This window comes from Mesorhizobium sp. M0664 (assembly GCF_040320565.1).
In the GTDB taxonomy this organism is placed as follows: domain Bacteria; phylum Pseudomonadota; class Alphaproteobacteria; order Rhizobiales; family Rhizobiaceae; genus Mesorhizobium.
This window is the reverse complement of sequence record NZ_JAMYPW010000054.1, coordinates 1-41403: the sequence shown is the minus strand read 5'-3', so window position 1 is coordinate 41403 and position 41403 is coordinate 1. Positions and strand designations below refer to the sequence as shown.

Annotated in this window: 48 protein-coding genes; 28 read left to right on the top strand and 20 right to left on the bottom strand. The window is 61.9% G+C overall.

Annotated features, from left to right (window positions below; translation table 11 throughout):
- Positions 1–512 precede the first annotated feature (512 nt).
- Together NKI39_RS29945 and NKI39_RS29940 are read left to right on the top strand one after the other, a co-directional pair.
- Entirely contained in the window at positions 513–1241 is a 729-nt protein-coding gene (locus tag NKI39_RS29945; protein WP_352766841.1) for a glycosyltransferase family 2 protein, read from the top strand.
- Positions 1234–1566 carry a lipid-A-disaccharide synthase N-terminal domain-containing protein gene (locus NKI39_RS29940; RefSeq protein WP_023674681.1) on the top strand — a complete coding sequence of 111 codons (333 nt, stop codon included), beginning with the start codon at positions 1234–1236 and terminating at the stop codon, positions 1564–1566. The genes NKI39_RS29945 and NKI39_RS29940 overlap by 8 nt, the downstream gene beginning before the upstream one ends.
- Before the next feature lie 42 nt (positions 1567–1608).
- Here NKI39_RS29940 and NKI39_RS29935 read toward each other — a convergent pair whose 3' ends face one another.
- Together NKI39_RS29935 and NKI39_RS29930 are read right to left on the bottom strand one after the other, a co-directional pair.
- Positions 1609–2259: an FMN-binding negative transcriptional regulator gene (locus tag NKI39_RS29935; RefSeq protein ID WP_352836343.1), complete on the bottom strand. Its 651-nt coding sequence runs from the start codon at positions 2257–2259 to the stop codon at positions 1609–1611.
- 6 nt (positions 2260–2265) lie between these two features.
- On the bottom strand, positions 2266–2940 hold the full coding sequence (locus tag NKI39_RS29930; protein ID WP_023674683.1) for an alpha/beta hydrolase: 675 nt from the start codon (positions 2938–2940) through the stop codon (positions 2266–2268).
- 255 nt (positions 2941–3195) lie between these two features.
- On the opposite strand from NKI39_RS29930, the gene NKI39_RS29925 reads away from it, so the two are divergent.
- From NKI39_RS29925 to sufA, 8 genes are all read left to right on the top strand, one after another.
- Complete coding sequence (locus NKI39_RS29925) at positions 3196–4374, top strand: cysteine desulfurase family protein (RefSeq protein WP_352836340.1); 1179 nt, start codon at positions 3196–3198, stop codon at positions 4372–4374.
- A 188-nt stretch (positions 4375–4562) separates the two neighbouring features.
- Positions 4563–6080 carry a Fe-S cluster assembly protein SufB gene (sufB, locus tag NKI39_RS29920; RefSeq protein WP_023674685.1) on the top strand — a complete coding sequence of 506 codons (1518 nt, stop codon included), beginning with the start codon at positions 4563–4565 and terminating at the stop codon, positions 6078–6080.
- 19 nt (positions 6081–6099) lie between these two features.
- Positions 6100–6366 carry a hypothetical protein gene (locus NKI39_RS29915; protein ID WP_352836337.1) on the top strand — a complete coding sequence of 89 codons (267 nt, stop codon included), beginning with the start codon at positions 6100–6102 and terminating at the stop codon, positions 6364–6366.
- Complete coding sequence (gene sufC, locus NKI39_RS29910) at positions 6366–7121, top strand: Fe-S cluster assembly ATPase SufC (protein WP_023674687.1); 756 nt, start codon at positions 6366–6368, stop codon at positions 7119–7121. Before NKI39_RS29915 ends, sufC begins: the two co-directional genes overlap by 1 nt.
- A gap of 43 nt (positions 7122–7164) precedes the next feature.
- Positions 7165–8433: a Fe-S cluster assembly protein SufD gene (gene sufD / locus NKI39_RS29905; RefSeq protein ID WP_352836334.1), complete on the top strand. Its 1269-nt coding sequence runs from the start codon at positions 7165–7167 to the stop codon at positions 8431–8433.
- 179 nt (positions 8434–8612) lie between these two features.
- On the top strand, positions 8613–9854 hold the full coding sequence (locus tag NKI39_RS29900; protein ID WP_352836331.1) for a cysteine desulfurase: 1242 nt from the start codon (positions 8613–8615) through the stop codon (positions 9852–9854).
- A 5-nt stretch (positions 9855–9859) separates the two neighbouring features.
- Complete coding sequence (locus NKI39_RS29895; protein WP_352474719.1) at positions 9860–10252, top strand: SUF system Fe-S cluster assembly protein; 393 nt, start codon at positions 9860–9862, stop codon at positions 10250–10252.
- A gap of 111 nt (positions 10253–10363) precedes the next feature.
- On the top strand, positions 10364–10744 hold the full coding sequence (sufA, locus tag NKI39_RS29890; protein WP_006206001.1) for a Fe-S cluster assembly scaffold SufA: 381 nt from the start codon (positions 10364–10366) through the stop codon (positions 10742–10744).
- Between the two features lie 143 nt (positions 10745–10887).
- Here sufA and NKI39_RS29885 read toward each other — a convergent pair whose 3' ends face one another.
- Positions 10888–11385, bottom strand: coding sequence for a GFA family protein (locus NKI39_RS29885; protein WP_352541446.1), 498 nt, complete (start codon positions 11383–11385; stop codon positions 10888–10890).
- A gap of 90 nt (positions 11386–11475) precedes the next feature.
- Here NKI39_RS29885 and NKI39_RS29880 point away from each other — a divergent pair, with 90 nt between their 5' ends.
- Positions 11476–11799: a TfoX/Sxy family protein gene (locus tag NKI39_RS29880; protein WP_352541445.1), complete on the top strand. Its 324-nt coding sequence runs from the start codon at positions 11476–11478 to the stop codon at positions 11797–11799.
- A 34-nt stretch (positions 11800–11833) separates the two neighbouring features.
- On the opposite strand, the gene NKI39_RS29875 is transcribed toward NKI39_RS29880, so the two are convergent.
- Positions 11834–12757, bottom strand: coding sequence for a PfkB family carbohydrate kinase (locus tag NKI39_RS29875; protein ID WP_352836327.1), 924 nt, complete (start codon positions 12755–12757; stop codon positions 11834–11836).
- 277 nt (positions 12758–13034) lie between these two features.
- On the opposite strand from NKI39_RS29875, the gene recA reads away from it, so the two are divergent.
- From recA to NKI39_RS29860, 3 genes are all read left to right on the top strand, one after another.
- Entirely contained in the window at positions 13035–14132 is a 1098-nt protein-coding gene (gene recA, locus NKI39_RS29870; protein ID WP_023674696.1) for a recombinase RecA, read from the top strand.
- A 259-nt stretch (positions 14133–14391) separates the two neighbouring features.
- Positions 14392–17058: an alanine--tRNA ligase gene (gene alaS, locus NKI39_RS29865; RefSeq protein ID WP_352836346.1), complete on the top strand. Its 2667-nt coding sequence runs from the start codon at positions 14392–14394 to the stop codon at positions 17056–17058.
- Between the two features lie 64 nt (positions 17059–17122).
- Positions 17123–17917 (top strand): PhzF family phenazine biosynthesis protein, encoded by a 795-nt coding sequence (locus NKI39_RS29860; RefSeq protein ID WP_352836325.1) that lies wholly within the window; start codon positions 17123–17125, stop codon positions 17915–17917.
- Positions 17918–18051: 134 nt separating this feature from the next.
- Here NKI39_RS29860 and NKI39_RS29855 read toward each other — a convergent pair whose 3' ends face one another.
- From NKI39_RS29855 to NKI39_RS29845, 3 genes are read right to left on the bottom strand one after another with little or no spacing between them, the layout of a single operon-like run.
- Positions 18052–18633 (bottom strand): demethoxyubiquinone hydroxylase family protein, encoded by a 582-nt coding sequence (locus NKI39_RS29855; protein WP_352819650.1) that lies wholly within the window; start codon positions 18631–18633, stop codon positions 18052–18054.
- A 15-nt stretch (positions 18634–18648) separates the two neighbouring features.
- Entirely contained in the window at positions 18649–19269 is a 621-nt protein-coding gene (locus NKI39_RS29850) for a glutathione S-transferase family protein (RefSeq protein WP_352614106.1), read from the bottom strand.
- Positions 19270–19280: 11 nt separating this feature from the next.
- Positions 19281–20492, bottom strand: a complete 1212-nt coding sequence (locus NKI39_RS29845; protein ID WP_352449387.1) for an NADP-dependent isocitrate dehydrogenase — start codon at positions 20490–20492, stop codon at positions 19281–19283.
- 206 nt (positions 20493–20698) lie between these two features.
- On the opposite strand from NKI39_RS29845, the gene NKI39_RS29840 reads away from it, so the two are divergent.
- The 5 genes from NKI39_RS29840 (at position 20699) to NKI39_RS29820 (ending at position 24402) form a co-directional block, all read left to right on the top strand.
- Positions 20699–21565, top strand: coding sequence for an RNA methyltransferase (locus NKI39_RS29840; protein WP_352766825.1), 867 nt, complete (start codon positions 20699–20701; stop codon positions 21563–21565).
- Positions 21566–21681: 116 nt separating this feature from the next.
- Complete coding sequence (locus tag NKI39_RS29835) at positions 21682–22434, top strand: hypothetical protein (RefSeq protein ID WP_352745694.1); 753 nt, start codon at positions 21682–21684, stop codon at positions 22432–22434.
- A 106-nt stretch (positions 22435–22540) separates the two neighbouring features.
- Positions 22541–23185 (top strand): DUF805 domain-containing protein, encoded by a 645-nt coding sequence (locus tag NKI39_RS29830; RefSeq protein ID WP_352836321.1) that lies wholly within the window; start codon positions 22541–22543, stop codon positions 23183–23185.
- A 139-nt stretch (positions 23186–23324) separates the two neighbouring features.
- Positions 23325–24137 carry a glutamate racemase gene (gene murI / locus NKI39_RS29825; protein WP_352745689.1) on the top strand — a complete coding sequence of 271 codons (813 nt, stop codon included), beginning with the start codon at positions 23325–23327 and terminating at the stop codon, positions 24135–24137.
- A 76-nt stretch (positions 24138–24213) separates the two neighbouring features.
- Positions 24214–24402 carry a DUF3008 family protein gene (locus NKI39_RS29820; protein WP_023674705.1) on the top strand — a complete coding sequence of 63 codons (189 nt, stop codon included), beginning with the start codon at positions 24214–24216 and terminating at the stop codon, positions 24400–24402.
- Positions 24403–24492: 90 nt separating this feature from the next.
- On the opposite strand, the gene NKI39_RS29815 is transcribed toward NKI39_RS29820, so the two are convergent.
- On the bottom strand, positions 24493–24705 hold the full coding sequence (locus tag NKI39_RS29815; protein WP_023674706.1) for a hypothetical protein: 213 nt from the start codon (positions 24703–24705) through the stop codon (positions 24493–24495).
- Between the two features lie 380 nt (positions 24706–25085).
- Between NKI39_RS29815 and rpsD the strand changes: the two genes are divergently transcribed.
- The 4 genes from rpsD (at position 25086) to NKI39_RS29795 (ending at position 28019) form a co-directional block, all read left to right on the top strand.
- Positions 25086–25703 (top strand): 30S ribosomal protein S4, encoded by a 618-nt coding sequence (gene rpsD, locus NKI39_RS29810; RefSeq protein WP_023717376.1) that lies wholly within the window; start codon positions 25086–25088, stop codon positions 25701–25703.
- Between the two features lie 154 nt (positions 25704–25857).
- Positions 25858–26745 (top strand): tRNA 2-thiocytidine(32) synthetase TtcA, encoded by an 888-nt coding sequence (ttcA, locus tag NKI39_RS29805; RefSeq protein WP_352819658.1) that lies wholly within the window; start codon positions 25858–25860, stop codon positions 26743–26745.
- A complete protein-coding gene (locus tag NKI39_RS29800) occupies positions 26735–27562 on the top strand; it encodes an inositol monophosphatase family protein (protein ID WP_352772761.1) in 828 nt (275 codons plus the stop codon). The genes ttcA and NKI39_RS29800 overlap by 11 nt, the downstream gene beginning before the upstream one ends.
- 49 nt (positions 27563–27611) lie before the next feature.
- Complete coding sequence (locus tag NKI39_RS29795) at positions 27612–28019, top strand: UCP034077 family protein (protein ID WP_352501584.1); 408 nt, start codon at positions 27612–27614, stop codon at positions 28017–28019.
- Positions 28020–28037: 18 nt separating this feature from the next.
- On the opposite strand, the gene NKI39_RS29790 is transcribed toward NKI39_RS29795, so the two are convergent.
- Positions 28038–29237, bottom strand: a complete 1200-nt coding sequence (locus NKI39_RS29790) for a multidrug effflux MFS transporter (protein ID WP_502893744.1) — start codon at positions 29235–29237, stop codon at positions 28038–28040.
- Between the two features lie 207 nt (positions 29238–29444).
- Positions 29445–29780 (bottom strand): Grx4 family monothiol glutaredoxin, encoded by a 336-nt coding sequence (grxD, locus tag NKI39_RS29785; protein WP_023674712.1) that lies wholly within the window; start codon positions 29778–29780, stop codon positions 29445–29447.
- 163 nt (positions 29781–29943) lie between these two features.
- Here grxD and NKI39_RS29780 point away from each other — a divergent pair, with 163 nt between their 5' ends.
- The gene (locus tag NKI39_RS29780; RefSeq protein WP_352684188.1) at positions 29944–30750 is read left to right on the top strand and encodes a phosphodiester glycosidase family protein; all 807 of its coding nucleotides are present in this window, start codon (positions 29944–29946) and stop codon (positions 30748–30750) included.
- A 12-nt stretch (positions 30751–30762) separates the two neighbouring features.
- Here NKI39_RS29780 and NKI39_RS29775 read toward each other — a convergent pair whose 3' ends face one another.
- The 3 genes from NKI39_RS29775 to NKI39_RS29765 all read right to left on the bottom strand — a co-directional run bounded on the left by NKI39_RS29775 (position 30763) and on the right by NKI39_RS29765 (position 34880).
- Positions 30763–30996 carry a BolA/IbaG family iron-sulfur metabolism protein gene (locus tag NKI39_RS29775; RefSeq protein WP_023674714.1) on the bottom strand — a complete coding sequence of 78 codons (234 nt, stop codon included), beginning with the start codon at positions 30994–30996 and terminating at the stop codon, positions 30763–30765.
- An 85-nt stretch (positions 30997–31081) separates the two neighbouring features.
- Positions 31082–33319 carry a phosphoribosylformylglycinamidine synthase subunit PurL gene (gene purL, locus NKI39_RS29770; RefSeq protein WP_352836318.1) on the bottom strand — a complete coding sequence of 746 codons (2238 nt, stop codon included), beginning with the start codon at positions 33317–33319 and terminating at the stop codon, positions 31082–31084.
- Between the two features lie 148 nt (positions 33320–33467).
- On the bottom strand, positions 33468–34880 hold the full coding sequence (locus tag NKI39_RS29765; RefSeq protein ID WP_352836315.1) for an aminotransferase-like domain-containing protein: 1413 nt from the start codon (positions 34878–34880) through the stop codon (positions 33468–33470).
- Between the two features lie 93 nt (positions 34881–34973).
- Here NKI39_RS29765 and NKI39_RS29760 point away from each other — a divergent pair, with 93 nt between their 5' ends.
- Positions 34974–35219, top strand: coding sequence for a DUF1127 domain-containing protein (locus NKI39_RS29760; protein ID WP_352449398.1), 246 nt, complete (start codon positions 34974–34976; stop codon positions 35217–35219).
- Between the two features lie 26 nt (positions 35220–35245).
- On the opposite strand, the gene NKI39_RS29755 is transcribed toward NKI39_RS29760, so the two are convergent.
- The 4 genes from NKI39_RS29755 to purQ are packed head-to-tail and all read right to left on the bottom strand — an operon-like array spanning position 35246 to position 37670.
- Positions 35246–35887, bottom strand: coding sequence for a Pr6Pr family membrane protein (locus NKI39_RS29755; RefSeq protein ID WP_352836312.1), 642 nt, complete (start codon positions 35885–35887; stop codon positions 35246–35248).
- Positions 35888–35891: 4 nt separating this feature from the next.
- Entirely contained in the window at positions 35892–36302 is a 411-nt protein-coding gene (locus NKI39_RS29750) for a hypothetical protein (RefSeq protein ID WP_352836309.1), read from the bottom strand.
- 2 nt (positions 36303–36304) lie between these two features.
- The gene (locus NKI39_RS29745) at positions 36305–36970 is read right to left on the bottom strand and encodes a glutathione S-transferase family protein (protein ID WP_352836307.1); all 666 of its coding nucleotides are present in this window, start codon (positions 36968–36970) and stop codon (positions 36305–36307) included.
- Positions 36971–37001: 31 nt separating this feature from the next.
- A complete protein-coding gene (purQ, locus tag NKI39_RS29740; RefSeq protein WP_352836305.1) occupies positions 37002–37670 on the bottom strand; it encodes a phosphoribosylformylglycinamidine synthase subunit PurQ in 669 nt (222 codons plus the stop codon).
- 119 nt (positions 37671–37789) lie between these two features.
- Between purQ and NKI39_RS29735 the strand changes: the two genes are divergently transcribed.
- Positions 37790–38536, top strand: coding sequence for a hypothetical protein (locus tag NKI39_RS29735; RefSeq protein ID WP_352766805.1), 747 nt, complete (start codon positions 37790–37792; stop codon positions 38534–38536).
- On the opposite strand, the gene NKI39_RS29730 is transcribed toward NKI39_RS29735, so the two are convergent.
- The 3 genes from NKI39_RS29730 to purC are packed head-to-tail and all read right to left on the bottom strand — an operon-like array spanning position 38522 to position 39836.
- Positions 38522–38740 carry a hypothetical protein gene (locus NKI39_RS29730; RefSeq protein ID WP_352766803.1) on the bottom strand — a complete coding sequence of 73 codons (219 nt, stop codon included), beginning with the start codon at positions 38738–38740 and terminating at the stop codon, positions 38522–38524. The two genes, NKI39_RS29735 and NKI39_RS29730, sit on opposite strands and share 15 nt — an antisense overlap.
- Positions 38741–38758: 18 nt before the next feature.
- Positions 38759–39001, bottom strand: a complete 243-nt coding sequence (gene purS / locus NKI39_RS29725) for a phosphoribosylformylglycinamidine synthase subunit PurS (RefSeq protein ID WP_352766801.1) — start codon at positions 38999–39001, stop codon at positions 38759–38761.
- A 40-nt stretch (positions 39002–39041) separates the two neighbouring features.
- The gene (gene purC / locus NKI39_RS29720) at positions 39042–39836 is read right to left on the bottom strand and encodes a phosphoribosylaminoimidazolesuccinocarboxamide synthase (RefSeq protein WP_023674725.1); all 795 of its coding nucleotides are present in this window, start codon (positions 39834–39836) and stop codon (positions 39042–39044) included.
- Between the two features lie 270 nt (positions 39837–40106).
- Here purC and NKI39_RS29715 point away from each other — a divergent pair, with 270 nt between their 5' ends.
- The gene (locus NKI39_RS29715; protein ID WP_254817651.1) at positions 40107–40427 is read left to right on the top strand and encodes a DUF1476 domain-containing protein; all 321 of its coding nucleotides are present in this window, start codon (positions 40107–40109) and stop codon (positions 40425–40427) included.
- Between the two features lie 120 nt (positions 40428–40547).
- Entirely contained in the window at positions 40548–41321 is a 774-nt protein-coding gene (locus tag NKI39_RS29710) for an HpcH/HpaI aldolase family protein (RefSeq protein ID WP_352474655.1), read from the top strand.
- Positions 41322–41403 lie beyond the last annotated feature (82 nt).

The window sequence follows — 41403 nt, the reverse complement described above, 5'->3', positions numbered from 1 at the left end:
CAACCTTGCGACCAACCGCACGCAGTGCATGCTGGCGGCATGCGCCTACAATCTGCGGACTATGATCGGTGTCCTGTATCCACCCCAAGAGAGACGGGCGTGAGGGAGGAGTGCGTCCAAAATCGAGCCGATCGGGCCAATGATGCCGGTCGATGCCGCGCCAGGGCGACAGGGCGAGGCCTTAGACGCCTTCAAAAGACGCCCAGTAGGCCAATCAGGTTAAGCACACCCTTCATGCAAAGCCCTCCTTGTGGGAGAAGGTGGATTGGCGCGCAGCGCCAAGACGGTTGAGGGGTGTTGGACGGAGTGCCGTCGTTGCCAAGCTGGAACACCCCTCATCCGACCGCGCTTCGCGCGGCCACCTTCTCCCACAAGGGGAGAAGGGAGAACCCCAAGCGTGCGGCCTGCTTGCGTCATTGTTTCGGCTGGCGTAATGAGGCGCCGCGCCAGCGGGGCTCTTCCACTGGACCGCGCGGCATCGATCGAATGCCATATCCTGTGACAGAGTCGAGATGCCGGAGATATCCATCGTCATTCCTTGCCGGAACGAGGCGGCGAACCTGCCGCTTCTGCTCGACGAGATCGGCACTGCCATGGCCGGGCGGGACTTCGAGGTCATTGTCGTCGACGACGGCTCGACAGACGATACACCTTCGGTGCTTGCCGCAGAGGCAGCGCTTCGCCGGTTTCCGCTGCGCCATCTCAGGCATGAAAAATCCGCCGGCCAGTCGCTCTCGGTGCGCTCAGGCGCCTGGGCGGCGCGCGGCGATATCGTCGCCACCATCGACGGCGACGGCCAGAACGACCCCTGTTATATCCCAGTGTTGATCGACGCGCTGCGGCAGGCTGGTCCCGAAGTCGGGGCCGCGCAGGGACAGCGTCTGAAGCGCCGCGACAGCAAGATCAAGCAACTGGCGTCGCGTTTCGCCAACGGGCTGAGAAAAGCCATCCTGCACGACGAGACGCGGGATACCGGCTGCGGCCTCAAGGCGATCTACACCGACATTTTGCGGAAATTGCCGTTCTTCGACGGCACCCACCGCTTTGTTCCGGCGCTGGTCATCCAGGAGGGCTACCGCGTCGTCCATTGCGATGTCGTCGACCGCTCCCGCCGTCACGGCAAATCGAATTACGGCATCTTCGATCGCGGCCTGCAGGGCGTGCTCGATCTTGCCGGCGTCTGGTGGCTGCGCCGCAGGCGCCGCAGAATGCCCAAAGTAGAGGAAATCAGGCATGGGTAACGTGCTTCAGGAATTGGCGACCTGGCTTCACGATGTTTTCGTCAAGCAATTCGATGCCTGGGTTCTGCTCGGCTTCGTCGCCCAGTTCTTCTTCACCATGCGCTTTCTGGTGCAGTGGGTGGCTTCGGAAAAGGCCAAGCGCAGCGTCGTGCCGATCGCCTTCTGGTTCTTTTCGCTGTTCGGCGGCGGCCTGCTGCTGATCTACGCCATCCAGCGTCAGGATCCGGTGTTCATCGCCGGCCAGGCCATGGGCCTGTTGATCTACATCCGCAATCTCTGGCTGATCGCCAACGAGCGCAAGGCGGCGATGACCAAGGTCGATTGAGCCCGCCACCGCGGCCTGAACCGGTCGAGCAAGCAATCCGGATTACTTGCCGTCCAGCCCGCCGTAAGACCTTACCAGCCGGACCATGTCGGCCGAATCGGCAGTCTCGCTCTCGAGCCCCTCGGCGACACCGACGCGGTCGGCGGCCGGGCGGTTCTGGCTGACTTTCCATTTGCCGCTGATTTCGGTGATTTCGATCTCCAGGCCGACGATGCCTTTGATCTGCGACTGGATGAAGGGTGCCGGCGCGTCGGTCACCGCCCACGGCGCCGAGCGGCTGCCCTCCTGCGACATCGTCAGATCGGAAATCTGCTCGGCCAGCCAATCCTGGTCTTCGATCACCGTGACGCTGCCGCGCACCTGGACGATGGCGTAGTTCCAGGTCGGTACCACCTTGCCGGTTTCACGCTTGGTCTCGTACCAGGACGGCGTCACATAGGCATCGGCGCCCTGGAAGACGACCAGTACCGGCGCCAGGGGATTGTCGGCCAAAAGCCGCCATTGCGGATTGGCTTTGGCCAAATGGGCGCGCAGCCTGCCGTTCGGTGGCACATCCGCGTCTAGAAGAAAGGGAATCGCGTTGGCGACCGGCCCCTCGACGCCGTTCGACACCAGCAGGCCAAGCGGATGCGCCCGGATCAGCCCGTGCAGGACGTCCGGCCGTGTTTCCTGGAAGTGAGGCGGTTGGTACATCGCCGATTATCTCAGCCGCTTCGGCCGTGGGTCGGACAGTTCCCCAGCCAGCCGGCGATCTAGATAGTCCGCGCATTCCTCGATCAGAAGCTCCGCATGGTTGGCAAAGAAATGGTTGGCGCCGGGCAGGGTCTTCTGGGTGATGGTAATGCCCTTTTGCGTGTGCAGCTTGTCGACCAGGCCCTGCACGTCCTTGGGCGGCGCGACCTTGTCGGCGTCGCCGTGGATGATCAGGCCGGACGACGGGCATGGCGCCAGGAACGAGAAATCATAGGTATTGGGCTGCGGCGCGACCGAGATGAAGCCCTCGATCTCCGGCCGGCGCATCAGAAGCTGCATGCCGATCCACGAGCCGAACGAATAGCCGGCAACCCAGCAGCTCTTGGAATCCGGATGCAGCGACTGCACCCAGTCGAGCGCCGCGGCGGCGTCGGACAATTCGCCGGTGCCGTGGTCGAACTCGCCCTGGCTGCGGCCGATGCCGCGGAAATTGAAGCGCAGCGTGGTGAAATTGCGCTTCTGGAACATGTAGAAGAGGTCGTAGACGATCTTGTTGTTCATCGTCCCGCCGAACTGGGGGTGCGGGTGCAGGACGATGGCAATCGGCGCGCTCTTTTCCTTCGAGGGCTGATAACGACCCTCCAGGCGGCCGGCCGGACCGGTGAAAATGACCTCAGGCATGAAATACTCCACTTGGCATAAATTGCGCGGCGCCCGGAACAACTCTTCCTCTGGCCCCAGTCTTCCCTAGGCCTTGACGCAGGGCGAGCGTCTTTCTAGAAGCTAGTTTAGAATTGTTCAAAACTGGGCGGCCAAAAATTGTGGCTCGGCCACCCGCGCCGCAAGCCGCGTAAATAGGACGTCTTGCCTTGCAATTTCAAGGAAATAACGCGCTATCTTCGCGGAACGGCTTTTGAAGGGACCAGTTGGACAGAAATGGCCGGAGCACGCGCCTACCTCGACTACAACGCCAGCGCGCCGCTGCTTGCCTCGGCGCGCGCGGCGGTGGTGGCTGCGCTCGACGTTGCCGCCAACCCGTCCTCGGTTCATGCCGAGGGCCGCGCTGCACGGCGGCTGATCGAGGACGCCAGGCGCGACGTGGCGCGACTGGTCAACGCCAGGGCCGAGCATGTCGTATTCAACTCCGGCGCGACGGAAGCGGCCTCGACGCTGCTGACGCCGGACTGGCAAATGGGGCGCGGCGCTGTCCGTATGAGCCGGCTCTATGTGTCTGAGGCCGATCATCCTTGCCTGCTGCACGGCGGGCGTTTCCCCACGGGGCAGGTAATGCGGATCGGCGTCGACGCCGACGGCGTCGTCAGGCTCGACGTTTTGGCCGAGGCTCTCGCCCAGCATGACAAGGCCGAAGGCTTGCCGCTGGTGGCGATACACGCCGCCAACAACGAGACCGGCGTGATCCAGCCGGTTGGCCGCATTGCCGAAATCGTCAAGGCGGCGGGTGGCATCCTGGTGGTCGATGCCGTGCAGGCGGCCGGCCGCATTCCGCTCGATATGTCAGCGGGTTACGCAGACTATCTGATTCTCTCGTCGCACAAGATCGGCGGCTCAAAGGGCGTCGGCGCCATTGTCGCGGCGTCGGACCTGATGATGCCAAAGCCGCTGGTCAGCGGCGGTGGCCAGGAAAAAGGCCATCGCGGCGGCACCGAAAACCTGGCGGCGATTGCCGGGTTTGGCGCGGCGGCGCGAGAGGCGTCTGCCGGCTTGCAAACGATCGAAACGGTGCGGCAGCGTCGCGACGAAATCGAGGCGATCGTGAAAACGCTTGTTTCGGACGCCGAAATCTTCGGGACCGGCGCGCCAAGGCTTGCCAATACGACATTCTTCGCTATTGCCGGCATCAAGGCCGAGACGGCGCAGATTGCCTTCGACCTGGCCGGTGTGGCGCTGTCGGCCGGATCGGCCTGTTCGTCGGGCAAAGTCGGGCCGAGTCACGTGCTGAAAGCCATGGGTTACGGTGACGGCCTCGGCGCGTTGCGCGTGTCCATCGGCCACGCGACCAGCGCTGAAGACATTGAGCTGTTTCGTTCGGCGCTGGCGACGATCGTCGCGCGCCAAGCCGGTAAGGAAAAGGCAAACAGCGAAAAGGCCGCCTGAGCGCGGCAACGGAACGTTTGGGCCTTGCGGCCTGGTAGAGCCGTGCGTTCGAATTTGGCCGGGTGAATTTCCGGCATGAACGCACTATATGAAACGTACGCCGCCTCGGGTGCCTGATGGGTGCTCGTTTGCGGTGCCATAGTTTGAAAACTGCCGGGCCTTGACCCCGGCGTGGATGGAGAACGCTGATGCCTGCTGTGCAGGAGACGATCGATCGAGTTCGAAAGATCGATGTCGACCAGTATAAATACGGATTCCAGACCGAAATCGCGATGGACAAGGCCCCCAAGGGCCTGAGCGAAGACATTATCCGCTTCATTTCGGCGAAGAAGGACGAGCCGTCCTGGATGCTGGAATGGCGCCTGGAAGCCTATCGCCGCTGGCTGACGCTGGACGAGCCGAAATGGGCGCGCGTCCACTATCCCAAAATCGATTTCCAGGACCTCCATTATTACGCCGCGCCCAAGAGCACGCCGGGGCCGACTTCGCTCAGCGAGGTCGATCCCGAACTGCTGAAGGTCTATGAGAAGCTCGGCATTCCGCTCAGGGAACAGGAAATCCTCGCCGGCGTGCAGAAGACCGATGCGTCGGAGCTCGAGGAAGCCAGCGACAACGTCTACAAGTCGGGCCGCGTCGCCGTCGATGCGGTGTTCGATTCCGTCTCTGTCGTCACCACTTTCAAGAAGGAACTGGCGCAGGCCGGCGTCATCTTCTGCTCGATCTCGGAAGCCATCCGCGAGCATCCGGAACTGGTGAAGAAATATCTCGGTTCTGTCGTGCCGACCTCCGACAATTTCTACGCAACGCTGAATTCGGCCGTGTTCACCGACGGTTCGTTCGTCTTCGTGCCCAAGGGCGTGCGCTGCCCGATGGAATTGTCGACCTATTTCCGCATGAACGAGAAGAATACCGGCCAGTTTGAGCGCACGCTGATCATCGCCGAGGAGGGGGCTTACGTCTCCTATCTCGAAGGCTGCACGGCGCCGCAGCGCGACGAGAACCAGCTTCACGCCGCGGTGGTCGAACTGATCGCGCTCGACGATGCCGAGATCAAATATTCGACGGTGCAGAACTGGTATCCCGGCGACGCCGAAGGCAAGGGCGGCATCTATAATTTCGTCACCAAGCGCGGCGACTGCCGCGGCCATCGCTCGAAGATTTCGTGGACACAGGTCGAGACCGGTTCGGCCATCACCTGGAAATATCCGAGCTGCATCCTGCGCGGCGACGATTCCAGCGGCGAGTTCTATTCGATCGCCGTCTCCAACGGCTATCAGCAGGTCGACAGCGGCACCAAGATGATCCATTTGGGCAAGAACACGTCGAGCCGCATCATCTCCAAGGGCATCGCCGCCGGCTTCTCGCAGAACACCTATCGCGGCCAGGTCTCGGCCCACCGCAAGGCGACCAACGCCCGCAACTTCACCAATTGCGACTCCCTGCTGATCGGCGACCAGTGCGGCGCGCATACCGTCCCCTACATGGAAGCCAAGAACTCGACGGCGCAGTTCGAGCATGAGGCTACAACCTCGAAAATTTCCGAGGACCAGAAGTTCTACGTCATGCAGCGCGGCATCCCGGAGGAAGAGGCGATTGCGCTGATCGTCAACGGCTTCGTCAAGGACGTCATCCAGCAACTGCCGATGGAATTCGCGGTCGAAGCGCAGAAGCTGATCGGGATTAGTCTTGAGGGGAGTGTTGGGTGAGTTAACTGGAACGGCGATCATGGATTTGTTCAAGCGGATAGAAGGCTTGATATTTGCCGTTCTGATGCTCTTGCTGACATTGGCTGTTGGTGGTGCTGTGATGGTGTTGATAGGCGCAGTGTTTGGCTTGAGTTCGACAAAAACTATTGGTGGTTCGATTGCAGGCTTAAGCGCGGCTGGGTTTTTTGGCTGGATGTTGGTCACCAGCAAGTTTGTACGCCCTTTTCGAGCTTTTAGAAAAGTTCCGTCGCAGGCCGGGCACCGCGAACAAGAAAGTGGAAAATAATGCTTGAAATCAGAAACCTCCATGCCCGTATCGTCGATGACGGCACCGAGATCATCCGCGGCCTGAACCTGACGGTCAGGGCTGGCGAGGTTGCCGCCATCATGGGGCCGAACGGCTCGGGAAAATCGACGCTGTCCTATATCCTCGCCGGGCGCGAGGATTATGAGGTCACCGAGGGCGATATCCTCTACAACGGCCAGTCGATCCTCGAAATGGATCCGGCCGAGCGCGCTACCGCCGGCATCTTTCTCGCCTTCCAGTATCCGATGGAGATACCGGGCGTGGCGACGATGGAATTTTTGAAGGTTGCGATGAACGAGCAGCGCAAGGCGCGTGGCCAGGAGCCGCTGAAAATCCCGGAATTCCTCAAGCGCGTGAAGGAAGCGGCCGCCTCGCTCAACATGGACATGGCGATGCTGAAGCGGCCGCTCAATGTCGGCTTCTCCGGCGGCGAGAAGAAGCGTGCCGAGATCCTGCAGATGAAGCTGCTCGAGCCGAAGCTGTGTGTCCTCGACGAGACCGATTCCGGACTCGATATCGATGCGCTGAAGATCGTCGCGGACGGCGTCAACACGCTGCGCTCGCCGGATAGGGCCATTGTCGTCATAACCCACTACCAGCGCCTGCTCCAATACATCGTCCCGGATACGGTGCACGTGCTCTACAGGGGCCAGGTGATCAAGTCGGGCGACAAGTCGCTGGCGCTCGACCTCGAGGCCAATGGCTATGCCGGCGTGATCGGGCAAGCCGCGTGAGATGCAAGCGGGCCCGGAAGGCAAGCCAAACAAGGCGATACTGATGAATATGCACACGACACCCCAGCGGACATTAGCCGAAACGGCGCTGATCGACGCCTTTGGCGAGCGGCTGTCGCTGCTGCCCGGCGACGGCGCGGTGATGCTAAAGCGCGACGACGCCATCGAGGCGATCAAGAGCGGCCTGCCGACGCGGCGCATCGAATCCTGGCACTATACGGACCTGCGCCGGCTGCTGACCTCGGTGCCGGACTTCGATCCGGCAGCGGTCGCGAAAGCCATTGCGCCGATCGTCGAAGGCTCCAGCGTTTTACCGGTGCTGAACGGCGTTTCGAGCGCGAAATGGGCTGTTGTCGAGGGCGTCACGGTGCAGCGCCTGTCGGAGAAGCTGACCGACGGCAGCATCGCTCCGGGGTTAGATTCCTATGGCGCCGACGATGCCATCGGCGCGCTCAACACTGCCTTTGTCGCCGACGGCTATTTCGTCGACATCGCCGACGGTGCCCAACTGGAAAAGCCGATCGAATTGCAGAATTTGCAGGCCGGTGGACAGACGCATGTACGCCTGGCCGTCCGTGTCGGCGCCGGCGCCAAGGCTGTCGTCGTCGAGCGCCAGGCAGGCGAGGGGGCGGCGCTGGTCAGTTCGGTCAGCCAGCTTGTGCTTGGCGAGGGCGCCGAAGTGACATGGCTCATCGTGCAGGAGCATCCGGATACGGCGACGCATCTCGCCCAGTTCAAGGCGCATCTCGGCAAGAATTCGAAACTGACGCTGTTCGTCATGAATGCCGGCGGCAAGCTTGTCCGCCAGGAGGTCGTTGTGAAGACGACCGGCGAGGGCGCCGAATTCACCTTGCGCGGCATCAATCTGCTCGCCGGCGACACCCATACCGACGTCACCATGGTGCTCGACCACGCCGTACCGCACACAGCCTCGACCGAAGTCATCCGCAACGTGGTGACCGGCAAGGCGCGCGGCGTCTTCCAGGGCCGCATCAACGTCCACCAATATGCGCAGAAGACCAACGCCAAGATGGCCTGCAACACGCTGCTTCTGTCGGACGACGGCGAGTTCTCGACCAAGCCGGAGCTCGAAATCTTCGCCGACGACGTCGTCTGCGGCCATGGCGCGACCGTCACCGAGATCGACCACAGCCATCTGTTCTACCTGATGGCGCGCGGCATCGACGAGAAGACCGCGCGCGGCCTGCTGGTCAAGGCCTTCGTCGCCGAGGTGATCGAGGAACTGGACGACGAGGCCATCGTCGAGGCGCTGGAAGCACGGCTCGACGATTGGTTTTTGACGCACGGGTAGAGGTGACCGAGGGGTTGGTGCCAACACCCCTCATCCGTCGCCTTCGGCGCCACCTTCTCCCACAAGGGGAGAAGGAGAGGCGCTCTTCCTTCTCCCCTTGTGGGAGAAGGTGGCCGAGCGAAGCTCGGTCGGATGAGGGGTGCTGGACGGAATGAGGCGGTGCCTCGAGAGAGCTTGTAATGGACCAGAAAGTCGAAAACATCCCCTACGACGTCGAGGCGATCCGCCGCGACTTCCCGATCCTGTCGCGGCAAGTCTACGGCAAACCGCTGGTCTATCTCGACAATGGCGCCTCGGCGCAGAAACCGCAGGCGGTGCTCGACGCCATCCAGCACGCCTATTCCCAGGAATATGCCAACGTCCATCGCGGCCTGCATTTCCTGTCGAATGCCGCGACCGACGCCTATGAGAACGCGCGCAAGATAGTGCAGAGATTTCTGAATGCGCCGAGCACCGACAATATCGTCTTCACCTCCAACACCACGGCGGCGATCAACACGGTTGCTTATGGTTTCGGCATGCCGAACATCGGCGAGGGCGACGAGATCGTGCTGTCGATCATGGAGCACCATTCCAACATCGTGCCGTGGCATTTCATCCGCGAGCGGCAGGGCGCCAAGCTGGTCTGGGTGCCGGTCGACGATCTCGGCGCCTTTCACATCGAGGAGTTCGAGAAGCGGCTGACCAACCGCACCAGGCTGGTTGCCATCACCCATATGTCGAACGCGCTGGGCACGGTGACGCCGATCAAGGAGATTGTGCGCATCGCGCATGCCCGCGGCATTCCGGTGCTGGTCGACGGCAGCCAGAGCGCCGTGCATATGCCGATCGACGTGCAGGATCTCGACTGCGATTTCTTCGTCTTCACCGGCCACAAGGTCTATGGCCCGTCGGGCATCGGCGTGCTCTACGGCAAGAAGGATATTCTGGAGCGCATGCGCCCGTTCATGGGCGGCGGCGAGATGATCGAGGAGGTGACGCAAGACATCGTCACCTACAACGACCCGCCGCACCGTTTCGAGGCCGGCACGCCGCCGATCGTGCAGGCAATCGGGCTTGGTGCCGCGCTCGAATACATGGAAAAGATCGGCCGCGAGCGCATCGCCGCGCACGAGGCCGATCTGAAGGACTATGCGCATCAGCGGTTGCGCGCCATCAACTCGCTGCGCATCTTCGGCGATGCGCCCGGCAAGGGCGCCATCATCTCGTTCGAGCTGCAGGGCATCCACGCCCATGACGTGTCGATGGTCATCGACCGGCAGGGAGTGGCGGTCCGCGCCGGCACGCATTGCGCCCAGCCGCTGTTGAAACGCTTCGGCGTAACATCCACATGCAGGGCGTCGTTCGGCATGTATAATACCAGGGCCGAAGTCGATGCTTTGGCCGATGCGCTGGAAAAAGCGCGAAAATTCTTCGGGTGACGATCATGGATGATGCCAGCCACACCGCCGAGACCAATTCGGAAGCGACGACCAATGCGGCGGTTTCCGGATCGACAATCCCCGCCGACGAATTGGCGCGGCTGACCGACGACATCGTCTCGGCGCTGAAGACGGTCTACGACCCGGAAATCCCGGCCGACATCTACGAGCTCGGCCTGGTCTACAAGATCGACATCGAGGACGACCGCTCGGTCAAGATCGACATGACGCTGACCGCGCCCGGCTGCCCGGTGGCCGGCGAAATGCCGGGTTGGGTCGAAAATGCCGTCGGCGCCGTCGAAGGCGTTTCCGGCGTCGAGGTCAACATGACCTTCGATCCCCCCTGGTCGCCCGACCGCATGTCGGAAGAGGCACAGGTGGCGGTGGGCTGGTATTAGCATCCGACCAGACAGAGGCTGGCGCACTTGCGCCGGGTACAAAACTTCACCATTTTAGGTGAGGAATCATTCGGCAGGCCTTGAACCTGCAAAGAATGGAGAAGGAAAGACATGGGACGCTTCGCCGTCATCACGATGACCGAAAAGGCTGCCGACCGGGTGCGCGAGATCGTCGCGACCCGTGAGAATGCGCATGGCATTCGCCTTGGCATCAAGAAGGGCGGCTGCGCCGGCATGGAATATACGGTCGATCTGGTGACCGAGCCGAACACCAAGGACGACCATATCGAGCGCGATGGCGCCCATGTCTATGTCGCGCCGGAGGCGGCACTTTTCCTGTTCGGCACCGAGATGGATTTCGAGCAGACGACACTGCGAACCGGCTTCACCTTCCGCAATCCGAACCAGAGCTCGGCCTGCGGCTGCGGCGAATCGGTCGAATTGAAGCCGGCTGATCTGAAGGCACTGGCCGAGGCGCGCGCTTCGGCCTGAGGTTTTCGTTCTCCCCGTCACTATACGGGGAGAAGGTGGCCCGAAGGGCCGGATGAGGGGCCGAGCCGGCGTTCGCAATGTTTGCGCCGCCCCACATCTGCCTGCCGGCATCTTCTCCCCGTATAGCGACGGGGAGAAGAACGCTAATCCACCCACATCCCCGTTCGCTTGTGCCAGTCTGCGATCGACTCCTCCGGGTAGACATCGAACACCTTGTCGCCCTTGCCGATATCCGGCTCGACCCAGTTCGCCTTGTATTTCAGCATCAGATGCACCTTCTCCGGCGGCTTTGGCAGGTCGGTGTCGATCGCCGAGGCAAACGGATGCACCAGCTCCGGCCAGGTCGGATCGTAGAGCCAGAGTGCCGTCCCGCATTTCGTGCAGAAGTTCCGCTCGCCGGTCGAGATCTCGCGTTGCGGGTGCTCGTCGTCCTCGATCTCGGCGCGGTAGACGCCGAGATGGCGCTTGCCCTGGATTTTCAGCGTCTGGTAATCGGCGCCGAGATTGATGGCAAAACCGCCGCCGCCCTGCTGCTTGCGGCAGATCGAGCAGTAGCACAGCATGAACGGCACCGGCGTGTGGCTTTCCACCTCGAAACGCACGGCATTGCACCGGCAGGACCCTTTGAGCAGAAGCGGCATGAGAAACTCCGACGAAAGTGATTTGCACTTTGTCAGGATGGCGCCGGTTGCGGCGATGACAAGGGGAAATCCGGGTGACATGATCGCCGCATGGACAACGAGCGCATAGAAGAGCTTTTCGAAGGCCTCGGCCCGGTCAGCATCCGCAAGCTGTTCGGCGGCAAGGGCATCTATTTCGACGGCGTCATCGTCGCCATCGTCATCGGTGGCGAATTGATGCTGAAGGCCGACGCCGAAAGCGCCCCGGATTTCGAAGCGGCCGGCTGCCGGCAATGGACCTATACCGGCTCGCGCCACGGCAAGCTCGTGTCGATGCCCTATTGGAGCGTTCCCGACAGCGCGTTCGACGATCCCGACGAGATGGCGATCTGGTCGCGCCGCGCCTACGAGGCAGCACGGCGCGCCGGCAAATAGGCTGCGTCATGCTTCGGCAATTCCGGGCCGCACTTCATGCCAGGTCCCGCGCCTCGGGCACGAGCGCCAGCGCCTCGGCAAAGCCAGCGCTGGTGAAGGCGGCACTCTCGACGACGAGCATAGCTGCGGCAATGCCTTCGCGCAGTGCCGCGCGCAGCGTCAGGCCGCGCAGCAGGGCAGCGATCGTGGCGCCTGCCAATGCGTCGCCGGCGCCGGCAGCATCGGTCCGCTTTTGCAGCGGCGGTGGCGAGATCGAGAACGCGCCCAATTCGTCGAAACCGAGCACTGGTTCGTCGCCGGCGGTGATCACGCCGCTTTTCAGCCCGGCGCGTCTCAGGCCGTCGACGATGCCTTGATCGATTTGGACGCCGGCGAGCACGCCGGCCTCGCGCCGGTTCATGAAGGCCATCGCCAGACGGTCGAGCACCGGCGTCAGCCGCGCCGCTTTGTTGGGCGAGACCGCAAGCGCAAACACCGGCTTGCCGGCGGCGAGTGCCGCCAGCCGCTCCAGCGCGGTCGACGGCAGGTTGGCGTCGCACAGCACCGCGTCGGCCGAACCGATCGCTTCCCGCACCTTGGCACGGCGGATCTGCTTGGGAAGCGCCAGTTCGTAGAGCACCATGTCGGCAAGGCCGGCGATCAGCCCGCCGTCGCTGTCGATCAGCATCGTATGGCTTGGCGTCGCGCGGTCGAGGAACACCGCCGACAGGTCGGCAATGCCGGCCTCGGTGACGGCGCGTAAAACCGTGTCGCCAAGGGCATCGCCGCCGCGCACCGAAAGCAGCGAGGCCGAGACGCCGCGGCGCACGGCACAGCGCAAGGCGTTGAAGACGGCGCCGCCGACATGCTCGCGCATCGTGCCCGGATTAGACGCTGCTGGCACGAAGGCGCCGGCAACCCGGCCGCGCCGCTCGATATAGGCGCCGCCCACGGCCAGGATCGTTGAGGATTTGATCATGCCGTCAAAATGCCCTTTAGCTGTTGCCCGGGGGAGACTAGGTCGCCGGGCGGAACCCCGCAATCGCGGGTCCGATTCGGTTGGTGACGGCAACGGCGCCGTATGCGAGGCGAGACACATCGGAAGCAATAATTGCGAAACAAAAATAGAACAAATAGCGATATACGTTATTTTTCAAACCCTTGGTGCTCATTGACAAATGAGAACAAATGAGGTACATTCTTTTAAGGATTGCGGGATTGTCCGGCCTCCATTGACGACCACGGGGTGATGTATCATGGCTCAGAATTCTTTGCGGCTTGTAGAGGACAAAGCGGTGGACAAATCAAAGGCTCTGGATGCGGCGCTGTCGCAAATCGAGCGTGCCTTCGGCAAGGGCTCGATCATGCGGCTCGGCGCGAACGAGCAGGTCGTCGAGATCGAAACGGTGCCGACCGGCTCGCTTGGGCTGGACATCGCGCTTGGCGTCGGCGGCCTGCCACGCGGCCGCATCGTCGAGATCTACGGGCCGGAAAGCTCGGGCAAGACGACGCTGGCGCTGCACACGGTGGCCGAAGCCCAGAAGAAGGGCGGCATCTGCGCCTTCGTCGATGCCGAGCACGCGCTCGACCCGGTCTATGCCCGCAAGCTCGGCGTCGATCTCGAAAACCTGCTGATCTCGCAGCCCGATACCGGCGAGCAGGCGCTGGAGATCTGCGACACGCTGGTGCGCTCCGGCGCCATCGACGTGCTGGTGGTCGATTCGGTGGCGGCGCTGACGCCGCGAGCGGAAATCGAAGGCGAGATGGGCGATTCGCTGCCCGGCCTGCAGGCCCGCCTGATGAGCCAGGCACTGCGCAAGCTGACCGCCTCGATCTCGCGCTCCAACACCATGGTCATCTTCATCAACCAGATCCGCATGAAGATCGGCGTCATGTTCGGTTCGCCCGAGACGACGACCGGCGGCAATGCGTTGAAATTCTATGCCTCGGTCCGCCTCGACATCCGCCGCATCGGCTCGGTCAAGGATCGCGACGAGGTCGTCGGCAACCAGACCCGCGTCAAGGTCGTCAAGAACAAGCTGGCGCCGCCCTTCAAGGTGGTCGAGTTCGACATCATGTATGGCGAGGGCGTCTCCAAGACCGGCGAGCTGGTCGATCTCGGCGTCAAGGCGGGCGTGGTCGAAAAGTCGGGCGCCTGGTTCTCCTACAATTCGCAGCGTCTTGGCCAGGGCCGCGAAAACGCAAAACTGTTCCTGCGCGACAATCCCGACACGGCGCGCGAGATCGAGCTGGCGCTACGGCAGAATGCCGGGCTGATCGCTGAGAAATTCCTTGAGAACGGCGGCTCCGAAAGCAGCGACGACGGTTTCGAGGACGACGCTGGGGTGATGTAGGGCAAGCGACGCCTCGCTGAGCCTCAGCCAGGTTTCGATTTGATGTTTTGATTGTGAGTTTGCGTAATCGATGCGTTTCGAACCGCCGGCCCAGGGCCGGCGGTTCGCGTTTGACGGCGAGGCAGACGCATTTCAAGGCGCTGGTGAAAGCCGGGATTTGAGCCCATTTGGTGTTTCTGGACAGGCTGCGGTGCGACCGCTAAAAGGCCATGTCTATTTTCCGCCGGCAGCCGGCGGTTCTCTCGAAAAGGCAGTATTCATGAGTGGCGTCAACGAGATCCGGTCGGCATTTCTCGACTATTTTCGCAAGGAAGGTCACGAGGTCGTCGCGTCAAGCCCGCTGGTGCCGCGCAACGACCCGACGCTGATGTTCACCAATGCCGGCATGGTGCAGTTCAAGAACGTTTTCACCGGTCTGGAGAAGCGGCCGTATTCGCGCGCCACGACCGCCCAGAAGAGTGTTCGCGCCGGCGGCAAGCACAACGACCTCGACAATGTCGGCTACACTGCGCGCCACCTGACCTTCTTCGAGATGCTCGGCAATTTCTCCTTCGGCGACTATTTCAAGGAGCGGGCCATAGAGCTTGCCTGGAACCTGATCACCAGGGAGTTCGGGCTGAAGAAGGACAAGCTGCTGGTCACCGTCTACCACACCGACGACGAGGCGGCTTCGTACTGGAAGAAGATCGCCGGCCTTTCGGACGATCGCATCATCCGCATCGCGACTTCGGACAATTTCTGGGCGATGGGTGACACCGGGCCTTGCGGGCCGTGTTCGGAGATATTCATCGACCGTGGCGAGCATATCTGGGGCGGCCCTCCCGGCAGCCCCGAGGAGGATGGCGACCGTTTCCTCGAATTCTGGAACCTGGTGTTCATGCAGTATGAACAGGTGACGAAGGACGAGCGCGTCGACCTGCCGCGTCCGTCGATCGACACAGGCATGGGTCTCGAGCGCATGGCATCTATCCTGCAAGGGGTTGAAAGCGTCTTCGAAACCGACCTGTTCCGCCACCTGATCGACGCTGCGTCTTCGGCGCTTGGCAAAGGTCCGGATGCGGGCACCGCCGCATCGTTCCGCGTCATCGCCGACCATTTGCGTTCGTCCTGCTTCCTGGTCGCCGACGGCGTGCTGCCGTCCAACGAAGGCCGCGGCTACGTGCTTCGTCGCATCATGCGCCGCGCCATGCGCCACGCGCAGTTGCTCGGCGCCCACGATCCGCTGATGTGGCGCCTGGTGCCGGCGCTGGTCCGCGAGATGGGCCAAGCCTACCCGGAACTGGTGCGCGGCGAACAGATGATCACCGAAACGCTGAAGCTTGAGGAAACTCGTTTCCGCAAGACGCTGGTGCGCGGCTTGGGCTTGCTTTCCGAGGCGACGGAAACGCTGGCCTCCGGCAACATGCTGGATGGCGAGACAGCGTTCAAGCTCTACGACACCTATGGCTTTCCGCTCGATCTGACGCAGGATGCGCTGCGCCAGCGCAACATCTCGGTCAACCTTGCCGGCTTCACCGAGGCGATGGAGCGGCAGAAGGCGGAGGCGCGCAAAAGCTGGGCTGGTTCCGGTGAGGCCGCAACCGAGACGATATGGTTCGCGGTGCGTGAGGAGACCGGCGCCACCGAATTCCTGGGTTATGAGACCGAGCAGGCCGAAGGCCTCGTCCAGGCGCTGGTCAGGGACGGCAAAACCGTCGACAGCGCCGGCAAGGGTGACGCCGTTGCCGTGGTTGTCAACCAGACGCCGTTCTATGGCGAGTCCGGTGGCCAGATGGGCGACACCGGCGTCATTTCGGGCGACGGGTTCTCGATCGAAATATCCGATACCCAGAAGAAGGCCGATGGGCTTTTCGTCCATCTCGGCAAGGTGGCTACCGGCACGGTCAAGACGGGCGCGACCGTCGAGCTGAAGGTGGACCACGCGCGGCGCACCAGGCTGCGCGCGAACCATTCCGCCACGCATCTGATCCATGAGGCGCTGCGCGAGGTGCTGGGTACCCATGTGGCGCAGAAGGGCTCGCTGGTCGCGCCCGAGCGTCTGCGCTTCGACATCTCCCACAACAAGCCGATCTCGCCTGACGAGCTCGAAGAGGTCGAGCGCATGGCAAACGAGATCGTCGTTCAGAACGGCCCTGTAACCACGCGGCTGATGTCTGTCGACGACGCCATTGCCGAAGGCGCCATGGCGCTGTTTGGCGAGAAATATGGCGATGAAGTGCGCGTCGTTTCGATGGGCACGGGCTTGCATGGCGCCAAGGCCAACCGGCCTTATTCGGTCGAGCTATGCGGCGGCACGCATGTCAGGGCGACCGGCGATATCGGCTTGGTGCGCATCCTGTCCGACAGCGCGGTCGCTGCCGGCGTTCGCCGCATCGAGGCGTTGACCGGCGAGGCGGCCAGAAAGCATCTCGACGAACAGGACAAGCGGCTGAAGGCGGCCGCCGCCGCGCTGAAGATTTCGCCGGCCGATGTGCCGGCCCGCGTCGAGGCGCTGCTCGACGAACGCAAGAAGCTCGAAAAGGAGCTGACAGAGGCGCGCAAGAAGCTGGCGCTGGGCGATCGCTCGCCAGCCGGTGTGCCGGCGGAAAACGAAACCATTGCCGGTGTCGGTTTTCTCGGCAAGGCGGTATCGGGCGTCTCGCCAAAGGATCTTAAGCCGTTGGCCGATGCCGGCAAGAAGTCGCTCGGCTCCGGCATCGTCGTCTTTGTCGGCGCCGGCGAGGACAACAAGGCAAGCGTCGTCGTCGCCGTCACCGATGATCTGACCGGCCGCTTCAGCGCCATCGATCTGGTGCGCGTCGCGTCCGCGGCATTGGGCGGGCAGGGCGGCGGCGGGCGACCCGATATGGCTCAGGCCGGCGGCCCGGACGCCTCGAAGGCCGAAGACGCGATCGCTGCGGTGAAGGCGGCTCTCGAAGCGGCGTGAACCTGCACCGGGGGCGGCACGGCCGAAATGGCGCGTCGCCCAGCGGATATCTTTGAGGGCCGATATGCCGACGCTGACGATGTATCAGGTCGATGCCTTTGCCGAACGGGGCTTCCAGGGTAACCCTGCCGCCGTTCTCCTTTTAGAGGAATGGCTGTCGGAGCAGGTAATGCAGGCCATCGCCAACGAAAACAATCTTGCTGAAACCGCGTTTGTGCGGCCGAATGGCAAAGGTTGGGATTTGCGCTGGTTCACGCCGGTCCACGAAGTCGACTTCTGCGGCCACGCCACTCTTGCGGCCGCCCATGTGCTGGCTACGGAATACAATGGTCAGGGCGAAATGGCCTTCGCCACCCGGGTCGGCGAGCTGCGGGTTTCCCGGTGGGAAGGGGGCTATCAGCTCGATCTGCCTTGTTTTCCGCCGCAGCCCGTCGAGGAAGAGCTGAACTCGGCGCTGCAAGCGATATTGCCTCAGCGGCCGGTTGCGAGCTTCCGCAATTTCGAGAACCTGTTTGTCGAGCTTGCCGACGAGACAACCGTGCGATCTTTCGTTCCCGATCTGCTCAGGATCGGACGTTTTCATCCTCTCGGCCTGGTTATTACCGCGCCTGGGCGAGCCCACGATTTCGTCTCCCGTTACTTCGTGCCTGGGGCGGGCATTCCCGAGGATCCGGTAACCGGCTCCATTCATGCGACGCTGGTGCCTTACTGGTCTGAAAAACTCGGCAAGACGCATCTGTCGGCATTCCAATGCTCGCAGCGCGGCGGGCATTTGCTATGCGAACTGGCCGGAGATCGCGTGCTGATCACAGGCCGTGCGAAGACCTTCATGAAGGCGGAGATCTACCTTCCCGATTGAGCGGCTTGCCAATTCGGTGGCTGCTTCGCCTGAGCCAGGTGTCCAGATCACGGTATGGCGTTAGGGCCGGGCGGCGGCCCGATGGCGCAGGGCAGTGGCCCCAAAGAGGCGGCGCTAGAACGGCATAGCGCTCATCAGAGATGCCTTGATGCCTTCAGGGCACGCGTCATTCGCGTCGAGTCCCCCCAGGTCGACAGCCAAATCAGGCAGTCGGTGGTAACGGAGATCGCTGCGCGCAGGCGGTTCAGCAACGGTCCAGGCGAGGTCAGCTGCTCTTCGGCGTGACGGAGATGGGCAAGCTCTTCTTCGCGGATGGACAGGATGATGCCGTGCAACTCGTGATCGCGTCCGGTGAGAAAGAACAGCTGATCATCGAGATGGCGGTGCACCGCCGCTTCGACAGCTGCGGTGCAGGCCCAGACGCCTTGCGGGCCGAGCAGGGCAGTGAGGAAACCCAGCAGCCAGCCGCCCCAGCTCCAGAATTGCATCACGCGACACGGTCGGGAATTTCGCAGTGGCATGGCTGCATGGAAACACGCGCAATGGGTGCGCTCGTGCCCAAGCATCTCCGACAAAGACGGCACGCAGTCCGGCCAGAAACGCTTCGCGACAAGAATCTGTGCCGAATAGATTCTGATCGCGCCGTACTCGCCGGCGTGGTTGACTCTGACTATTCTGGCCACCGTCAGTGCGTCCTGGTGAGAGAGCTTGGCCATGAATGCGCTCGAGAGTTAAGTCAGCCTGCCGGCAACGCTCGCACGCGCCGCAATGCGGGTCCACCAATTCTGGATCTCGGCAAACTCGGCCAGCAGGGCTTGTCCCTCGGCGACCTTGACGAAATAGCCGATGATCGGTGCGGCGTGCAGGTCGGCCAGCGTCAGGTCCGTTCCCAACAGCCAAGGCCCTTCAGCTTTCAGCGAGGAGAGCGCCTGCAATGCCGTTCTTGCCTGCCGCAACCCGTTGGCGATCACGGCTTCGTCGGGCGGCGTTGTTTCCAGCCGCTCGACCGCGACATCCCAGACCATGGTCCTGTAGGCATAGGCGTCGAGCAGGCCGGTGATCTGGTTCATGCGTGCTCGAGGCCGGGCTTCGACCGGTTGCAGCGCCGGGCCGCCAAAGGCTTCGTCGACATAACGGGCAATCGCGCCGGTCTCGTAGAGGCGAAAGCCGTCATGTTCGAAGGCCGGGATGCGGCCGAACGGCTGGTGCTCGAAATACCAGCCGGGAATGCCGTCCGCGGCAAAGATGTCGACGGGCACGAGCTCGTAGCCGACGCCCTTTTCCTCCAGCACCAGCCGCACGATGCGCACATAGACGCTGTAATCCGCGCCGTAGACGACGGGCTTGCCCATGCCGGTTGGGCTCAGGCCATCGCTTTCTGCAAATTCTCGTCGATCTTATCGAGGAAGCCAGTGGTCGAAAGCCATGGCTGGTCGGGGCCGATCAGCAGCGACAGGTCCTTGGTCATGAAGCCGGACTCGACCGTCTGGATGCAGACCCTTTCCAGCGTCTCGGCAAAGCGCCTCAGTTCGGCATTGTCGTCGAGCTTGGCGCGGTGCGCGAGGCCGCGCGTCCAGGCAAAGATCGAGGCGATCGAATTGGTCGAGGTCTCCTCGCCCTTCTGGTGCTGGCGATAGTGGCGGGTGACGGTGCCGTGCGCGGCTTCCGCCTCGACGGTCTTGCCGTCCGGCGTCATCAGCACCGAGGTCATCAGGCCGAGCGAGCCGAAGCCTTGCGCCACCGTGTCGGACTGCACGTCGCCGTCATAATTCTTGCAGGCCCAGACATAGCCACCCGACCATTTCAGGCTCGAGGCCACCATGTCGTCGATCAGCCGGTGCTCGTACCAGAGCTTCTTAGCTTTGAATTCTGTTTCGAACTCCGCCTCGTAGACCTCCTGGAAGATGTCCTTGAAGCGGCCGTCATAGGCTTTGAGGATGGTGTTCTTGGTCGAGAGGTAGACGGGGTAATTACGCAGCAGGCCGTAGTTCAGGGAGGCGCGAGCGAATTCGCGGATCGATTCGTCGAGATTGTACATGGCCATGGCGACGCCGGCGCCGGGTGCGTCGAAGACGTCGTGCTCGATCACCTGGCCGTCCTCGCCGACGAATTTGATCGTCAGCTTGCCCTTGCCGGGGAAGCGGAAGTCGGTGGCGCGGTACTGGTCGCCGAAGGCGTGGCGGCCGACGATGATCGGCTTGGTCCAGCCGGGCACCAGCCGCGGCACGTTCTTCATGATGATCGGCTCGCGAAAGATGGTGCCGCCGAGGATGTTGCGGATGGTGCCGTTCGGCGACTTCCACATCTTCTTCAGCTTGAATTCCTCGACGCGCTGCTCGTCGGGCGTGATCGTCGCGCATTTCACGCCGACGCCGTATTTCTTGATGGCATTGGCCGAATCGATGGTCACCTGGTCGTTGGTGGCGTCGCGGTGCTCGATGCCGAGGTCGTAATATTCGAGCTTGAGGTCGAGATAAGGGTGGATCAGCTTGTCCTTGATGAACTGCCAGATGATGCGGGTCATCTCGTCGCCGTCGAGTTCGACGACCGGGTTCGCCACCTTGATCTTCGCCATGGAAAGAATGCCTCGCTTTTGGGGAACGGAACGGCCTTGCCCGCACGGCTGCCGGCCCTGGGATGCGGCCCGTATATCAAAGGCTTTTTGGCCGCGCAAACGGCGAACCGCGCCGTAGTGCCGGCATTCCTTGCGAAAGCTTCATTTTCGCCGCCAAATGTGGCAGGGGACTGCGAAATGCCGCAAACAGCAGTTCACTGACAACCATGGCCGCTACCCAGGATCCCGCCACCCCTCTTGCCTCCGGAACTCCAGCGTCCGGTCCGGCGATCATCCTGGTCGAGCCGCAGCTCGGCGAGAATATCGGCATGGTTGCGCGCGCCATGGCCAATTTCGGCCTTTCCGAGCTGCGGCTCGTCAATCCGCGCGACGGCTGGCCGAGCGAGAAGGCGCGTGCCGCCGCAAGCCGCGCCGACCACGTCATCGATGCCGTCAAGGTGTTCGATGACCTCGCTTCGGCGGTTGCCGATTTGAACTTCGTCTTCGCCACCACGGCGCGCGCGCGCGACAATTTCAAGCCGGTGCGCGGTCCGGTCGAGGCGGGCAGGGCAATGCGCGCGCGGCAGCGGGCCGGCCAGCGCACCGGCATCCTGTTCGGCCGCGAGCGCTTCGGCCTCTATAATGACGAGGTCGGCCTTGCCGACGAGATCGTCACCTTCCCCGTCGATCCAGCCTTCTCCTCGCTCAACATTGCCCAGGCGGCCCTGCTGATGTCCTATGAATGGATGAAGTCCGGCCTGGAAGACGAGACCAGGACCAACTTCTCCGGCCCCGAAATGCCGCCGGCTGCCAAGGAAGAATTGCACGGCCTGTTTGCGTATCTGGAAGGTGCACTGGAGGCGCGCGGCTATTTCCGCCCGGCAGCGAAGAAGCCGAAGATGGTCGACAATTTGCGCGCTGTGCTGACCCGCCCCGGCTTTGCCGAGCCGGAGCTCAAGGTGCTGCGCGGCATAATATCATCGCTGGACAGGTTCTCGCCGGCCATGCCGCGCGGCGACGGATCGCCCGGCGACGATCCAAGGCGGCTCCCGGCGGCGGCCCGGCGCGCTGGTAAGGCGACAGACAAAGACTAGGTGTTTGTTCCCAACGGGAGCGCATAAAAAGCAATTGCCATTGACTGCCAAGGCGGGTGTGCTTCTTCTGCTGGCGACGCCCTTAATCAGTGAGAGAGATCGTGCCCAGAGCTATCTTGCCCGCGTTTGTCTTATTCTGTCTGTTATCTGAAATGTCTGCGGCGTCGGAATTTGAAAAGCCATCGAGCACACTTCCCGCACAGCAAGCCATTGAAAGATTGTTACCCAATTCCGTGCTCCGCGTCGGAATGCCTAGACAAGAACTGGAGGAAGTTATCAGGTCACGCTATCCCGATTGGGAGCGTTCGGAAAAGAAACGAGCGCTCAACAACCGCAAGGACATGTCACTTTCACTGGAGGCTCGCTCTGCATATTTGCAGACCATCTCAATATCTCACGAAGAGAAAGAGCAGAACCTGATATTCAGATATAGGTTTGCGTTGACGTCGCCGCTAACCGGCAGCCACGTCTACTCGATAGTATACGGAGTCGAGTCAAATACCTCGAACCTGATTTCAATAGACGACTGGGCCAACGGTTTGCATTCAAGATGGGGCGATGAGCATGGTGGCACGCGATCTGATGCGAAGGCACGTGCGACGTATTTCTTCGACACGGAATGGCGCTTAGTTGAGAATGCTGGGAACAAGTGCGCCCCGATATATCCGGCACTCTATCGCCTAGATGAAAAAACCGTCGGTGCGATAGCTGCGGTATCAAGCCTTCTGGACGCAACGGGATGCACATTCAGTCGAGACAGCATTTTAGAGATCAAAGAAGGCGCAGTCGTTCAATCGACCTTCTACACCGTCGATTTTAGGCTTCAGGTGAACGACGTTTTGAAGCGGGTAGCATTTGGGCTTCAGTGAACAAAGCCGACTTTGTCAACGGCCCTAAGCTTCGAATCCCGCCACCTCACCAGTAACCGAATGTTATTCGATATGATCCATTGTCCGGCGAACGATGGGTCCTCGGATGTTCAATTCAAATATCGGGCGTCTTCGCTTTTTCTTCTATTCTGCGGCCTTGCTGGTTGCGGAAATCGTGACCTTTGTGCTGTGCGTCGTGCTGACCATCGGCATCGAGGGTTTGGCCAATTCGAAGCCCGGACCTTCCAGGGAAGGGCTGGCCGCGGCTGTTCTCGTTACCTCGCTGGTGATTGTTCTGTTCCGCGCGAATTTCGCCTGGCGTCGAAGCCGCGACGCGCAAGGGTCGGGTTGGATCCTTTGGTCGTATATCGTGTTCTCGACGCTGTTCGCGATCCTGCAGGCCGGCACTGTTCTTGTCGTAAAATTCGACGGCGAAGATTCGCATTCCGGCCTTAACCTGCTGGGATTGGCTCTTGTCGGGCTGTGGGCCGTCATCTTGGCGGGCAAGCCGGCGGGCGGTGGCTCTGCGGATATGGCGTCATCCCTGAGTTTCGACGATTTCGACCCGCCCGGGCCGCTGCGCGGCGCCGCCGCGCTCCATTCAGCGTCAGCCGCCGGCGCGACGGCCCTGGCTCCAGCCTACGCCACGCGGGCCGCGCCGGTGCCGTCGAACCACGCTGCATCTCAACCTGCATCTCCGGCGAACGGCCGGCCGCGGCCCGGCGGCTTCGGCAAGCGCGGCCTTGTGTGACCGGCTCGCCGCATCAAGGCCATGATGGTTCCACATAGAAGCGGCCGGGATAAAGCATCATTGGCCGAAGCAGAAAGCATCGGCCGGGCCTCCCTCGTGATCTCGTTTGTGATTCCCAGCCCTTAGTGACTCAATGACAATGACCGATCCATCGAGCGCCCGTCCGATCCTGATGTTCGATTCCGGCATTGGCGGCCTCACCGTGCTGCGTGAGGCGCGTGTCTTGATGCCTGATCGCCGCTTCATCTATGTCGCCGACGACGCGGCGTTCCCCTTCGGCGGCTGGGAGGAGCCGGCGCTGAGAACACATATCCTGGAGTTGTTCGCCAGGCTGCTCGACCGGTTTTCGCCGGCTATCTCGGTCATCGCCTGCAACACCGCCTCGACACTGGTCATCGATGCCTTGCGCGAGAGGTTTCCCGGCCACCCTTTCGTCGGCACCGTGCCGGCCATCAAGCCGGCGGCGGAACGCACGCGCTCAGGCCTGGTTTCGGTGCTGGCTACGCCCGGCACCGTCAAGCGCCAGTACACGCGCGACCTGATCAGCAAATGGGCGCAGAAATGCCATGTCCGCCTGGTCGGCAGCGACAGGCTGGCGGGATTGGCCGAAGCCTATATGCGCGATGGCTTTGTCGACGAGGACGCCGTGCGCGCCGAGATCGCGCCGTGCTTCGTCGAGCATGACGGGCTGCGCACCGACATCGTCGTGCTTGCCTGCACCCATTATCCGTTTTTGGCCAACCGCATGCGCAAGACAGCACCGTGGCCGGTCGACTGGCTCGACCCGGCCGAGGCGATCGCACGCCGGGCGCTGTCGCTGCTTGCCGATACCGAGGCCCGCTATCGCAGAGAGGCACTGCCGGAAGGCGCCGACCTTGCATTCTTCACCTCGAACAGCGCCGATTTTCCGACGCGCCGGCTGATGCAGGGATTTGGCCTGGCGATATCCTGATCGCAGGCAATTTTCGCTTTGGGAACATCACACCGGACAATGCGTTTTCCTCTCATTGGAAACGGGAGAAACCATCATGCCAGCCACCTCAAAAGCCCAGCAGAAAGCGGCCGGCGCGGCATTGTCAGCCAAGCGCGGCGAGACCAAGAAGGGCGCGCTCAAAGGCGCGTCGAAGGGAATGTATAAATCCATGAGCGAAAAACAGCTCGAGGAATTCGCCGAGACCAAGCGCAAGGGCCTGCCGGAAAAGAAGTCGAAACACTGATCGACTGGCCATTCTGACGGCGGATGCCGGTCAATAAAAGGCCCGCGGCTGAGCCGCGGGCCATGAAGTCTCAACGGGCGAGGACGAAAATTACCAGTTCCAGCCCCACCCGCAGCGCCGCACTTTGTAGCGGATCACCTTGCGATGACCGTGGCGCCACACCACCTTCTTCTTGACCACGATGCGGCAGACCTGGTGATGCCTGTGCCCATGCCAATGCCGGGCCTGCGCCGGCTCGGGCGCGACCGCCATCGTGCCGGCCATCACCGCGGCTCCTACCAACGTAAGGAAGAACTTCTTCATGCGAATTCCAGCTCCTCTGACTTCAGTCCCTTCCTGATGCCGCTGGCGCAACCTCCCGCCACATCCGGCACGTTCTACAACCGTAACACTATCCGGTTCGGCGATTCGCGCCAGCCGGAAGCTTGACAGCGGTTAAATCTCCGTTTAACCAGCCCACCAACACCGGGCCGCAATGCCCGGTGGTTTTCTTTATGTGTGCAAGACGTTTGGGAAGCCGGTTTTACTTTCCTTATGTCTTGCTTGAAATGACGTGTCCCGTGGGTTTTCCGTCGCGTTGCGTGGAAAACCCTGTCAGGTCTCGAAAACGGAGGCCAGAGGAGGGCGCGTTTCCTTCACCCGGACCATGAGGTTCCGGGTGTGTTGTTTTGAAAGGGAATGCGATGAGCAAGCGCGAATCCGCGAAGTACAAGATCGACCGCCGTCTTGGCGAAAACATCTGGGGCCGCCCGAAGTCCCCGGTCAACAAGCGTGAATACGGCCCCGGCCAGCATGGCCAGCGCCGCAAGGGCAAGCTTTCCGATTTCGGCCTGCAGCTGCGCGCCAAGCAGAAGCTGAAGGGCCACTATGGCGACGTTTCGGAAAAGCAGTTCCGCAAGGTCTATGAAGAGGCGGACCGCCGCAAGGGCGACACCTCGGAGAACCTGATCGGCCTGCTCGAATCGCGCCTCGACGCGGTCGTCTACCGCGCCAAGTTCGTGCCGACCATCTTTGCGGCGCGCCAGTTCGTCAATCACGGCCACGTCAACGTCAACGGCAAGCGCGTCAACATCGGCTCGTACCGCTGCAAGCCAGGCGACGTCATCGAAGTGCGCGAGAAGTCGAAGCAGCTGGTCATCGTGCTGGAATCGGTGGGGCTGGCCGAGCGCGACGTGCCCGATTACATCGAGGCCGATCACAATAAGATGACCGCGGCATTCACGCGCATCCCCGGCCTGGCGGACGTTCCGTTTGCCGTGCAGATGGAACCGAACCTGGTCGTCGAATTCTATTCGCGCTGATCGGCGCGTTCGTCGCGATACAATCGAAGGCCGCCCGTCGAGGCGGCCTTTTCTTTTTTCGTTTCCTTTTCCGCGGCGTGATTCCGAAATCGATTTCGGTTTTCGGTCCGATGCGCTACTGCGGGCGGCAACAGGATCTTGGGGCCGACGCGCCATGAATATGCTGCCAGACGCCGAAACACTCGAACCGGTCGCCGATACCGAAGGCGGCTTTCATCCGCTGTTTGCCGATGTGCCGTCCTCCGTCGAGTTCAATAAGCTGCGCAAGCGGCTGTTGCGGCTTGCCCGCCAGGCGATCGACGATTTCGCCATGGTGAGGCCCGGCGACCGTTGGCTGGTCGCTCTGTCGGGCGGCAAGGATTCCTACGGCCTGCTCGCCGTGCTGCTTGATCTCAAATGGCGCGGGCTGCTGCCGGTCGAGCTGTTGGCCTGCAATCTCGACCAGGGCCAGCCGAACTTTCCCAAGCACATATTGCCCGATTATCTCGACAGCTATGCCATTCCGCATCGCATCGAATATCAGGACACCTATTCGGTGGTCACCGACAAGCTGGCCGAGGGCAGCACCTATTGCTCGCTGTGCTCGCGGCTGCGGCGCGGCCATCTCTATCGCATTGCCCGCGAGGAGGGCTGCTCGGCGCTGGTGCTCGGTCATCACCGCGAGGACATACTGGAAACCTTTTTCATGAACCTGTTCCATGGCGGACGCCTCGCCGCCATGCCGCCGAAGCTGCTCAACGACGAAGGCGATGTCATGGTGCTGCGGCCGCTCGCCTATTGTGCGGAAGCCGATCTCGAGAAATTCGCCGGCGCCATGAAATTCCCGATCATTCCGTGTGATCTGTGCGGTAGCCAGGAAGGCCTGCAGCGCAACGCCATGAAGGCGATGCTCGACGACATCGAGAAGCGCATGCCCGGCCGCAAGGACACGATGATCCGCGCCATGACCAATGTGCGGCGTTCGCATCTGCTCGACAGGAAACTGTTCGATTTCGCCGCCCTCAACGAAACCCTCACCACCAGGCGTCCCGATGACATTTGACGATAGCGCGATCGACTGGCTTGCCGACCTTCTGTCGGAAGCCGCCGTCGCCGAGATCATGCCGCGCTTTCGCCGGTTGAGCGAGGGCGACGTCCGTCGCAAGACCTCGGCCGCCGATCTCGTCACCGAGGCCGACGTCAATGCCGAACGGCTCATCACCGCCAGGCTGCGCCAGCGTTATCCCCACGCAATGATCGTCGGCGAGGAGGCCTGCTCAGACGACCCGACGCTGCTCGACGGTCTCGGCGATGCCGAACTCGCCTTCGTCATCGACCCGGTCGACGGCACCTTCAACTTCGCCTCCGGCGTGCCGCTTTTCGGCGTCATGCTTGGCGTCGTGATCAAGGGCGAGACGGTCGCCGGCATCATCCACGATCCCGTCGGCAAGGATTGGCTGATCGGCGTTAGTGGCGCCGGCAGCCATATCCGCCATGCCCATGGCAATCTGGAAAAGGTCCATGTCGCCAAACCGGCGCCGATGTCGGAAATGACCGGTGCGGTCTCATGGCACTACGTGCCCGAGCCGGACCGCTCACGTTTGGCGCGCAACCAGACCAAGTCGCTATCGCAGTTCAATTATCGCTGCGCCGCCCACGAATACCGCCTGCTGGCCAGCGGCCACGGCCATTTCGTCGTCTACAACAAGCTGATGCCCTGGGATCACCTGCCTGGCGTGCTGATCCATGCGGAGGCGGGCGGCCATGCCGCGCGCTTCGACGGCAGCGCCTATCTGCCGTCGCATGTCGGAGGTGGCCTGCTGGTCGCGCCGGACCGGGAGAGCTGGCGGGAGCTGCGCCGCGAGCTCTGGGCGGAATAACTCTTCGCTGCCAAAGTTGTCCAATCCTGTGCGAAACCGGAGACCTCGAATGAAACCTCGGTCCGCAATTGTTGCAACCGCCTTTGCCCTTGCCTTGGTTGCCGGTGTCAATGAAGCAAGCGCTGGGGAACGCGCATGTCGCAGTCCCGACTCCGTCGACACCATAGACGAGATGTTCTCCGCGATCTTCGCCTGTTGGAAGCCGCCGCCCGGAACCGCGGGCATGACCCTGACGCTGCAGTTCTCAATTCGCCGAAACGGCACGCTTATCGGCAAGCCGCGCGCCACTTACTCCCATCTAGGGGACGATGGTCCGCTCAATCGGGCCTTCGTGGCTTCCGTCCTCGAGGCGCTCGACAAGGCTCTTCCACTGCCCGTTTCGGACAGTATGGGTGGAGCAATCGCAGGACGTACGCTGTTCCCCCGCTTCACCGCGGTCAGTGAGGGTGCATCCTAGGCGCACGCGCAATGTGCATTAAACCGGCGGGTTATGCGGCTGGAACAGTCTGCCGCGCTCGGCCAGCAGGATCATCAGCAGCGCCGCCACCGACACGCTGCAGAACCCGGCGGCCAGCGGCGTCACCGTGCCGTTGAAGGCTTGGCCGATCAGCGTACCGAGAATGCCGCCAAGAAATGTCTGCATGAACCCAAGGATCGACGACGCAGTGCCGGCCAGGTGCCCCAGCGGCTCCATGGCGAGCGCGTTGAAGTTCGCGCCGAGCGCGCCGAACGGGACCATGGCGCAGGCAAAGAAGGTAATGAAGAGCCAGAGCGGCATCTTTATTTCGATGGAAACGACCAGCCAGGCAAGGCTGATGGCCAGAAACAGCAGCAACGCGCTTTGCGACAGACGGCGCATGCCGATGCGGCCGACGAGGCGCGAGTTGAGGTAGTTCGAAAAAGCAAGTACGCCGGCAACCCCCGCGAAGATGACGGGGAACATCTCGCCGACATTGAACACGCTGACATAGATCTGCTGGGCCGAGGCGATGAAGCCGAACATGGCGCCGAAGATGAAGGTGCTGGCGAAGGCATAGCAGAGCGCGATGCGGTTGGTGAGAACGATGCGGAAGCCGCCGATGATGGAGGACAGCGTCAGCGGCCGGCGATATTCGGGGTGTAGTGTCTCGGGCAGGCGCAGCAGCGACCAGGCGGACACGATCAGCGCGCCGGCTGCCATGGTGACGAAGATCACATGCCAGGTCGCAAACAGCATGATGAACTGGCCGATACCGGGCGCCACCACCGGAATGGCCATGAACACCATGAAGATCAAGGACATGACTTCGGCCATGCGCCTTCCGTCGAACGTATCGCGCACGATCGAGACGGCAATGACGCGCGTCGCCGCCGCGCCGATGCCTTGCACCGCCCGGCATAGCAGAAGCGTGGCGAATGACGGGGCGATTGCCGCAGCGCCGGCCGCCAGGACGTAGATCACCAGCCCTGCGACAAGCGGCGCGCGGCGCCCGAAGCGGTCCGAGATCGGCCCGAAGAACAGCTGTCCGCCGCCAAAGCCAAGGATATAGGCGGTGACAACATATTGCCGGTGGTTTTCATTTTCGATGCCAAGCGAAGCGCCGATCTGCTGCAGCGCCGGCAAAATAATGTCGATTGCCAGCGAATTGAGCGCCATCAGCGCCGCGCACAGCGCAATGAATTCCCAGCGCGGAATGGGCAAGGTGCTTGCCTTTTGCTGCGCTTGTGCTTGCTGATCCAAGGCCAGTCCGATCCTCAAACGAAAATGCGCCGGCTGGCCGACGCATCCATTCGTTGATTGCCCGATAGCGGGCAGAACTTTTTGCCAAGGTGGGGGCTGCCCCGGCGCTTAGCGCATGACCCCCGAAAATCGCAGGCGGAAGGTCATACGCAGAAACAGAAGTCAGGCGGCGCCTTTGACGCTGACGCCCTTTTCGACGAGGAAGGTCTGCAATTCGCCCGCCTGGAACATCTCGCGGATGATGTCGCAGCCGCCGACGAACTCGCCCTTGACGTAGAGCTGCGGGATGGTCGGCCAGTTGGAATAGTCCTTGATGCCTTGCCGCAGTTCGGCCGACGTCAGCACGTCGACGCCCTTATAGTCGGCGCCGATATAGTCGAGGATCTGCACGACCTGGCCGGAAAATCCGCATTGCGGGAAGCCGGGCGTGCCCTTCATGAAGAGAACGACGTCGTTGCCCTTCACTTCATTGTCGATGTAGTCGTTGATGCCGCTCATGGAATACCCTTTCATGCCTGTGGGAGTCAGGCTCGAACATTACCCTTCAAATAAACCCATGGGTTGCGCGAAACAAGATGTTTGCCGCCTTGCCATGCAAATGGCGCAAAGGAACGTCTGATCTTGGGCCAAGAGCGTTGGCCACCATCTTTCCCGAGGCGCGATGAAAAGACGATATCTCGCCGGGTTCCTCCTCGCCGTTCTGTTCGCCGCACTGTCCTTGATCTGGTGGGCCAGGTCGCCGAGACAGCCATCTCTCGTCGTCGGCGGTGAATTACCGGCGCCGTGCCGCGACGCGAGCTTCGAGGCGGTCGCCTATGTCGTCTGCGAAATCGATCTGCGCCACTATGACATCGGTGTGTTCCACGCAGGCCTTGACGGCAAGGCTTTCGGTTCACTGGACAAATTCGACAAGGCGATGGCGGATCATGGCCGGCCGGTGCTGCTCGCCATGAACGCCGGCATGTATCACCAAGACCTGACTCCGGTCGGCCTTCTCGTCGAAGACGGCCGGGAGAAGGCGCCGATCAACGTCGCCGACAGCGAAGGGAATTTCTTCCTGAAACCGAATGGCGTCTTCCTGGTCCGGAAGGACGGCAAGGCGGCGGTCATGGAGACAAGCGCCTATGCTGCGACCAGACTGGACGTGATGTTTGCCACGCAATCCGGCCCGATGCTGGTGATCGACGGCCGGCTTCATCCCCGCTTCGAGCAAAACGGCACATCGCGCTATATCCGCAATGGCATCGGCGTGCGTGACGAAAACACTGTCGTGCTGGCGATCTCGCGCTCTGAGGTCAGCCTCGGCAGCTTCGCGCGACTGTTTCGAGATGCGCTCAATTGTCCCAACGCGCTTTTCTTCGACGGGGTCGTTTCGGCGCTGTCGAACGGCGAGCGGATGATTGTGGGTGGAAGCTATCCGGTCGGGCCGATCATCGCCGTGACCGGTAAGAAGCTTGCGAGCCGGTAACTGCAAGAGAGCTCAGTCCGGCACGCTGGTCTGCAGGGCAAGCGCGTGCAACACGCCGCCCATATTGCCCTTCAGCGCGTCATAGACCATCTGGTGCTGCTGGACCCGGCTTTTCCCGCGAAAGCTTTCGGCCACAACCTCAGCCGCATAATGGTCGCCGTCGCCGGCCAGGTCGCGAATCGTCACCTTGGCGTCCGGAATGCCTTCCTTGATCAGCCGTTCGATGTCGTGGGCGTCCATTGCCATGTGAGGATTCCTTGTTCAGGTCGTGATCTCATAGATATGGTCGAAATGGCGGATGAACCACAGCGAAACGGCCCTCTCGATCACATCACGGGTCCACGACCTCATTTGCCATGAAGCGAGGGAACCAGGATTCGTGGGCGTCGGTCAATTCGCTGACCGGTATCGCACGCGCCTCGCCCAGCTTCAGTTCGCTGCCGCCGGTCGAGCCGATCCACGGCGCAAAAACGCCGAGCTTGTTTTGCTGTTCGCGAATGGCGTCCCATTGCTCGCTCTGCGGGTCGATCGACAGCGTCAAGAGATAGCGGCCCTGGTCCTCGCCGAACCAGACCGGGATTGGATCTGTGCCGATCAGGCCGGGGATGGTCGCGCCGATGCCGGAGGCCATCGCCATCTCGGCCAGCGCCACCGCGATGCCGCCATCGGAAACGTCATGCGCCGCGGTAACGACACCGGAGCCGATCAGTGCCCGCACATGGTCGCCGACCCGCTTCTCGTGGCCGAGATCGACCGGCGGCGGCGGGCCGTCGGCGCGGCCAAAGATGTCGCGCATATAGACCGACTGGCCAAGATGCGAGCCCCATATCGTCGGCGCGCCGACCAGCACGATCATCTGGCCTTCGGCGGCAAAGCCGATGCGCACCATTTTCGACCAGTCGGCAATCACACCGACGCCGCCAATGGTCGGTGTCGGCAGGATGCCTTGGCCGTTGGTCTCATTGTAGAGGGAGACGTTGCCGGAGACGATCGGGAAGCCAAGCGCCCTGCAGGCATCGCCAATACCTTTCACCGCGCCGACCAACTGACCCATGATCTCCGGCCGTTCCGGATTACCGAAATTGAGGTTGTCGGTGGCCGCGAGCGGCAGAGCACCGGTGGCGGTAAGATTGCGCCAGCATTCGGCAACCGCCTGCTTGCCGCCCTCGTAAGGGTCGGCTTCGCAATAGCGCGGCGTCACGTCGGAGGAGAAGGCGAGCGCCTTGGTCGGGTGGCCGTCGACGCGCACGACACCGGCGTCGCCGCCGGGAAGCTGCAGCGAATTACCTTGGATCAGCGTGTCGTACTGCTCCCACACCCAGCGGCGCGAGGACAGGTCTGGTCCGCCCAGCAGCTTGAGCAGTGCCTCGGCCACGTCGGCTTGCGGTGCATCGCCGGCCAGCGGCGCCGGCTTCTTCGGCTCGACCCAGGGACGGTCATATTCCGGCGCCTGGTCGCCGAGATCCTTGATCGGCAGATTGGCAACCTCGTCGCCCTGATGCAGCACGCGAAAGCGCAGATCGTCGGTGGTCTTGCCGACGATGGCAAAGTCGAGGCCCCATTTGTGGAAGATCGCCTCGGCCTGTTTTTCCTTTTCGGGGCGCAGCACCATTAGCATGCGCTCTTGGCTCTCCGAAAGCATCATCTCATAGGCGCTCATGCGCTCTTCACGCACCGGCACCTTGTCGAGATCGAGCTCGATGCCGAGGTCGCCCTTGGCGCCCATTTCGACTGCCGAGCAGGTGAGGCCGGCGGCACCCATGTCCTGGATGGCGATAACGGCGCCGGACGCCATCAGTTCGAGGCAGGCTTCGAGCAGGCATTTTTCGGTGAACGGATCGCCAACCTGCACGGTGGGCCGCTTCTCGTCGATCTTGTCGTCGAACTCGGCCGAGGCCATGGTGGCGCCGCCGACGCCGTCGCGCCCGGTCTTGGCGCCGAGATAGACGACCGGCAGGCCGACGCCCTTGGCCTCGGACAGAAAGATTGCATCAGTCTTGGCAAGCCCCGCGGCAAACGCATTGACCAGGATGTTGCCATTGTAGCGGGCGTCGAAATTGACCTCGCCGCCGACCGTCGGCACGCCGAAGGAATTTCCATAACCACCGACGCCGGAAACGACGCCGGCAACGAGATGCCTGGTTTTGGGATGGTCCGGCGCGCCGAAACGCAGCGCGTTCATCGCCGCGATCGGCCGCGCGCCCATGGTGAAGACATCGCGCAGGATGCCGCCGACGCCGGTCGCCGCTCCCTGATATGGCTCGATATAGGAGGGGTGGTTATGGCTCTCCATCTTGAAGACGACGCAGTCGCCGTCGCCGATGTCGACCACGCCGGCATTCTCGCCCGGGCCCTGGATGACTTGCGGCCCGGTGGTCGGCAGCGTGCGCAGCCACTTCTTCGAGGATTTGTAGGAACAATGCTCGTTCCACATCGCGGAAAAAATACCAAGTTCGGTAAAGCTCGGTTCGCGCCCGACCAGGTCGAGGATGCGCTGGTACTCGTCGGGCTTCAGCCCGTGCGCGGCAATGAGTTCAGGAGTGATCGGCACGGAATTGGAAATGGTCATGATCGGCAATTGTGTCCTTGGGATCGAGTCCCGTCTTATCGCAAGCGTTGCAGCCGATACACCCCGTTGGATGACTAAAACGATGGAAAGCAACAGCTGACCGCAAGTAGCGAAAGATCGCCACTCGACCCGCCGGTTTCAAGCCGGTTCAGGAAAAGCTGTCGTAGCCGGCGCGGCCCTCGTCCAGAAGCCGCCGGATCACCGCGACGCCGTGCGCGATATCGTCCCGCTGTCGCGGCTGCGAGATGCCAAACCGCACGCCGTGAAAGGCCTGTTCGGAACGCCCTGCCTTGAACTCATCCTCGTCGTCGATGAGCACGCCATGTTCGAGGCAGGCCTGCTTGAAAGTGCCGGAAAGCCATGGGTCCGGCAAAGTGAGCCAGACGAATGGCACGTTATCCAGCGCCTTGAAATCGAAGCCGTCGAGTGTCTCGCGCACGATCGCGATGCGCGCACCGATCTCGGCAATGCTGCGCTTGCGCACCTCAGCGGCCTGACCGGACAGCACCAGCCGGCTGCCCACCTCCGCCAGCAGAAAGGGCAGGCCGCCCGTCATCATCTTGTGGGCAACCCGGATGCGGTGACGATAGGCCGGCGGGCAAGCGAGCCAGCCGCCGCGAACACCCGCCGCAACCGATTTCGACAGGCCGCCGGCAACGATGGTCCGTTCGGGAGCATATTCGGCCATTAAAGGCGTTGGGTCATCGGTCAGTCCGCCATAGAGATCGTCCTCGATCAGGACGACGTTATATTGACGGGCGACATGCGCGATTGCCTCGCGGCGCGATGCCGACAGCGTTGTCAGCGTCGGGTTCTTGGCCGTCGGCATCAAAAACATCATCTTCGGGTGCCTTTGTGCGCAGACGCGCTCGAAATCCTGGGGATCGATGCCCTCGTCGTCAGTCGCCACCAGTGCGGTCCGGCGACCGATCAGGCCGGCACTGCGCGAGATCTGCGAATAGGTGAGGTGCTCGAAGACGACATAGTCGCCGGGGGCGGTGAGCCCCGCAATGGTTGCCATCACGGCGACGTGGGTGCCGAGCGTGGGAACGATTGCATCCGTCGCCGGGCGATAGGAATTGCGCGACAGCCAGCGCCTGCCGGCTTCGAACCAGCGGTCCGGGAAATCACGAGTATAGCTTGAAATCTCATGCGGATGGTCTTGCGCCGTGCGTGTCAACACATCGGCGACGATGGCACCCTGGCCGACATCCGGTGCGGCGGTGCTATCGAAGCGCAGCTTGTCGCCGGGCGCATCCATATAGCGCGTGCCTTGTTCGACCGGCCCCAGGAAATCCGGCTTTGCGCTCTCCGACTGTTGAGCGAGAACATAGGTTCCGCGGCCGACCTCGCCGCTGACCAGTCCCCGCTCGCGCAGCAATTGATAGGCCCTGCCAACCGTGCCGACGGTCGTGCCGATGTCGTATGCCAGATCGCGCTGCGGCGGCAGCTTTGCCCCTGCACCGATCAGGCCGCGGTCGATGTCCGTCTCGATGGAATCAGCAAGCCGCTGATAGAGCGGGCCGGTGCGGGCGGTCAGGTCTGGAAGCCAAGTTGTCATGGTGACAATTTTTTACATTGCACCGAAATGAGAGTCAATACATATGGAGCGGGCCGTACGAAAAGGCACAATTGCAATCTTGGCAGAAAGAAAATGGGTACAATAGAGACAATCCGCTACGCGGCAGTTGAATTGACCGGAAGCCGCTCGTCGGGCCGGAGATCCTATGTTCGCGGGCTCGTGCAAGTGGTCACGTCATTCGTCCGATGGATCGACAGCCTGCTGGATCGCCGCCGCAGTCGGCTGGTCCTGCTCGAGATGACCGACGCCCAGCTCAAGGATATCGGCATTTCACGCTGCGATGCCCATCGTGAAGGTCTGAGGCCGTTCTGGGACTGAGGAGTTCGACGGGGCGCTATCGCGCGTTAGCGGACGCCCGCCGCCCTGATCCGCGTGACACCGTGGTCCACAAGCACCGCCACAATGCACAGCATCAGAAAGAGCCCGGTGATGGCCAGAGCCGAGACGGCGACGCTGGTCGCGCCGTTCTTGGCGAGATCGAGGAACGGGTAGGGCACTTCACCGGCAATCGGCGCCCGCAGCAGCGCGTAGGCCAGATAGGCGATCGGATAGATCATCCACCAGGAGATGTCGCGCCACCGCGTCGAGCCGTCGGCGCCTGCCACAAGCCACCACAGCACGAACAACACCGGCGTCACATAGTGCAGGAGCACATCGCAGAGCAGGAACAGCCCTTGCGGCTGCCAAAGCTGCGCCAGGACCGTTGCATAAACGATGAGGACCAGCGTTATGGCGACGGCTACGCCCGCCCGCATCCGTGGCGCGGCAAAGGCCGGAAACCATGCATAACCCGTCGACGACAGCAACGAGGCAAGGACGAGCACCGCGCCGATGTTGGTCAGGATGGTGAAGAAGCTGAAATAGAAGACCAGCGAGCCGGCAAAGCCGCGGCCGGCTTCCATTGATGCCGGGACGGTGATGCAGAGCTGCAGGACGAGCCCGGCCAGGCCGACGACCAGACCGATGATCTGCAGCACGCGACCCATTGGGCTAGGCAGCAGCGCCGCAGGCCGGATTACCCGCCTGCCAGCGGGCAATGTCCGAGCCAATGCGCGCGCCGAGCGGTTCCGCCATCAATGGGCCGAACACGTCGACGCGGCTCGAATTGCCTTGCGCCTGCACGACCAGCAGCGGCTTTCCGCCATAATGCTTGGCCGGCACCAGCAGGAAGCGGGGCGTGCCGCCAAACGAATTCAGTTCGTTGGCCATCTGGTAAGATTTGAAGGCAGGGTCCTTGCTGGCGATCCAGCATTTGTGGGCAGCGATTGCCACCTGTTCCATGGCAAGCAGTGACGCGCTCTTGCCCGCCGGCGCCGGCGTGCTCTTCGGGCCTGACTGGCATGAGGCGAGTACAAGCCCGGCGGCAGTAGCGACGGCGAGGCGCGTGGTCGTCGGTCTCATGTTCAAGCGGCGCCCATCTCGAGTTCGGACAGAAACACCTTCAGACCGTCTGTCATCTCACCCCAGACGCGCGACAGCGCCGGATGCTGCAAGGCAATCTGCTCGTAGGCATCGAATTTCGGATAGGCGTCAAGCAAATCGGGGCGGCCGATCGTCGCCCTGAAATTGTTGAAGACGAAGCGGGTCGGCGTCAGCCAGGCATCGGCGAAGGAGATGTCGTCGCCGAGCGCGAACGGGCCATGCGCCATGCGGGCCTCGATTGCCGCAAGCCCGTGATGCAATTGGGCGAACTGTGCCTTGATCTCCGCCTCGTTGCGCTGCGGCACGAAATAGAGTTCGAACAGCTTCATGGTCGGGGCGAGCACGTCGAGGTCGGTGATGCGGGCGAACATGCGCACCAACGCCCGGTCTTTCGTATCCTTGGGCAGCAGCGCCGGCTCGGGGAAACGCTCCTCCAGATATTCGGCAATGACTACCGATTCGACGATCGTTTCGCCGGAACCGGTGATCAGCACCGGAATCCTGTTGAGCGGCGAGATGGCACGAAATGCCTCGGGGATGGGAAACCCCGGCGGCGGTACAATGAGCTTGAGCGGCACGTTCTTGATGTAGGCCAACGCCCGCACGATCGACGAATAGGGCGACAACGGCCGCGAATAGAGTTTCATGACCGTCGCTCCAGGAGGAAAATTGAAGGCATCAAGCGGCGATGCCCAGCGCGCTTTCGAACAGCGCCCGGCCGTCGCTGCCGCCATGCGCCGCTTCGATCAGGTTCTCGGGATGCGGCATCAGGCCGAGCACATTGCCGCGGCCGTTGACGATACCGGCAATGTCGTTGATCGAGCCGTTGGGATTTGTGCCTACGGCATAGCGGAACACCACCTGGCCTTCGCCTTCGAGGCGGGCCAGCGTTTCGGCATCGGCAAAATAATTGCCGTCATGGTGCGCCACCGGCGCGCGGATGATCTGGCCCGGCTGATAGCGGCGGGTGAACATCGTGTTGGCGTTGGCGATCTGCAGCTTCACCTGACGGCAGACGAATTTCAGCGAGGTATTGCGCATCAATGCGCCCGGCAGCAGGCCGGCCTCGACCAGGATCTGGAAGCCGTTGCAGACGCCGATGACCGTGACGCCCTTGGCCGCCTTTTCGGCCACAGCCCGCATTACTGGCATGCGCGCGGCAATGGCGCCGCAGCGCAGATAATCGCCAAAAGAAAAGCCGCCGGGAATGGCGATCAGGTCGACATCGGGAATGTCGGTGTCGGTCTGCCAGACGGTGACCGGCGGCGTGCCGGAAATCTTGGTCAGCGCCGCGATCATGTCGCGGTCGCGATTGAGGCCGGGGAGCAGGACGACGGCTGATTTCATGGCGTGTCCAATTGAATCACGAGGCATATCCAAGTTTGGCGTATCGGCGGCGTATTCACGGGTCAAGCGGCAGTTAAGGCTTTTGGGCTATTTAACGACGGCAAACCGGGCGAACGCATTTGAAGAGCGGCTGGGAACTGAAATTCGAAGACCGACACTGGGCCGCCGGGGTCTCCGGTGCGATTGTCCTGCTTGTTTCCGCATTTATCTATGCGTTCTTTTCTCAAGCTGACGCAACCTTTGCGACGGCGTTTTCGAAAGCGCTTTCTCTGAAAGTCGATCTCGGGCGGTGCTCCTCGTCTTTTGCCAATCTGATCATGGCGCAGATTTCCTATGCATTGACGATCTGCCTGGTGCTTCTGGGCCTCATGGCGTGCCTTGCCGTGGTTTGTGTTCGAGACGCTGCGAACAGGGCCGGATATCTCAAGCTTCTGCTTGGGACATCTGCGTTCATTCTCATCTTGCTGGCAATGGCGATGAACGACGACGGGTTTTGGCTAAGTTCAACAGGCCGCAGATTTTTCGGGCGGCGATTGAGCATAGCTGACGCATGCCTACAGAGTCACAATACTAATTTTATTCGCATTTACGTGATGAGCATCTGGCTTGGTTTTGGGTCTTGGATGCTTATTATGATGGATATTCTGTGCTTTCGAGCGATAGCTCTCCGTCGAAACCATAACGATTTGCCAACTGACTCGGGGCTGCATGCCGAAATACTGGACATTCATGCTAAATACGGCGGTGTGAGGCGGCCAACCCAGGCTCGACGATGGAAGTTATCGGCAGTGGTAGTGGCGGGCCTCTTTTTGGCCGCAGGAATTCACGGGCTGTACAAACTGGCTCTCGTTTTAGGCGCGCTCTAAGCGGCGTTCGCTATGCCCAAGGCGATCGTCCTGCCGCGCCAGCACACCGTAAATGTTCTTCACATCGCCCTCGGTGGCGATGAGATGACCACGGATCGAACCCAACTCGGACTTTACTTCGCCAAGTGTCAAATCCATCCTGTCCAGCCGCGACTGAATGGATTTGAGGACTTCAAAAATCAGGCTTCCATCGATCTCGGTCATCTACCCTCCGGGACAACCTCAGGTAATGGCCACACTATAATTCTCAATCACCGTATTCGCCAGAAGCTTGTCGCACATGGCTTTCAGATCCGCCTCGGCCTTGGCCTTATCGCCCTCGGCAAGCTCGATATCAAAAACCTTGCCTTGCCGCACCTGGCCGACGCCGCCGAAACCCATTCCGGACAGCGCATGCTCGATTGCCTTGCCTTGTGGGTCGAGCACGCCGTTCTTGAGGGTTACGGTAATGCGGGCCTTGATCACGCTGGACATGCTCCTGTTCACCTGTTGAGCTGGCAAGCCATCAATGTGGCTTGCCTTTGACGCCGTCGGTCGATGCGACGAGCACCGGTCCGGCCGGGCGCGGCGGCTCGTTCTCGTTCATGATGCCGAGGCGGCGGGCAACTTCCTGATAGGCTTCGACCAGCCCACCCATGTCACGGCGGAAACGATCCTTGTCGAGCTTATCCTGTGTCGCCACGTCCCACAGCCGGCAGGAATCCGGCGAGATCTCATCCGCAACGACGATGCGCATCATATCGCCTTCGAACAGGCGGCCGCATTCGATTTTGAAATCGACCAGCTGGATGCCGACGCCCATGAACAGGCCGGAAAGGAAGTCGTTGACGCGAATGGCCAGTGCCATGACATCGTCGATCTCCTGTGGGCTCGCCCAGCCGAAGGCGGTGATGTGCTCTTCCGATACCATCGGATCGTCGAGTGCATCGGCCTTGTAATAGAATTCGATGATCGAGCGCGGCAGCACGGTGCCTTCCTCGATGCCCAGGCGCTTGGCCAGCGAGCCGGCGGCGACGTTGCGCACCACCACTTCGAGCGGGATGATCTCGACTTCCTTGATCAACTGCTCGCGCATGTTGAGCCGGCGGATGAAGTGGGTCGGAATGCCCATCCGGTTGAGGTGGTTGAAGATGTGCTCGGAAATGCGGTTGTTGAGCACGCCTTTGCCATCGACGATTTCATGCTTCTTCTTGTTGAAAGCGGTAGCGTCGTCCTTGAAGAACTGGATCAGCGTGCCAGGCTCCGGTCCCTCATAAAGGATCTTGGCCTTGCCTTCATAAATGCGGCGGCGATTTTTCATCTGATTTTTCTCTGGATTTGCGGGCAGGCGGCAAGCGACCAGTTCCTGTCCGTCTGCCTAAAATAAGATGGCGACGGTGGGGTTCAATGCCGGTGTCTATCCCAATCGCACTGTTTGCTCAATCGGCAAATCCTTTCAATCAACCGCTTTCGGGCACCGAAATGCCGCAGCGCAGCAAGCAATGTAGCATATTGACCGGCCCGCGCCCTTTTGGTTTGTGCTCCGGCAACACATATTGGCACAACGAATCGGATTTCACGGAGGGATGCCATGAGCAGCATGAAAGACCGCGAAGAGGGCTTTGAGCGCAAATTCGCATTCGACGAGGAACTTCGGTTCAAGGCTGCGGCACGCCGCAACAGAGCGCTCGGCCTGTGGGCTGCCGAAAAGCTCGGCAAATCCGGCACCGATGCCGACGCTTATGCCAGGGAAGTAGTCGTCAGCGACATCGAGGAAGCCGGCGATCACGACGTTTTCCGCAAGATACGCAAGGATTTCGATGCGGCGGGCATCGACCAGTCGGACCATCAGATCCGCCGCACCATGGATGAATTGATGGCGCAGGCGATCGAGCAGATCAAGAACACCTGATTTTTCAGCCGGTACCGATCGAATGCTGGACCAATCGACCGCCCGGCCTAACCGCGCGGTTTTTCTTTGCCTTTGCGGTCATTTCCGGCTGAATTGCTGCAAGCAAAGAGGAAATCGCCAATGTCCCTGAAGTCACGCCTTGCGGTCGACGAGACGCTGTTCACCGCATGGTCCGGCGTGCCGGATGCCTTGACGGTCGAGATACTGGCCAGGCAAGGGTTCGACGCGGTTACGCTCGACATGCAGCATGGGGGCCATCACGAGGACAGCGTGCTGCGCGGGCTTGTGCCGGTGCTGGCCGCCAACAAGCCGGCTTTGGTGCGCATCCCGGTCGGCCGCTTCGACATGGCCAGCCGCGCGCTCGACTTCGGCGCCGAGGCTGTGATTGCGCCGATGGTGAATTCAGTGGCGGACGCAAAGCTGTTTGCCGCCGCCATGAAATACCCGCCGCTCGGCGAGCGCTCCTGGGGTCCCACCTATGCTTTTCCGCGCCATGGCAAGGGCGATTATGCCGACTGGCTGCGCGACAGCAACCAGCGCACCATGGCGTTCGCCATGGTCGAAACGCGCGCCGCGCTTGATGCACTCGACGGCATTCTCGACACGCCGGGTATCGACGGGATCTTCCTCGGCCCGTCGGATTTCTCGATCGCCTGGTCGAAGGGGACCACCGTCAGTTCGACGCTGGAGAGCATGATGGAGACCGTCGCCTCGATCGCCGAGCGCACCCGCAAGGCCGGCAAGCATGCGGCGATCTATGTGATGGAACCGGCCATTGCCGGTCGCGTGGTGTCGATGGGCTACCGGCTGCTGGCGTTGGGTTCCGAGCATTCGCTGATTTCGCTTGGGGCAAAGACCCTGCTGAGCAGCGTCAGGGATTCGATCGCTTCCTAGAGTATCCGTGTTGGTCAAGGGAGAGATGGTGTCCAGGTCCGATTGTCCCTGAGTAGTGCGTTTGCGAGGATGATGAGCTTTC

Excerpts from the sequence above, each read along its gene's own strand:
- NKI39_RS29945 (WP_352766841.1), top strand. The coding sequence starts at position 513 with ATGCCGGAGATATCCATCGTCATTCCTTGCCGGAACGAGGCGGCGAAC.
- NKI39_RS29940 (WP_023674681.1), top strand. The coding sequence starts at position 1,234 with ATGGGTAACGTGCTTCAGGAATTGGCGACCTGGCTTCACGATGTTTTC.
- NKI39_RS29935 (WP_352836343.1), bottom strand. The coding sequence starts at position 2,259 with ATGTACCAACCGCCTCACTTCCAGGAAACACGGCCGGACGTCCTGCAC.
- NKI39_RS29930 (WP_023674683.1), bottom strand. The coding sequence starts at position 2,940 with ATGCCTGAGGTCATTTTCACCGGTCCGGCCGGCCGCCTGGAGGGTCGT.
- NKI39_RS29925 (WP_352836340.1), top strand. The coding sequence starts at position 3,196 with ATGGCCGGAGCACGCGCCTACCTCGACTACAACGCCAGCGCGCCGCTG.
- sufB (WP_023674685.1), top strand. The coding sequence starts at position 4,563 with ATGCCTGCTGTGCAGGAGACGATCGATCGAGTTCGAAAGATCGATGTC.
- NKI39_RS29915 (WP_352836337.1), top strand. The coding sequence starts at position 6,100 with ATGGATTTGTTCAAGCGGATAGAAGGCTTGATATTTGCCGTTCTGATG.
- sufC (WP_023674687.1), top strand. The coding sequence starts at position 6,366 with ATGCTTGAAATCAGAAACCTCCATGCCCGTATCGTCGATGACGGCACC.
- sufD (WP_352836334.1), top strand. The coding sequence starts at position 7,165 with ATGAATATGCACACGACACCCCAGCGGACATTAGCCGAAACGGCGCTG.
- NKI39_RS29900 (WP_352836331.1), top strand. The coding sequence starts at position 8,613 with ATGGACCAGAAAGTCGAAAACATCCCCTACGACGTCGAGGCGATCCGC.
- NKI39_RS29895 (WP_352474719.1), top strand. The coding sequence starts at position 9,860 with ATGGATGATGCCAGCCACACCGCCGAGACCAATTCGGAAGCGACGACC.
- sufA (WP_006206001.1), top strand. The coding sequence starts at position 10,364 with ATGGGACGCTTCGCCGTCATCACGATGACCGAAAAGGCTGCCGACCGG.
- NKI39_RS29885 (WP_352541446.1), bottom strand. The coding sequence starts at position 11,385 with ATGCCGCTTCTGCTCAAAGGGTCCTGCCGGTGCAATGCCGTGCGTTTC.
- NKI39_RS29880 (WP_352541445.1), top strand. The coding sequence starts at position 11,476 with ATGGACAACGAGCGCATAGAAGAGCTTTTCGAAGGCCTCGGCCCGGTC.
- NKI39_RS29875 (WP_352836327.1), bottom strand. The coding sequence starts at position 12,757 with ATGATCAAATCCTCAACGATCCTGGCCGTGGGCGGCGCCTATATCGAG.
- recA (WP_023674696.1), top strand. The coding sequence starts at position 13,035 with ATGGCTCAGAATTCTTTGCGGCTTGTAGAGGACAAAGCGGTGGACAAA.
- alaS (WP_352836346.1), top strand. The coding sequence starts at position 14,392 with ATGAGTGGCGTCAACGAGATCCGGTCGGCATTTCTCGACTATTTTCGC.
- NKI39_RS29860 (WP_352836325.1), top strand. The coding sequence starts at position 17,123 with ATGCCGACGCTGACGATGTATCAGGTCGATGCCTTTGCCGAACGGGGC.
- NKI39_RS29855 (WP_352819650.1), bottom strand. The coding sequence starts at position 18,633 with ATGGCCAAGCTCTCTCACCAGGACGCACTGACGGTGGCCAGAATAGTC.
- NKI39_RS29850 (WP_352614106.1), bottom strand. The coding sequence starts at position 19,269 with ATGGGCAAGCCCGTCGTCTACGGCGCGGATTACAGCGTCTATGTGCGC.
- NKI39_RS29845 (WP_352449387.1), bottom strand. The coding sequence starts at position 20,492 with ATGGCGAAGATCAAGGTGGCGAACCCGGTCGTCGAACTCGACGGCGAC.
- NKI39_RS29840 (WP_352766825.1), top strand. The coding sequence starts at position 20,699 with ATGGCCGCTACCCAGGATCCCGCCACCCCTCTTGCCTCCGGAACTCCA.
- NKI39_RS29830 (WP_352836321.1), top strand. The coding sequence starts at position 22,541 with ATGTTCAATTCAAATATCGGGCGTCTTCGCTTTTTCTTCTATTCTGCG.
- murI (WP_352745689.1), top strand. The coding sequence starts at position 23,325 with ATGACCGATCCATCGAGCGCCCGTCCGATCCTGATGTTCGATTCCGGC.
- NKI39_RS29820 (WP_023674705.1), top strand. The coding sequence starts at position 24,214 with ATGCCAGCCACCTCAAAAGCCCAGCAGAAAGCGGCCGGCGCGGCATTG.
- NKI39_RS29815 (WP_023674706.1), bottom strand. The coding sequence starts at position 24,705 with ATGAAGAAGTTCTTCCTTACGTTGGTAGGAGCCGCGGTGATGGCCGGC.
- rpsD (WP_023717376.1), top strand. The coding sequence starts at position 25,086 with ATGAGCAAGCGCGAATCCGCGAAGTACAAGATCGACCGCCGTCTTGGC.
- ttcA (WP_352819658.1), top strand. The coding sequence starts at position 25,858 with ATGAATATGCTGCCAGACGCCGAAACACTCGAACCGGTCGCCGATACC.
- NKI39_RS29800 (WP_352772761.1), top strand. The coding sequence starts at position 26,735 with ATGACATTTGACGATAGCGCGATCGACTGGCTTGCCGACCTTCTGTCG.
- NKI39_RS29795 (WP_352501584.1), top strand. The coding sequence starts at position 27,612 with ATGAAACCTCGGTCCGCAATTGTTGCAACCGCCTTTGCCCTTGCCTTG.
- grxD (WP_023674712.1), bottom strand. The coding sequence starts at position 29,780 with ATGAGCGGCATCAACGACTACATCGACAATGAAGTGAAGGGCAACGAC.
- NKI39_RS29780 (WP_352684188.1), top strand. The coding sequence starts at position 29,944 with ATGAAAAGACGATATCTCGCCGGGTTCCTCCTCGCCGTTCTGTTCGCC.
- NKI39_RS29775 (WP_023674714.1), bottom strand. The coding sequence starts at position 30,996 with ATGGCAATGGACGCCCACGACATCGAACGGCTGATCAAGGAAGGCATT.
- purL (WP_352836318.1), bottom strand. The coding sequence starts at position 33,319 with ATGACCATTTCCAATTCCGTGCCGATCACTCCTGAACTCATTGCCGCG.
- NKI39_RS29765 (WP_352836315.1), bottom strand. The coding sequence starts at position 34,880 with ATGACAACTTGGCTTCCAGACCTGACCGCCCGCACCGGCCCGCTCTAT.
- NKI39_RS29760 (WP_352449398.1), top strand. The coding sequence starts at position 34,974 with ATGGGTACAATAGAGACAATCCGCTACGCGGCAGTTGAATTGACCGGA.
- NKI39_RS29755 (WP_352836312.1), bottom strand. The coding sequence starts at position 35,887 with ATGGGTCGCGTGCTGCAGATCATCGGTCTGGTCGTCGGCCTGGCCGGG.
- NKI39_RS29750 (WP_352836309.1), bottom strand. The coding sequence starts at position 36,302 with ATGAGACCGACGACCACGCGCCTCGCCGTCGCTACTGCCGCCGGGCTT.
- NKI39_RS29745 (WP_352836307.1), bottom strand. The coding sequence starts at position 36,970 with ATGAAACTCTATTCGCGGCCGTTGTCGCCCTATTCGTCGATCGTGCGG.
- purQ (WP_352836305.1), bottom strand. The coding sequence starts at position 37,670 with ATGAAATCAGCCGTCGTCCTGCTCCCCGGCCTCAATCGCGACCGCGAC.
- NKI39_RS29730 (WP_352766803.1), bottom strand. The coding sequence starts at position 38,740 with ATGACCGAGATCGATGGAAGCCTGATTTTTGAAGTCCTCAAATCCATT.
- purC (WP_023674725.1), bottom strand. The coding sequence starts at position 39,836 with ATGAAAAATCGCCGCCGCATTTATGAAGGCAAGGCCAAGATCCTTTAT.
- NKI39_RS29715 (WP_254817651.1), top strand. The coding sequence starts at position 40,107 with ATGAGCAGCATGAAAGACCGCGAAGAGGGCTTTGAGCGCAAATTCGCA.
- NKI39_RS29710 (WP_352474655.1), top strand. The coding sequence starts at position 40,548 with ATGTCCCTGAAGTCACGCCTTGCGGTCGACGAGACGCTGTTCACCGCA.